Consider the following 56,440-nt stretch of genomic DNA (forward strand, 5'->3'; position numbering starts at 1 on the left):
CTTCGGCAACCTGAAGCAATGGATTTTGGGTAATGGTCGCTTCCTGCTCCGACAACTGCAGGGCGCTCGGACGGAAATGGCCCTGGCGGTCAACGCCTACAACCTGAAGCGCGCCATCAATGTGATGGGTGCCCGTCGGTTGATCGAGCTGTTGGGGTAAATCCCGCTTTCCATTTCCAAGCATCAAAAACACCAACGCCCCGAACCAGTCGGGGCGTTGGGTTTTTCTGGCGTCAGTGCGTTTTCACACGCTCTGCATTGCGGGGCTTTTTTATGCTTCCTCGCATAGTTTGGAGAACGTGCGGGTTGACGCACCGGACTGGCAAGTTTGTGTGAGCTTTCGATGACTTGGCACTATCCATTACCGCGTCTCCTGAACGTTTGGGTTGCGCCCCTTACCGGCGCCACACCTTTCTTGCTTGCCCAAGAAATGTGTGGCAAAGAAGGGCACCCCGACATCCGGGTTTCGCTGCGCGAAACTTCCCTCGCTCCGGCGCTGCTCCGGGGGCCGACTTACAAGGGCCATCCATGGCCCATTAAGCGGGGCCGCCATCGGTATTTCGCGGCATCCATGCAGCTCACTCCCCTACGCAACACCTCTGCTCGGCCTCCTGAAGGGGATCGGGGCGCAAGCTTGTAAGATTTCCACAGACTCAAGTTCGACGGCGTCTGTTCTTGCTTTTGCTCTTAGGCAGCGATCACGCAGACGCCGCCCAAGTCCCCTTCAGGAGGCCGAATGGAATCGCCACGTAAGGGGTTGAGCGACATGGATGTCGCGAGAGCCACGATGGGCCAGGGATGGCCCTTCGTGGCGTGCCCCTGGAGCGGTGATGGAACGAGGGAACCCCGGCGTAGCCGGGGCCGAATGTCGGGGGTGCCCTTCTCTTTGGTTACTTTCTCTTGGGCAAGCAAGAGAAAGTGCCGGCCCGTAAGGGGCGAAACCCATCAGGCCAGGCGGCGCGTGAATGGAGAGTGCCAAGTCATCGAAAGCTCACACGTAATTGCCAGCCTGGCGCCAAGCGTATCCTCGTCGCGAAAATGCGGAGAACCTTTTTATTGGGTAAAGATCGCCGGCTCCGCCCGCAGCCGGGAATAAAAAAGCCCCGCTAATAAGCGGGGCTCATCATGCAGCATCGCGAATGTTAGATCGCGCCGCGACTACGCAGCAGATCCAACACCGCCTTGACGCCCTCGTCGACCGACTGCGACTGGGTGTCGATCACCAGATCGGCATCCAGCGGTACGTCGTAAGGGAAGCCCTCGCCTGGGATGTTGTCACCACCGGCCGCGTACAGCCCCTGCGGATCACGTTCGGCGCAAATCTGCGGCGACGCCTGCACATAAACGGTCAGCGCACGCTCGCGACCGATCAGCACCTTGGCCTGCTCACGCCCTTCTGCATCCGGGGCGACGAAGGCGGCCAGGGCAATCATCCCCGCCTCGTTGAACTGACGCGCCACGTGCGCGGCACGGCGCCAGTTCTCGGCACGCCCGGCGCGATCCTGCGGCAGGCCCTTGTTCAGGTCATGACGCAGATTCTGGCCATCGAGCACATATACGGCGCGGCCCATGTCAAACAACTTGCGCTCGACGGCATAGGCCAGGGTGCTCTTGCCGGCGCCAGAAAGCCCCGTGAACAACACGGTAGCCGGCTGCTGGCCAAAGCGCGAAGCACGCTCCTCAGTGGACACATGCGCCAGACGGCCGTGCTGTCCGCCGCCATGAGAGACCGGGTCGGCAATGATCATGCCGGCGCCGACGGTACCATTGGTCAGGCGGTCGACGACGATGAACGCACCGGTGGTGCGGTTGTATTCGTAGCCATCCAGAGCAATCGGCGCATCCAGGGCGACCTTGACCCGGCCAATTTCGTTGAGTTTCAACTCACTGGCAGCACCCTGTTCCAGGGTATTCACGTCGACGCGATGGACGATGCTCGGGATCGACCCCGGTACATAGCTGGTGGCGCGTTTGATGTCGTACTTCTTGCCCGGCAGCATCGGCTCTTCGCCCATCCACACCAGCATGGCCTCGAAGCTGTCGGTGACCTGCGGACGGTTGTCGGCATGCACCAGCATGTCGCCACGCGACACGTCGATCTCGTCTTCCAGGGTCAGGGTGATGGCCTGGCCCGGGCCGGCATGTTCCAGCTCGCCCTCGAAGGTGACGATGGACTTGACCTTGCTGGTCTTGCCCGACGGCAGCGTCATGACTTCATCGCCCTTGCGCACGATGCCGCTGGCCAGGGTGCCGGCAAAACCGCGGAAGTTCAGGTTCGGACGGTTGACGTACTGCACCGGGAAGCGCAGGTCGTCGAAGTTTCGATCACCCGCCACTTCGACGGTCTCGAGAATCTCCATCAGCGACTGCCCGGTGTACCAGGGCGAGCGCTCGGACTTGTTGACCACGTTGTCACCCTTGAGCGCCGACATCGGCACGAACTCGAGGGTGGTGGGGCGCAGACCGATCTTCTCGGCGAAGGCCAGGTAATTGGCCTTGATCTGCTCGAACACGCCCTGATCGAAGTCCTTGAGGTCCATCTTGTTGACGGCCACGACGATGTGTTTGATGCCCAGCAGGGACGCGATGAAGCTGTGGCGCTTGGTCTGGGTCTGCACGCCGTAACGGGCATCGATGAGGATGATCGCCAGGTCGCAGGTGGATGCACCGGTGGCCATGTTGCGCGTGTACTGCTCATGGCCGGGGGTATCGGCGATGATGAACTTGCGCTTGGCGGTACTGAAGTAACGGTAGGCCACGTCGATGGTGATGCCCTGCTCGCGCTCAGCCTGCAGGCCGTCGACCAGCAGCGCCAGGTCGATGTCATCGCCGGTGGTGCCGACCTTCTTGGAATCCTTGGTGATGGCTTCCAGATGATCCTCGTAGATCATCTTGGAGTCGTGCAGCAGGCGGCCGATCAGCGTGCTCTTGCCGTCATCGACGTTGCCGCAGGTAAGGAAGCGCAGCAGTTCCTTGCGCTCGTGCTGGGCCAGGTAGGCGAGAATGTCCTGGCTGATCAAATCGGATTGGTGACTCATGGTGCGCGATCCTCAGAAATAGCCCTGACGTTTCTTCTCTTCCATCGAACCAGCCTGGTCGTGGTCGATGACCCGGCCTTGGCGTTCACTGGTCTTGGTCAGGAGCATCTCCTGGATGATTTCCGGCAGCGTGGTCGCGGTGGACTCCACGGCGCCGGTCAGCGGGTAGCAGCCGAGGGTGCGGAAACGCACCATCTTCTTGGTGATGCGCGCCTTCTCTTCATCGGACAGATGCTCGAGGATGCGCTCATCATCGATCATGATCAGCGTGCCATTCTTCTCGATCACCTCGCGCTCGGCAGCGAAGTACAGCGGCACGATTGGAATCTGCTCCAGGTAGATGTACTGCCAGATGTCCAGTTCGGTCCAGTTCGACAGCGGGAAAACGCGGATCGACTCGCCCTTCTTCACCTTGCCGTTGTACACGTTCCACAGCTCGGGGCGCTGGTTCTTCGGGTCCCAGCGGTGCTTGCTGTCGCGGAAGGAATACACACGCTCCTTGGCACGCGACTTCTCTTCGTCGCGACGCGCGCCACCGAAGGCGGCGTCGAAACCGTACTTGTCCAGCGCCTGTTTGAGGCCTTCGGTCTTCATCACGTCGGTGTGCTTGGCACTGCCGTAGGTGAAGGGATTCATGTCCTGCGCCACACCATCGGGGTTGATGTGGGTGATCAGGTCCAGGCCCATCTCGCTGACCATCTTGTCGCGAAAGCTGTACATCTCCTGGAATTTCCAGCGGGTGTCGACGTGCATCACCGGAAACGGCAGTTTGCCTGGGAAGAATGCCTTGCGGGCCAGATGCAGCATCACGGCTGAATCCTTACCGATGGAATAGAGCATCACCGGGTTATCGAATTCGGCGGCCACTTCACGAATGATGTGGATGCTTTCCGCCTCCAGCTGCTTGAGATGGGTCAATTTGTCGAGCATGGCTACTCACGGATTGCTGTTATGGGGCCGGCGGGCCGTGGACGAGCGCGCACTCTACCACAGCACCTGCTTATACTCAGGGCGCCAGTTAGATCGAAACGTTCTAGCGTTATGCCTACCCGTCTGGATGATTCAGACCGGATTGGGGCAGTCGATGAACAGGTGTTCAAGGGCGAAGCGACGCGCCAGATAATCGCCCAGTGCCTGCACGCCATAGCGCTCGGTGGCATGATGGCCCGCGGCGATGAAGCTCACGCCATTCTCGCGCGCGCTGTGGAAGGTCTGCTCCGAGGCTTCGCCGGTCAAGTACAGATCGACCCCGGCCGCTACCGCCTGATCGATGTAGCCCTGCCCACCACCGGTGCACCAGCCGACGCGACGGATCAGCCCTTCGCCCTCCACCAGCAGCGGTTCACGCCCGAGCACCTGCTGCACGTGGCGGGCGAAATCGACGGCGCTCACGGGCTCGGTCAGCGAGCCGACGAGGCCAACAGTACGCGGATTTTCCGGCTCCAGTGGCCCTTCGACGACGATGCCCAACTGCCGTGCGAGCTGCACGTTGTTGCCCACCTCAGGGTGCACATCCAATGGCAGGTGATAGGCCAGCAGGCTAATGTCGTTGGCCAGCAGCGCTTTCAGGCGACGCTGCTTCATGCCAGTGACACAGGGGTTCTCACCCTTCCAGAAATAGCCGTGATGCACCAGCAGCACATCGGCTTCGGCCTCGATGGCAGCGTCGATCAGCGCCTGGCTGGCGGTAACGCCGCTGACGATGCGGCGGACCTGCGGGCGACCCTCGACCTGCAGGCCATTGGGGCAGTAATCACTGATTCGCGACGCATTAAGAAAAGCGTCAGCTTCTTCCACTAGCGTGGTCAGGGCAATGGCCATGAAGATTCCTCACAAGCTGTTGCGGGCCGCTGCCTAATTGGCGAGCACCTCACTATAATGCGCCACCTTAAGGGCCGGATTTGGCCCCTGCAACTCTCAGGATTGTCTCGATGCCCCAGGCACTGCGTTTTCTCGGTTGGCCCCTGCTGGTTGGCGTGCTGCTCGCACTCCTGCTGATCCAGCGCTACCCGGAATGGGTCGGTTTGCCACGCCAGGAAGTGCAACTGGTGCAGGCCCCGCTCTACAGCCGCCTGCAGGAAGGCCCGGTATCCTACGCCGAAGCCGTCGACACCGCCTCGCCTGCAGTGGCCAACCTGTACACCACCAAGCTGGTGAGCAAGCCAACCCATCCGCTGTTCGAAGACCCGACCTTCCGCCGCTTCTTCGGTGACAACCTGCCCCGTCAGCAGCGCATGGAATCGAGCCTGGGTTCGGCCGTGCTGATGAGCCGTGAAGGCTACCTGCTGACCAACAATCACGTGGTCAGCGGTGCCGACCAGATCGTCGTCGCCCTCAAGGATGGCCGCGAAACCCTGGCACGGGTGATCGGCAACGACCCGGAAACCGACCTCGCGGTCTTGAAGATCGACCTGCCCAATCTCCCGGCGATCACGCTCGGGCGCTCCGACAGGATTCGTATCGGTGATGTCACCCTGGCCATCGGCAACCCCTTCGGCGTCGGCCAGACCGTGACCATGGGCATCATCAGCGCCACCGGGCGCAACCAGCTGGGCCTCAACACCTACGAAGACTTCATCCAGACCGATGCGGCAATCAACCCGGGCAACTCCGGCGGTGCGTTGGTCGATGCCCACGGCAATCTGGTCGGCATCAACACCGCGATCTTCTCCAAGTCCGGCGGCTCGCAGGGCATCGGCTTCGCCATACCGGTGAAACTGGCGATGGAAGTGATGCAGGCGATCATCGAACATGGTCAGGTGATTCGCGGCTACCTGGGTGTCGAGGTGCAACCACTTACGCCGGAACTGGCCGAGTCCTTCGGCCTCGATGGCCGCCCCGGCATTGTCGTCGCCGGGGTCTATCGCGACGGCCCAGCGCAGAAAGCCGGCCTGCAGCCTGGCGACCTGATTCTCAGCATCGACGGCGAAGCGGCCAGCGACGGCCGGCGTTCGATGAACCAGGTAGCGCGCACCAAGCCTGGCGACAAGATTCGCATCGAGGTACTGCGCAACGGCAAATCGCTGGAGCTGAGCGCCGAGATCGGCATTCGCCCTCCCGTTAACGGCAACTGATCGGCGAGCATTTTCAAGTGGGAACTTTTCTCGATTGAGGTTATTGTAATGTTATTACATTAATCACAATCATCCGGAGACTTCCCCTTGCGCGTCATTACCGCCTTGCTTGCCGGCAGCCTGTTAACACCCTGCGCTATTGCCGCCGAATCTCCGGCACAACTGGCTGACAGCATCATCAGCGCCTCCGGTGAACAAGCCGACGGGCCGGTGCAGGGCTACCGCGCCAAGCGCTCATCCAGCGCCACCCGCACCGACACCCCAATCAGCGAAATCCCCCAGGCTATCAGCGTGGTTCCCGCCCAGGTGCTGGACGATCTCGGCAGCAGCCGTATAGACCGCGCCCTGGATTTCGCTGGCGGCGTCTCGCGGCAGAACAATTTCGGCGGCCTGACATTTCTCAACTACAGCGTGCGTGGCTTCACCACTGGCGAGCTGTATCGCAACGGCTTCGCCATCAACCGCGGCAGCTACAGCTCGCCGGACGCATCAGCCATCGAGCGTCTGGAAGTGCTCAAAGGACCGGCCGCCGCTCTCTACGGCCGCGGCGATCCCGGCGGGCTGGTCAACATCGTCACCAAGCGCCCGCAACTGGAGCCCTTCACTCAATTCAAAGCCAGCGCCGGACGCTGGGATCGCTACCGCAGCAGTCTCGACGTCAACACACCGCTGAACGAGGACGGCACCCTGCTGTCGCGGGTCAACCTGGCAGTCGAAGACAACGGCAGTTTTCGCGATCACGTTGGCAACCAGCGACAGATCATCAACCCGACCTTCAGTTGGCAGCTGTCGCCCGACACCCTGCTGATGATCGACAGCGAATTTTCCCGCACCGACTCGGTGTTCGACCGTGGCATTCCCGCCGTCGACGGCAAGATGGGCGCAGTCAAGCACTCGACCTTTCTCGGCGAGCCCAACGACGGCAAGATCCGCAACGACAACCAGTTGCTGCAGGTCAGCCTCGAGCACTACCTTAACGATGCCTGGAAACTGCGCCTGGCCAGCCATTACAGCCAGGGCACGCTGGACGGCAACAGCTCCGAACCATCGCGCCTGATTGGCGATCAGGTCACGCGCTTCTATCGCGAGCGCCGCTTCGAATGGAACGACAGCATCACCCAGGCCGAACTGCATGGGCAGTTCGAACTGGCAGGTTGGCAACATCAGACGCTACTTGGGCTGGAATACGAGAACTATCGCAACAGCCAGAAGTACCCGCAAAGCGTTACCGGCCTGGGCTATGGCCAGGACATCTACAACCCTATCTATGGTCAGCCCAAGCCGCCTATCGTCAATCCCAACGATTTCCACGAGCACACCGAAAGCTTCGCCCTCAACCTGCAGGATCAAATCAGCTTCAACGAGCGCTGGAGCGGCCTACTCGGCGTGCGTCTGGAGCGTTTCGAGCAAACCGCACTGAACCGCAGTACCCGCGTCAGCAACGAGCAGAGCAAGGATGTCGCTACCCCGCGCGCCGGCGTGCTCTATCAGCTGACGCCAGAGGTCGGCGTGTTCGCCAATGCCTCGATGTCGTTCAAGCCCAACACCATCGGCGCCCAAGGGCAGGTATTCAAACCGGAGAAAGGCCTCGGCTATGAAACCGGCCTCATGCTCGACCTGCTCGACAGCCGCCTCGGCGCCACCGTGGCACTGTTCCATATCGACAAGGAAAACGTGCTGACTGCCGACCCGAACAACCCCGGCGACAGCATCGCCGCCGGCAAGGCGCGCAGCCAGGGTCTGGACCTGCAGGTCAGCGGCCAGCTCACCGATGCCCTACGTGTGATCGGCGCCTACGCCTACATCGATGCTGAGGTGACCAAGGACAACAGCATTCCCGAAGGAAGTGACCTGCTCGGCATCGCCCGCAACAGCGCCAGCCTGATGGGCGTCTACCAGTTCCAGGGGGGCTCGCTGCTGGGCTCGGAACTCGGAGCAGCAGTCAACTACGTCGGTGATCGCTCCGGGCAGACCGGCAGCGATTTCGAGTTGCCGGCTTATACCACCGTCGATCTGCTGGCGCGCTGGCAGGCCACCAAGGACCTGAACCTGGGTCTGAACCTCAACAACCTGTTTGATCGCAAGTACTACGAGCGCTCGTTCAACAACGTCTGGGTAATGCCCGGCGACCCTCGCAATCTCAGCGTCAGCCTGACCCTCAACCTTTGAATCGGAGATTCACATGCGTATTCCTGCCTACCTGCTTCTCGCCGGCCTGTTCGCCAGCAGCAGCGTTCTCGCTCACGGCCTCTGGACCGAGGAGCGCCGCGGCAATATCGAAGTCGTCTACGGCCACGGTGCCGAGGACGATGCCTTCAAGGCGGAAAAGATCAGCGGCGCCTGGGCCTATGACGCGGCAGGTCGAATGATTCCGGTGACCGTCGAACGTCTGGTCGACCACGCCCGCCTGCAACCTTTGAAGAAACCCGCCGTACTCGGTGTCGCGCTGGACAATGGCGCCTGGTCGAAAACCCCGGAAGGCCAATGGATCAACCAGGGCCGCAGCCAGGTGGCGAACTCGACCCAGTCGCTGCACACCTACAAATACAGCCTGGCGATCTACTCAGAAGACGCCAAGCTGCCTGCGCTGGAACACCTGAAGATGGTCATAGTGCCGGAAACCGACCCGCTCAAGGTCGGCCCAGGCAAGCCGCTGCCAGTGCGCGTGCTAGTGGACGGCAAGCCGATGGCAGGCGTAGAGCTGGTCGGCGACTATCGCGGCGCGCCGCATCAGGTCAGCGCGGTAACCGATGCCGAGGGTCGCGCCCAGATAACGGTGCGCAACGAGGCACTGAACATCATCAGCGCCTCGGTCTACGTACCGGTGGAGAACGACCCGAATATCGAGAGCCGTGGTCTGTTCACCTCACTGACCTTCCTCGGCCAGCCGCACCACGAGTAACCCCCTCAGTGCCATGAAAAAAGCCGGTAACACTCACGCGTCACCGGCTTTGCTAAGGCTCGTATCGATTACAGCCCGCGCAGCGCATCCAGCAGTGCCTGGTTCTGCTCCGGCGTACCGATGGTGATACGCAGGAACTGGGCGATGCGCTGTTGCTTGAAGTGACGCACGATCACGCCCTGCTCACGCAGGCCCGCGGCCAAAGTCGCTGCATCCTTGCCCGGATGACGGGCAAAGACGAAGTTCGCTGCCGAAGGCAGCACCTCGAAACCCAGCCCCTGCAGGCCCGCAACCACCGCCTCACGACTCTCGATCACCTGCTGGCAGGTTTTCTCGAAATAATCACGGTCCTCGAACGCTGCGGCTGCACCGGCGATGGCCGCTCGATCGAGCGGGTAGGAGTTGAAGCTGTTCTTGATTCGCTCCAGCGCTTCGATCAGATCCGAGTGGCCAACCGCGATGCCGACGCGCAGCCCAGCTAGCGAGCGCGACTTGGACAGGGTCTGGGTGACCAGCAGGTTGGGGTATTTGTCGACCAGGGCGATGGCGGTCTGACCGCCGAAGTCGATATACGCCTCATCGACCAGCACGACCGAATCCGGGCTGTCTTGCAGCAGGCGCTCGATGGCCTCGAGCGGCAACAGGCACCCCGTCGGAGCATTGGGGTTGGGGAAGATGATGCCAGCGTTCGGCCTGGCGTAATCCTCCACGCGGATCTGGAACTGCTCGTCCAGCGGCACCTGCTGCTGCTCGATACCGTACAGGCCGCAATAAACCGGATAGAAGCTGTAGCTGATGTCCGGGAACAGCAGCGGCGCGTCATGCTGGAACAGGCCATGGAACGCGTGCGCCAGTACCTCGTCAGAGCCGTTGCCGACGAACACCTGATTGGTCTGCACGCCATAGTAGACAGCCACTGCTTGCTTCAGGCGGTCGCTGTTGGGGTCCGGGTACAAACGCAGGTTGTCGTTGACCTCGGCCTGCATCGCCGCAATGGCCTTGGGCGACGGACCATAAGGGTTCTCGTTGGTATTGAGCTTGACCAGCTTGCTCAGCTTGGGCTGCTCACCTGGCACATAGGGCACCAGGTCTTTGACGAAGGGGCTCCAGAATTTGCTCATCTGCCCTTCTCTCCTCGAAATACGTTGCATGGGGCGATGGATAACGCTTCGTTCAACCTGCAAAGCGCGATCCCGTAGGGTGCGCCGTGCGCACCAAAACATTCACAAGGTGCGCACAGCGCACCCTACACTCAGGGCTTGATACGGTACTCGGCGCTGCGCGCATGCGCGGTCAGCGACTCACCACGGGCCAGCACCGAGGCGCTCTTGCCCAGCTCCGACGCACCATCCGGCGAACAGAAGATTATCGACGAGCGCTTCTGGAAGTCATACACACCCAGCGGCGAGGAGAACCGCGCGGTGCCAGATGTCGGCAGCACGTGGTTCGGGCCCGCTACATAGTCACCCAAGGCTTCTGCTGTGTAGCGACCCATGAAGATCGCACCGGCGTGGCGAATCTCAGGCAGCCAGGCTTCCGGGTCGGCGACCGACAGCTCCAGGTGCTCGGGCGCGATACGGTTGGCCACCTCGATGGCCTGCGCCATGTCGGCTACCTGGATCAGCGCGCCACGGCCTTCCAGCGAAGTGCGGATGATTTCGGCACGCTCCATGGTCGGCAGCAGCTTGGCGATGCTTTCAGCGACGCGGTCGAGGAAGGCGGCATTCGGGCTGACCAGAATCGACTGGGCGTCCTCATCGTGCTCAGCCTGGGAGAACAGATCCATGGCGATCCAGTCCGGATCGGTCTGGCCGTCACAGACCACGAGGATCTCCGACGGCCCGGCGATCATGTCGATGCCAACCTTGCCGAACACGTGGCGCTTGGCGGTGGCCACATAGATGTTGCCGGGGCCGACGATCTTGTCCACCGGCGGCACGCTCTCGGTGCCGTAGGCCAACGCGGCCACAGCCTGGGCGCCACCGATGGTGAACACACGATCGACACCGGCGATGGCGGCAGCAGCGAGAACGATCTCGTTGATCTCACCGCGCGGGGTCGGCACCACCATTACCACTTCCGGCACGCCGGCGACCTTGGCCGGAATGGCGTTCATCAGCACCGAGGACGGGTAGGACGCCTTGCCGCCCGGCACGTACAGGCCGGCGCGATCCAGCGGGGTGACCTTCTGCCCCAACACCGTGCCGTCGGCTTCGGTGTAGCGCCAGGAGTCCTGCTTCTGCTTCTCGTGGTAGCTGCGCACCCGCTCGGCGGCCACTTCCAGCGCCTGGCGCTGCTCGGCACTGATTCGGGTCAGGGCCAGTTCCAGGCGCTCACGCGGCAGGATCAGGTCGGCCATGGAAGCGACCTGCAGACCATCGAAACGCTGGGTGTACTCGACCAGGGCGGCATCGCCGCGCTCACGCACGGCCAGGATGATTTCCAGCACGCGCTGGTTGACGCCATCGTCGGACACGCTCTCCCAGCTCAGCAGATGATCCAGGTGTCGGGCGAAATCCTGGTCAGCGGCATTGAGTCGGCGAATGGCGATTGGAGCAGTCATGGCTAAGCCTCGTGTGATGGCAAATTTCAGGCGCCGCTAGAGTAGCAAGCCCACCGTGCGGGCACCTGAGAATTTGGCTATGACACGGATAGGCTGCCGCGACCAGTGGTCGCGGTGAGGATTCAGCCTTGGTGTCGCGCCTCGATGGCGCCACGCAGGGTATCGATCAGCGCCTGGATGCGCGCGTGCTGCATCTTCATCGAGGCCTTGTTGACGATCAGCCGCGAGCTGATGGTAGCGATCAGTTCCTGCGGTTCCAGGCCGTTGGCACGCAGGGTGTTGCCGGTGTCGACCACGTCGATGATCTTGTCGGCCAGGCCCACCAGCGGCGCCAGCTCCATCGAACCGTACAGCTTGATGATGTCGACCTGACGGCCCTGCTCGGCGTAGTAGCGCTTGGCGACGTTGACGAACTTGGTGGCCACGCGCAGGCGGCCTTTCGGCTCCAGCGCACCGACCTTGCCAGCCGTCATCAGCTTGCACTTGGCGATCTGCAGATCCAGCGGCTCGTAGATGCCCTGGCCGCCGTACTCCATCAGTACATCCTTGCCGGCGACACCCAGATCAGCGGCACCGTGCTCGACATAGGTCGGCACATCGGTGGCACGCACGATAAGCAGGCGCACGTCATCCTGAGTGGTCGGGATGATCAGCTTGCGGCTCTTGTCCGGGTTCTCGGTCGGCTCGATACCCGCTGCGGCCAGCAACGGTAGGGTGTCATCGAGAATGCGGCCTTTGGACAGGGCAATGGTCAGCATGAAACGGTTTCCTTGAACGGAAGCGGCCGCCCCGACAGGGAGCAGCCCTACGACAACGGCCTGTTAGCCCGGAACGCGGCGGATCTTGGCGCCGAGCAGTTGCAGCTTCTCTTCGATGCACTCGTAACCACGGTCGATGTGGTAAATGCGATCGATCAGCGTATCGCCGTCAGCCACCAGCGCGGCGAGTACCAGACTCGCCGAGGCGCGCAGGTCGGTGGCCATAACAGGCGCGCCCTTGAGCTTGTCGACCCCGGTAACCACGGCCGTATTGCCTTCGACCAGGATGTTGGCGCCCATACGCAGCATCTCGTAGACGTGCATAAAACGGTTTTCGAACACAGTTTCGATGATGGTGCCAGTGCCTTCGGCCACCGCGTTCAGGGCGATGAACTGCGCCTGCATGTCGGTGGGGAACGCCGGATAGGGAGCGGTGCGCAGGTTGACGGCTTTCGGGCGCTTGCCCTTCATGTCCAGCTCGATCCAGTCCGGGCCGGTAGTGATTTCGGCGCCAGCCTCCTGTAGCTTGGCCAGCACGGCCTCCAGCGTCGAAGGGTCGGCGTCCTTGACCTTGACCCGGCCACCGGTAACGGCGGCGGCAACCAGATAGGTACCGGTTTCGATACGGTCGGGCATGACGTTGAAACGCGCACCGTGCAGGCGCTCGACGCCGTCGATGATGATGGTATCGGTGCCGGCGCCCTGGATCTTCGCGCCCATTGCGATCAGGCAGTTGGCCAGGTCGACCACCTCAGGCTCACGCGCGGCGTTTTCCAGCACGCTGCGACCCTTGGCCAGGGTCGCGGCCATCATGATGTTCTCGGTACCGGTCACGCTGACTACGTCGAAGAAGAAGTGCGCCCCGCGCAAGCCACCTTCCGGGGCCTTGGCCTTGATGTAGCCACCTTCGACATCGATGATCGCGCCCATGGCCTCGAGGCCACGGATGTGCAGATCGACCGGACGCGAACCGATGGCGCAACCACCGGGCAGCGCCACCTCGGCCTCACCGAAGCGGGCGACCATCGGGCCGAGCACCAGAATCGAGGCGCGCATGGTTTTTACCAGCTCGTAAGGCGCGACCAGGGTCTTGATCGCACGGGCGTCAACTTCCACCGCCAGTTTTTCGTCGATCACCGGCTCGATGCCCATGCGGCCGAACAGCTCGATCATGGTGGTGATGTCGTGCAGGTGCGGCAGGTTGCAGATGGTGACGGGGGCGTCGCCCAGCAGGGTGGCCGCCAGAATCGGCAGAGCAGAGTTTTTCGCACCGGAAATGCGGATTTCGCCATCGAGGCGAGCGCCGCCGGTAATGATCAGTTTATCCATAGGAATCTCGTCGCCCGCAGGCTCAGGAACGCGCGGCCCAATCGGCCTGGCTGAAGAATTTCATGGTCACGGCGTGGATGCTGCCATCAGCGATCCAGGCATTGAGGTGGGCATAGATCTGCTGCTGACGCTTGACCGGGCTGAGGGCGGCCAGTTCGTCGCTGATCAGGTTGAGCTGGAAGTTGCAGCCTTCGCCTTCGACTTCCACCTGGGTATTCGGGAGTTTTTCCTCTAGGAGGCTTTTTACTTCTGCAGCCTGCATGCTCGACCTCGACTGACGCATTCGGGCACCTGAGCCCGCGGGTCGGCCATGATACAAAAAAGCCTCCCGCCTGCGAACCCCGCCAACACCGGTGCTGACGGAACGACGGGAGACGCTTCACGCTTGCAGCGGTAGCAACTCCAGCAGGCCGCTGACCTGAGCGATCTCACGCATGTCATCGGGCAGCGCACTGATTGTCAGCTCACGCCCTGCCTTGCGCGCATCACGCATGAACGCCAGCAACAGCGCCAGACCGACGCTGCTGGACTTTTCCACCGCGCTACAGTCGAGCGCCAGGCTCGCGGCGCTGCTCGCGGCGATCAGGCGCGCGCCCTGCTCACGTAGCAGCGGGCCAGTACTGTAATCGAGCACGCCACTGAGCTGAAATTGCCCAGCGGCGCGCTCGCTGATGGTCGCCTGACTCACGATTCGCCTCGAGCCTGACGCGCCCTGGCAACGGTATCAGCCCAGGTGTCGATGACCTTATCCAGATCGTTGCGATTGTTCTGCATGGACTGAGCGAACTGATCGCGGAACAGCTTGCCGACATTGATGCCGTTGATCACCACGTTACGCAACTTCCAGCCGCCATCCATCGACACCATGGTGTAGGACAGCGGATAAACCGCGCCCTTGCCGTCACGAATCTCCATGCCGACCGACGTGCGCTCGCCTTCGGCCCTGCCGCTGGCCGGCAGCACGCGAATGTCCTGATTGTTGTACTCGAGCAGGGCATTGCCATAGAACTGCATCAGGCTGCGCTTGAAGTTCTCCTGAAAGCGGCTCATCTGCTCAGGCGAGGCCTGACGCGAGTAGCGCACGGTCATCACACCACGGGCGATGCCATCGACGTCCACCACCGGGCCGAGAATCTCGTTGAGCGAGTCGTAGAAGGCATTGGGGTTGCTGCGGTACTGCTCCTTGTTGGCCTTGAGGTCAGCCAGCAGGGTTTCGGTGGTTTGCTGCACCACTTCATGGGCGCTTGGCGCAGCGGTGGCCAGCAGCGGCATGGTAGCCAGCAACACCAGCAGGGAATTACGCACGGTTTTGAACATGTCAGGAGCCCTCATCAATTGGCTTCATCTTTATTGACCGAATTGAGCAGGAATTTGCCAATCAGGTCTTCCAGCACCAGCGAGGACTGCGTGTCGTGAATGGTGCTGCCGTCCTTGAGCACCTCCTCGTCACCACCAACGCTGATGCCGATGTATTTCTCACCGAGTAGCCCCGCAGTCAGGATCGACGCAGTGGAATCCTCAGGCAGGTTATTGACGCCACCATCGAGCTCCAGGGTCACCCGGCCCATGTAGCTGTCACGATCCAGATCGATCGCAGTGACCTTGCCGATGCTCACGCCGGCCATGGTGACCTTGGCGCGCACGGTCAGCCCGGCGATGTTGTCGAAGTAGGCGTAGACCTTGTAGGTATCGCCAGCACTGCCGACGCTCAGGCCGCTGACGCGCAGGGCCAGCAACAGCAGGGCCAGCACACCGGCCATGAGGAACAGGCCGACACCAATCTCCAGCGTGCGGTTTTGCATCAGAAATCTCCAAACATCAAAGCGGTCAGAATGAAATCCAGGCCAAGCACGGCCAGCGAGGCGTACACCACGGTGCGCGTGGTCGCACGGCTGATGCCTTCGGAAGTGGGTTCACAGTCGTAGCCCTGGAATACGGCGATCCAGGTCACCACGAAGGCGAAGACGATGCTCTTGATCAGGCCGTTGAGCACGTCGTCATAAAAGGAAACACTGTTCTGCATGTTCGACCAGAACGAGCCCTCGTAAACGCCCAGCCAATCCACGGCGACCATGGCCGCACCCCAAATGCCGACCACGCAGAAGATCATCGCCAGCAGCGGCATCGAGATGAAGCCGGCCCACAGCCGCGGCGCGACGATGTACTTGAGCGGGTCGACGCCAATCATCTCCAGGCTGGAAAGCTGCTCGGTGGACTTCATGTTGCCGATTTCGGCAGTCAGCGCCGAGCCGGCGCGACCGGCGAACAGCAGCGCGGTCACCACCGGGCCAAGTTCACGCAGCAGAGTCAGGGCGACCATCTGCCCAACAGCCTGTTCGGAGCCATAGCTGACCAGAATGTTGTAGCCCTGCAGGGCCAACACCATGCCTATGAAGATGCCGGACACCACGATGATCGCCAGCGACATCACGCCAACCGCGAACAGTTGCTTGATCAACAGCTGCAAAGGCTTGCCGGCACGGCTGCGACCGAACAGAGCGCTGACCAGAAACAGCACCGAACGCCCCAGTGTCGCGACCACATCGATACCCGCACGACCGAACAGCCGCAGCCGTTCGAGCGGTGAATTTCTGCGCATCATCCTCTCCCCAACAGATCTTCGCGGTAGTCCGGCGCTGGAAAATGAAACGGCACCGGCCCATCCGGAATGCCCTTCATGAACTGGCGAATACGTGGATTATCCGATTCCATCAACTCGGCCGGAGTGCCCTGCCCCAACACCTGAGCATCACCGACGACATAGATGTAATCGGCGATGCTGGCCGTTTCTGCAAGGTCGTGAGACACCACCACGCTGGTGATCCCCAGTGCATCGTTGAGCAGGCGGATCAGGCGCACCAGAACACCCATGGCGATGGGGTCCTGGCCGACGAACGGCTCGTCATACAGCAGAATCTGCGGATCGAGCGCAATGGCTCGGGCCAGCGCGACACGGCGTTTCATGCCGCCAGACAGCTCGTCCGGCATCAGATCCAGCGCCCCGCGCAAGCCAACGGCCTGCAGTTTCATCAGGACGATGTCGCGGATCATTTCTTCAGGAAGCTTGGTGTGTACGCGCAGAGGGAATGCCACGTTCTCGAACACATCGAGATCGGTGAACAGCGCGCCGCTCTGGAACAGGACGCCCATCTGCTTGCGCATATCGAACAGTTCGTCGCGCGAGAGCTTCGGCAGACTGACGCCGTCGACGCGCACATCGCCTGCAGAAGGACGCAGCTCGGCAGCGATAAGGCGCAGCAGCGTGGTCTTGCCGCAGCCGGAGGGGCCCATGATGCCGGTCACCTTGCCGCGCGGTATGCGGATATCGACCTTGTCGAAAATCGATCGCGCGCCACGCTGAAAGCTGACGCCCTGCAACTCGATCGCGTACTCGTGCTCGGCGCTCATCTGAACTCCTTGAAAATAAGGCCTTCCTGGCAGACGCCGCCTCCAGAAGCGAAGACACGCGCCAATTAGGGTCTGTTCCCGTTTCATCGCGAGCCGCGTTGCCGCGAGAAATGATCCCCGGTTAGGCGCAGGACGCCGGCAATGGCCGTCCCTTGCCAAGTCCTGCAACGACAGCGGGGATCATTTCCCGCGCAACCCGGAGGGCCGGGCCTGTTTTGCCGCGATGCGGTGTTACTCGATGACTTATTTAGACGACTAAACTTCGCATCTCGTGCCTTGCCTCGCGGCAAAACAGGCTCCGGCGCGGCCGCGAGCGAAACGAGAACAGACCCTATCGGGCCAAAATGGCCGCGAACTATAGCATTTGCCGAACATGCCACCCAATAGCGCTCCAAAGCGGCGTTCAGACTTGCGACAGTTTCGAGGTTGGCTCGTTGCACCGAGGGTGAGCGCGGGAAGCTTTTCCGTTTATAATCCCCATCTTTTTCGCTCGACAGCCTTACTCAATGAACCAGACCCGCGACCTGATTGATTCCGCACAGCGCACCATCCGCCTCGAAATTGAAGCGGTGCAGGAGCTATTGCCCCGTATCAATGCCGACTTCATCAAGGCCTGCGAGCTGATTCTCAGCTGCAAGGGCCGCGTGGTCGTGGTTGGCATGGGCAAGTCCGGGCATATCGGCAACAAGATCGCTGCAACTCTGGCCAGCACCGGTACTACGTCGTTCTTTGTCCACCCGGCAGAAGCCAGCCATGGCGACATGGGCATGATCACCAAGGACGACATCGTTCTGGCACTGTCGAACTCGGGCTCGACCGCCGAGATCGTTACCCTGCTGCCACTGATCAAGCGCCTCGGTATCCGCCTGATCAGCATGACAGGCAACCCTGAGTCGCCGCTGGCCAAGGCAGCCGAGGTCAATCTGGATGCACGCGTCTCGCAGGAAGCCTGCCCGCTGAACCTGGCACCCACTTCCTCGACCACTGCCAGCCTGGTACTGGGCGACGCCCTGGCTATCGCCCTGCTCGAAGCGCGCGGCTTCACCGCCGAAGACTTCGCCTTCTCCCATCCGGGCGGCGCCCTTGGCCGGCGCCTGCTGCTCAAGGTAGAGAACGTGATGCACAGCGGCGAGAGCCTGCCTCAAGTCACCCGTGGCACCAGCCTGCGTGACGCCCTGCTGGAAATGACCCAGAAAGGCCTGGGCATGACCACCGTCCTGGAGGCTGATGGCCATCTGGCCGGGATCTTCACCGATGGCGACCTGCGCCGCGCACTGGACAAGGGCATCGATGTACGCGATGCCCGGATCGACGACGTGATGACGCCGCATGGCAAGACCATTCGCGCCGAGATGCTCGCCGCCGAAGCCCTGAAGATCATGGAAGACAACAAGATCAGCGCCCTGGTGGTAGTCGATAGTGATGATCGCCCGATCGGCGCGTTCAACCTCGGCGATCTGCTGCGCGCGGGGGTAATGTGATGAACGAACTACTGCAACGCGCACGCGCTGTGAAACTGGCGATCTTCGACGTCGATGGCGTATTGACCGACGGCCGCCTGTACTTTCTCGAAGACGGCAGCGAGTTCAAGACCTTCAACACGCTCGACGGCCACGGCATCAAGATGCTGATCAACTCGGGCGTGCGCACGGCCATCATCAGCGGCCGCAAGACACCTGTGGTGGAGCGCCGCGCCAACAACCTGGGTATCCAGCACCTGTTCCAGGGTCGTGAAGACAAACTCGTGGTACTCGACGGCCTGCTCGCCGAACTCGGCCTAAGCTATGAACAGGTCGCCTATCTTGGTGACGACCTACCAGACCTTCCGGTGATTCGCCGTGTCGGATTGGGCATGGCCGTGGCCAGCGCCGACAGCTTCGTCCGCCAGCACGCCCACGGCGTAACCCAGGCGCGCGGCGGGGATGGTGCGGCGCGGGAATTCTGCGAACTGATCATGCGTGCCCAAGGCACACTGGATGCGGCCCAAGCCGCCTACCTGTAGAGAACAGCATGCCGCGTAAAATCCTCAATACCCTGATCTTTGCTCTGATTGCAGTCGTCGTGGCCGCACTCGGTTACTGGAACCTTGCCCCGGACAGCGCGCGCCAGGCCCAGCAGGCCAGCGATGACAACGTCGTCGACTTCTATGCAGTGGGCGCGCGTACCGTGCAGTTCCAGGATGACGGCAAACTGCACTACCGCATGACCGCGGACAAGCTCGAACACATCAAAAGCACCGATATCACCCTGGTCGACACCCCCAAGCTGAAGCTATATCGCGGCACTGAGTTGCCCTGGGACGTCACCAGTCAGCGTGCCGAAGTCTCGCCCGGCGGCGTCGAGGTAGAACTGATCGACGACGTGCGCATCGCCCGCACCGATGCCAAGAACCGTCCAACCATCATCACCAGCAGCCGCATGACCGTTATTCCTGACAAGGAATATGCGCAGACCGAGCAAGCCGTTAGAATCGTCGCGGCCAACGGGGTAACCACGGCACAAGGAATGAAAGCGTACTTGAATGACGGCAGGATGCTCCTGCAGTCCAACGTAAGAGGCCAGCATGAGGTTCGTTAATACCCTCCCCCTGATTCTCAGCCTCGGCGCCGCATTGGGAAGCGCGGCTGCCTGGGCACTGCCATCGGATCGCGATCAACCGATTCGCATCCAGGCCGACAGCGCAGAACTGGATGACCGACAAGGTGTAGCCGTCTACCGCGGCGATGTGATCATCACTCAGGGCACCCTGAAGATCACGGGCGACACCGTCACCATCACCCAGACCGCCAGTGGCGACATCGACGTCTTCACATCGGTCGGCAATCTGGCCTACTACGAGCAGAAGCCGGCTGTGGACAAGGACATCGTCAAGGCCTACGGCAAGACCATCCAGTACTTCGCCAGCAATGAGCGCATCGTACTGATCGACCAGGCCAAGGTGATTCAGGAAGGCAATACCTTCGAAGGCGAGAAGATCGTCTACGACACCCGCCGCCAGATCGTAAACGCCGGTCGCGCTACAGGCGGCAACGTCAGCACACCGCGCCCGCGTATCGACATGGTCATCCAACCGAAGAACAAACCCGCGGATCAGCAGCAGTAATGGCCATTCTCAAAGCCCAACACCTGGCGAAAAGTTACAAGAGCCGCCAGGTCGTGCGTGACGTCAGCCTGAGCATCGAAAGCGGTCAGATCGTTGGCCTGCTCGGCCCCAATGGCGCCGGCAAGACCACCTGCTTCTACATGATCGTCGGCCTAGTGCGCGCCGACCAGGGCCGCGTACTGATCGACGACCTCGATGTCAGTCATCAGCCCATGCACGGCCGCGCTCGCGCGGGCATCGGCTACCTGCCGCAGGAAGCGTCGATCTTCCGCAAACTGTCGGTGGCCGACAACATCATGGCCATTCTCGAAACACGCAAGGACTTGGACCGCGCCGGACGCCAGGCGGAGCTGGAAAACCTGCTGCAGGAATTCCATATCCACCATATCGCCGACAGCCTCGGCATGAGCCTGTCCGGCGGTGAGCGACGCCGCGTAGAGATTGCCAGAGCCCTGGCGACCAACCCCAAGTTCATTCTGCTCGACGAACCCTTTGCCGGTGTCGACCCGATTTCGGTTGGCGACATCAAGCAGATCATCCACCACCTCAAGACCAAGGGCATCGGCATTCTGATCACCGATCACAACGTGCGCGAAACCCTGGACATCTGCGAAACCGCCTACATCGTCAACGATGGGCAACTGATCGCCGAAGGCGACGCCGAGACCATCCTCGCCAACCAGACGGTGAAAGAGGTGTACCTGGGCCACGAATTCCGTCTGTGACAGGCTGCATAAAAACTACTGCGCTCGGTGTCACTGCGTTAAAAACAACCTCGAAATGCTCATTTACAGTCGTAAACAGCGCTTTCTCGCTTGTTTTTGCCTTGCCTCACCTTCGCTCGCTACGCTTTCACACAGCCTGTAGGCCGCACATTTTTTCGCGACAGAAATATTGCAACCCCTAGGCAAAAACGAGAAATTCAGGCATATAATTTGCTTCCTGGCGGCGCTTCGGCGCCCTGATGTGGAAGGCGTAACTCGCCAGTAAATTAAGGTCTGCAATGAAACCATCGCTAGTCCTCAAGATGGGCCAGCAGCTGACGATGACCCCGCAGCTGCAACAGGCTATCCGCCTCCTCCAACTGTCTACCCTGGACCTGCAACAGGAAATCCAGGAGGCGCTGGAGTCCAACCCCATGCTCGAGCGCCAGGAAGAAGGCGACGACTTCGACAACAGCGATCCAATGGCTGATGGCGCCGAAAGCGCCACTCCGACCCCGAACAAGGAAGAGAGCTACCAGGAAACCACCCCGACTGTGGATAACCTGGAAGAAGGCGACTGGGGCGAGCGCATTCCCAACGAGCTGCCAGTCGACACCGCCTGGGAAGACATCTACCAGACCAGCGCCAGCAGCCTGCCCAGCAACGATGATGACGAGTGGGACTTCACCACTCGCACCTCCAGCGGCGAAAGTCTGCACAGCCACCTGTTCTGGCAACTGAACCTGGCGCCCATGTCGGACAAGGATCGCCTGATCGCGGCCACCCTGATCGACTGCATCAACAACGACGGCTACCTCGAAGAAACCCTCGAGGAAGTGACCGAATCCTTCGACCCCGAACTGGATGTCGAACTGGATGAAGTGGAAGTGGTGCTGCACCGCATCCAGCAGTTCGAACCTGCTGGTATCGGCGCCCGTAACCTGCGTGAGTGCCTGCTGCTACAACTGCGTCAGTTGCCCGCCAACACCCCCTGGCTGAGCGAAACCCAGCGCGTGGTCGGCGATTACCTGGAACTGCTCGGCAGCCGCGATTACGCCCAACTGATGCGCCGTACCAAGCTCAAGGAAGACGAACTGCGCCAGGTCATCGACCTGATCCAGCGCCTGAATCCGCGTCCGGGTTCGCAAATCGAGTCCAGCGAGCCGGAATACGTCGTACCGGACGTGATCGTGCGAAAGCACAACGACCGCTGGCTGGTGGAACTGAACCAGGAAGCCATGCCACGCCTGCGCGTCAACCCGCAGTATGCCGGCTTCGTAAAACGCGCCGACTCCAGCGCCGACAACACCTTCATGCGCAACCAGTTGCAGGAGGCACGCTGGTTCATCAAGAGCCTGCAGAGCCGCAACGAAACACTTATGAAGGTGGCCACGCAAATCGTCGAGCACCAACGTGGTTTTCTCGACTACGGCGACGAGGCGATGAAGCCTCTGGTCCTGCACGACATCGCCGAAGCAGTGGGCATGCACGAGTCGACGATCTCACGCGTGACCACGCAGAAATTCATGCACACGCCACGCGGTATTTACGAGCTGAAATATTTCTTCTCCAGCCACGTCAGCACCTCTGAAGGCGGCGAATGCTCGTCCACCGCGATCCGCGCCATCATCAAAAAACTGGTTGCGGCGGAAAACGCGAAAAAGCCATTGAGTGACAGCAAGATCGCTGGTTTACTGGAGGCACAAGGCATCCAAGTCGCCCGTCGGACGGTCGCCAAGTATCGCGAGTCCCTCGGTATAGCGCCCTCCAGTGAACGCAAGCGACTGATGTAGGCCAGATCGACTGAAGGCACAAGGTCTTCAGGCCAAAGTGTTCCGGCGGCGGGTCGAATAGGGCCCGTCTCTTACACAAGGCAACAAGGAGAAAGCGGTATGCAAGTCAACATCAGTGGACATCAGCTGGATGTGACCGACGCCCTGCGTGACTACATCGGCGAGAAACTGGGCCGACTGGAACGCCACTTCGACAAGATCACCAACGTTCAGGTGATCATGGAGGTCGAGAAACTCAAGCAGAAGATCGAAGCCACCCTGCATGTCGCCGGCGGCGAAGTCGTCGCCAATGCCGAACATCAGGATATGTACGCTGCCATCGACCTGTTGGCCGATAAACTCGACCGTCAACTCATCAAGCACAAGGAAAAGCAGCTCGAGCGCCTGCAAGGCGCCACGGCCCGCTAACATTCCCCATCCATGATCCGACTTGAAAATATCCTGACCCCCGGCCGTTCCCTGGTGAACGTGCCGGGCGGCAGTAAGAAACGCGTGCTCGAACAGATCGCCAATCTGGTTGCGCGCGACCTGCCCGACCTGGATGCCCAGGACATCTTCGAAAGCCTCATCGCCCGCGAGAAGCTCGGCTCCACCGGCTTCGGCAACGGCATCGCCATTCCCCACTGCCGCCTGGCAGGCTGCAGCGCCCCCATCAGCGCCGTACTGCACCTCGATGCGGCTGTCGACTTCGACGCCATCGACGGCGCACCGGTCGACCTGCTGTTCGTCCTGCTGGTGCCGGAGGCGGCAACCGACGCGCACCTGGAGTTACTGCGCCAGATCGCCAGCATGCTTGATCGCCAGGATGTACGTGAACGTCTACGCCAGGCCAACAATGGCGGAGATCTCTATCAGGTCGTGGTGGACATTCAGAACGGTCAATGACATGCGCCTGATCATCGTCAGCGGTCGCTCGGGCTCGGGCAAGAGCACCGCCCTCGATGTACTTGAGGACAACGGTTTCTATTGCATCGACAACCTGCCGGCCGGGCTGCTACCGGACCTCGCCGAGCGCTTCCTGCCGCACAGCGACATGCTGCTGCCGCAAGTGGCTGTCTCCATCGATGCACGTAACCTGCTGAGTCAGCTCAAGCGTTTCCCCGAGCTGCTCGAAGAAGTACGCAAACGTAACATCCGCTGCGATGTGCTCTATCTCGACGCCGAAGACGAGACGCTGCTCAAGCGTTTTTCGGAAACCCGCAGGCGCCATCCGCTGACCAACGATAACCGCTCGCTGGCAGAAGCCATTGCGTACGAAAGTCTGCTGCTGGCGCCAATCACTGATCGTGCCGATCTGAAGATCGACACGACTCGACTGAACCTTTATCAGTTGCGCGACACGCTAAAGCTGCGCCTGCTGGGTCAGGTACAGACTGGCACCGCCTTTCTCGTCGAGTCCTTCGGTTTCAAACGTGGCATGCCGGTCGACGCCGATCTGGTATTCGATGCACGTTGCCTGCCCAACCCATACTGGAAGCCTGAGCTGCGCGACTATTCCGGCCTGGATCAGCCCGTGGTCGACTACCTGGCCGCGCAACCGGAAGTCGAGGAAATGTATCAGGACATCCTCGCCTATCTGGAAAAATGGCTGCCGCGCTTCGCCGCCAGCAACCGCGCCTATGTCACCATCGCCATTGGTTGCACCGGTGGTCACCACCGCTCTGTGTATCTGGCCAATCGCCTAAGCCAGGCACTCAAAGACTCGCTGAAGAACGTCCAGGTGCGTCACCGCGACCTCAGCTAAGGAGCCATGCCGCGATGCCCGCACGTGAAATCACCATCATCAACAAGCTTGGTCTGCACGCCCGCGCCGCGGCGAAATTCGTCGGTGTGGCGAGCAGCTATCCCTGCCAGGTGCGCATCGGCCGCAGCGCCGAAAGCCTGGTGGACGGCAAGAGCATCATGGCCGTGATGATGTTGGCTGCCGGCAAGGGCACCAATGTGCACCTGCTGACCGAGGGCGAGCAGGACGAAGAAGCGATGGCCGCCCTGGTGGGCCTGATAGAGAACTACTTCGACGAAGGCGAGTAACCCCTCCTGACAAAAACGACAAGGCCACCCGCAGGTGGCCTTGTCGTTTCTGCCAACTCAACTGCCGGCGACAGTCATTTTCTCGATCAGCACCGAGCCAGTACAGATATTGCCACGGCGTTCGAGGTCACGACCGACTGCAACGATCTGGCGGAACATGTCGCGCAGATTGCCGGCGATGGTTACCTCCTGCACCGGGAACTGGATCTCGCCGTTCTCGACCCAGAAGCCCGCCGCGCCGCGCGAGTAATCGCCAGTGACCAGATTCAGCCCCTGCCCCATCAGCTCGGTCACCAGCAAACCACGGCCCATACGGCGAAGCAGCGCCTGCTGGTCCTCATCGCCATGGGTGACGAACAGGTTATGTACGCCGCCGGCATTGGCGGTGCTCGGCAAACCCAGCTTGCGCCCGGAATAGGTACCCAGCACGTAGGAGACCAGCTCGCCCTTCTCCACGAACGGCTTGGCGTAGGTGGCCAGGCCATCGCCATCGAAGGTCGCACTACCCAGCGCACGCGGCAGATGCGGGCGCTCGTCAAGGGTCAGCCACTCGGGGAACAGGCGCTGACCGAGAGCGCCTTCGAGGAACGAGGACTGGCGATACAGGTTGCCACCAGAGATTGCCGCCAGCAGGTGACTGAACAACCCGCCGGCAAGCTCGGCAGCGAACAGCACCGGTACTTCGCAAGTCGGTACCGGGCGCGCACCAAGACGGCTGACCGCGCGCTCAGCGGCGCGCTGGCCGATGCCCTTGGCATCGGCCAGCAGTTCACCCTGACGATTGACGTCGTACCAGTAGTCGCGCTGCATCTGCCCATCGCCCTCGGCGATCATCACGCAGCTGAGGCTGTGACGGGTGCTGGCGTAACCGCCGACGAAACCGTGGCTGTTGCCATACACACGACAGCCCTGGTGGGTATTGAGGCTGGTGCCGTCAGCATTCTTGATCCGTTTGTCTGCCGCGAAAGCCGCGGCCTCACAGGTCAGCGCCTGCTCCACCGCCTGCTCCGGGGTGATCGACCAGGGATGATAGAGATCCAGCTCGGGCAACTCGCGCGCCATCAGCGCGGCATCGGCCAGGCCGGAGCACTCGTCCTCGCTGGTATGTTTGGCAATCGCCAGGGCCGCTGCCACAGTCTCACGAATGGCCTCGATACCGGTGGCCGAGGTGCTGGCCGAGCCCTTGCGCTGGCCTACGTACAGCGTGATGCCGAAACCCTGGTCGCGATTGAACTCGACGGTCTCCACCTCGCCCTGACGCACCGTGGTGGACAGCCCCTGACCAGCCGAAACCGCCACCTCGCAGGCACTGGCGCCCTGGCGCCTGGCTTCGGCGAGAATGGCCTCGACCTGCTCTTGCAGCACTGGCAAGGCCTGCGGCCCGATACGTTCTACTTCACTCATAACCACTCCCGATTCTCTTGGCGCAGGCACTCTTTATGCGAAACCCAAGGCCTGCTCTCGACTACCAGCCCACGGGCCGGCAGTCACGGTTACTGCTATCATGGCGGCGTTTCCCTCTGGACCCACCCCATGTCTGATTCCTACGACGACTTCTCCCTGGAGAAGAGCAAATCCCAGGTCAAACGCGAACTGCATGCCCTGCAGGACCTTGGCGAGCGACTGACCACGCTCAAGGCGGATCTGCTAGCCAAGATGCCGCTGACCGATGCCTTACGCCGCGCGCTCGCCGAAGCGCCGAAACATACCGCCAATGCCGCGCGCAAACGCCACATCCAGTTCATCGGCAAGCTGATGCGTGAACAGGATGTCGACGCGATCGTCGCCATGCTCGACCAGGTGGACAGCTCCACCCGCGAGTACAACGAGCGCTTCCACGCTCTCGAGCGCTGGCGCGACCGCCTGATCGCCGAAGGCGACAGCGCGCTGGAAAGCTTCGTCGAGCTCTACCCGGACGCTGACGTCCAGCATCTGCGCGGCCTGGTTCGTCACGCGCAGCACGAAGCCGCGCGCAACAAGCCTCCGGCTGCGGCGCGCAAGGTGTTCAAGTACATCCGCGAGCTCGATGAAATCCACCGCGGCTTGCGTTGAGCCTGCATCGCATCAGGCACCGGTGCCGCCTACGGTGATCGCATCGATCTTCAGCGTTGGCTGCCCGACGCCCACCGGCACCGACTGACCGTCCTTGCCGCAAGTGCCGACGCCGCTGTCCAGCGCCAGATCATTGCCGACCATGGACACGCGGCTCATCGCCTCCGGACCATTGCCAATCAGAGTGGCGCCCTTGACCGGCGCGGTGATCTTGCCGTCCTCGATCAGGTAGGCCTCGCTGGTGGAAAAGACGAACTTGCCGCTGGTGATGTCCACCTGACCGCCGCCGAGATTGGCGCAGTAGATACCCTTCTTCACCGAACGGATGATCTCCTCCGGGTCGCTCTCACCGGCCAGCATGTAGGTGTTGGTCATGCGTGGCATCGGCAGGTGCGCGTATGACTCGCGACGACCGTTGCCGGTGGCGGCCACGCCCATCAGGCGCGCGTTGAGCTTGTCCTGCATGTATCCCTTGAGCACGCCGTTCTCGATCAACGTGGTGCATTGGGTTGGCGTGCCTTCGTCATCGACGCTAAGTGAACCGCGACGCCCAGCCAGGGTGCCGTCGTCGACGATGGTGCACAGGCTGGAGGCGACCTTTTGGCCGACCTGGCCGCTGTAGGCCGAGCTGCCTTTACGGTTGAAGTCGCCTTCCAGACCATGGCCGACCGCTTCGTGCAGCAGCACACCGGACCAACCGGCACCCATCACCACCGGCATGCTGCCAGCGGGTGCAGCGATGGCTTCAAGGTTGACCAGCGCCTGGCGCAGCGCCTCTCGGGCGTAACCCATGGCGCGGTCTTCTTCCAGGAAATAGCGGTAGTCGGTACGTCCACCGCCGCCATGGCCACCGCGCTCGCGGCGACCATTCTGCTCGACGATGACGCTGACATTGAAGCGCACCAGCGGGCGGATATCGGCGCTGAGGCTGCCGTCATGGGCAGCGACCAGAATGCGATCCCAGACCCCAGCCAGGCTCACGGTGACCTGTTTGATGCGCGGGTCGAGCGCGCGCGTGGCACGGTCGATACGCTGCAGCAGTTCGACCTTCTCGGCGCGGCCCATGACGTCCAGCGGGTTGCCCTCGGCATACAACTGGGTCACCTGCGGGCTGACGAAAGCCTGCACGCGGCCCTGCTGGCCGGCGCGCGAGATCGAACGTGCGGCCTGGGCGGCTTGCGTCAGCGCATCGAGGCTGACGGCATTGCTGTAGGCGAAGCCGGTTTTTTCACCGGACTGGGCACGCACCCCAACGCCCTGATCGAGGTTGAAACTGCCTTCCTTGACGATGCCATCTTCCAGCACCCAGGTTTCCGAGACCTGGCTTTGAAAGTACAGATCGGCGGCATCGATACCAGGACCTGCCACTTCGCCCAGTACGGCGCTAAGGCTGTCGAGCGTCAGGTTCCCAGGCGCCAGCAGGTGCTCGCTGACGGATTGCAACATCGTATTCATGATCACTCCACAACGATCGGACGCGGTGCGCCCGATAAAAAGAAACGGCGGTGCTGCTGCACCGGCATGCGTTGGCGAATGCTCGCCTGTTCGGCGGCATCGCGCGAAGCCAGCAATGCGGCTTCGCCTTGATCCTGCTCGGCCAGAACGCTGCCCCAAGGGTCGATGATTGCCGAATGACCGAAGGTCAGGCGCTGCCCCGGATGTTCACCGCCCTGCCCGGCGGCCAGCACATAGCACTGGGTTTCGATGGCGCGGGCGCGCGTCAGCACCTGCCAGTGCGCCGCGCCAGTCACTGCCGTGAACGCGGCGGGTACGCTGATCAGCTCCGCGCCGGCTTCCCGCAGCGCCCCGAACAGTTCAGGAAAGCGCAAGTCGTAACACACGCTCAACCCCAGGCGCCCCACCGGCGTATCAGCCACCACCACACGCTGGCCGTGGGCAAAATCATCGGACTCACGATAACGGCCACGGTTGTCGGCGACGTCGACATCGAACAGGTGCAGTTTGTCGTAGCGAGCCGCGCGTTCGCCCTGGTCGTCGATCAGCAGCGAGCATGCACGCGGCTTGCCCTCGGCATCGTCATCCGGCGGCAACGGCAAAGTGCCGGCCACTATCCATAAACTGAGGTCACGCGCGGCCCGTTTCAACCAGGGCAGGATCAGCCCCTCGCCCACTGCCTCGGCACGGCCGATGGCGACCAGGTCTCGACGCCCCATGGCAGCGAAGTTCTCGGGCAGCACGGCTAGGCGTGCACCGCCCTGGGCGGCTCGTTCCAGCATACGACGGGCCAGGCGCAGGTTGGTTTGCACGTCGTCCTGACTGACCATCTGGATTACAGCGAGATTCATGGTGGTACTCATCGGTTCTCGTCGTAACAGCCTACGCCAAGACACCACGTCATTGCGGTTTTTCGAAGGGCTTGTCGAAGCTGATCTCCGGGTCCTGCATCGGGCCCTTGACGTCGTACTGCACACTGGCAAAGCGAGCGACCTTGTCGCCGAGCAATTTGTCCACCACGAACAGCGCCCCGCCAATCGCTGGAGCGCCGACGATCAACGCCGCCAGCGGCAGATTGTTGGTCACCGGCAGGGTCACCAGCAGCTTGGCATTGATACGCTCTTCACGCATGTCCAGGTTACCGTCGAGCTCCAGATTGCTCGACGGCCCGGTCAGGGTGATCGGCTCATGGGTGACGAACAGGCCATTGGTCGCCTGCAGGTTACCCTTGACCCGGTCGTAACTCAGGCCCTTGCCAAGCAGGTCGGAAAAGTCCAAGCGCAGGCGGCGGCCGATGGAGTTGAAGTTGAGCAGGCCGAACACCCGTAGCGCCTGGGCGGAGCCCTGCACTTCGACGAACTGCCCCTTGCGCAGCGAGGGGTCGAGATTGCCGGAGAAGCGCTTGAGCGAGAACCAGGCCGGCGAACCAGGCCAGTTACCGTCGGCATCCACCCGGAAGTTTTCACTGGTGACGCTGGGGGCAAAATCCCAGGCCTTGAGAATATCGCTGAGATCCTTGCCCTGCAGGCGCCCCTTGTACCAGCTCTGCGTGTTGCCTGGCGTGCCTCGCCAACCGGCGCTACCGCCGATTTTCAGCCCCTGCAGGTCAAGGTCGAGCTCATCGAAACGCACGCCCTGCGCTTCCGGGCGTACCTTGAGCGACCAGGCGCCCAGTACCTTGTCACCGCGCTGCACACGTTGGATGGCGATATCCAGCGCCGGAATCTGTCGAGGGTCGATATCGGCCATAGGATCAGGCGCATCGCTGGCCTTGGTCGCCTCAGGGTCTGGCGCCGGCAACCGCACGTGCTGCAGATCAATACGTATAGGCACACCCTCGGCATCGGCCAGCAGCACACGCCCAGCCGCCAGCTCGCTGTCGAGTTGCAAGGCCCAGCCCTGGCCTTCTCGCGCCAGACCAAGGGTCAGCTGTTCGACCTCTTGGCCAAAGCCGCGGAAACGCCCAATATCCAGTCGCACACTGCGCAGCAGGCGCTGGCTGTCGGCATCCACCTTGACCGGATGATTGCTGCCGAGCTGCTTCCAGGCGTCCAGGTCCAACTCATCCAGATGCCCACGCACACGCAAGCCCTGACCTGGAGGCAGCCCTGCAGCACCGCCGCCGAGCACCACTTCACCGCGGCCGTCAGCCAGCGCTCCCGGAGGGGCGGCCAGACTCAGACTGGCAAGCTCGCCATAGTTCGCCCAGTAATGGCGCTCACGCCCGGAGAGGGTCATGCGCCAATCGGTATCACGCTCCTGCTGCGCCGTCTTACCGAAAGGCGCGGGTAGATCGATCGCTACACCCCGCAGGCTGGAGTCGACACGCAGCTTGCTGTCATCGCCATCCAGGGTCAGGCGCAGGCGATAAGGCAGCAGTCCGCTGACTGGCAGTTTCTGCGGTCCGCCCAGCCACTGACTGAGGGTATCGATCTGCACCTGTCCACGCAGATCGAAAACCGTACGCGCCAGCCCACGTGCACCCTCGGCGCTGATCTTGCCATGCACCTGACGCCCGAAGACCTCGGCGCGAACATCCGGCGCGCTCAGCCCGGCAGCGCTGTCGAAGCGAAATGCACCCTGAACCTTGCTCAGTTGCAGGTCGGGATTGGCCAATTTGAGGCTTGCTCCCTCGGTGGCGAAGTCCACCACCACACCAGGCGGTTGCCCCTTCTGCAGCGGAATATCCAGCTGCAGACGGCCAGCCAGAGGCCCTTCACCTTGCCAACCGGCAAAGATTTCTGCGGTCCCCAGAGGCGCTTCCTGCAACAGTTTGATGGCGTCACTCAGACTGCTCTGCACCTTGCCGTCGAGCTGCAGACGTGGTGGTTTGCCGTCGTGCAACAGCGGAATATTAGCCACGACATCGCTGACCTGGCTTTCCTGCAAGCCCCCGCTCTGTAGGCGCACGCGCACTGCATCGTCTTCGATCAGCACCTCACCCACGCCCTCACGCAACGCAGGCCAACCTGGCTGGAAGGCCAGTTCGGCATGCTTGACCTTGAAGAACAGGCTGAGGCTGCGTGCTCCCAATGGTGCGCCCTTGTTCAACGAACCCTGATACTGGAAGTAACCCTCCTCGACATGGCCCGCACGGATGGCCGTCTTCAGCCAATGATCGAGCTCGGCGCTCATGCCGGGCGCGCGGCTCGGCAGGTACTTCTCGGTATAAGAAGCATCGCCGTCGCGCATACCGACGCGCAGGTCCATGTAGTCCTCGGCCTCGGGGTCATGCAGCAGGCGGATCAGCATGTCTCCAGCGACCTGCCCCTCCTCGCCATCCACACGCATGTAGGGGCTGTACAAGGTCAGGCCGGTTTCACTCCAGTCCCAACTCAACCGGGCCTGAGCATGGCGGTAGCGCCAGGGCTCGGGAAACAGCTGATCCAGGTGCAGGGCGAAATTTTCGCTGTTCAGGCGCAGCTCGCCCTGGAACATATTGCCCGAGGCACTGCCAGTGACGTTCTCGGCGGCCGGCGCACCGTGATAGGCCTGAATGCCCACCTTGTCCAGATTGGCGGCGAACTGCAGGCGTTCGGCGCCTTCACGCCGGGGGTAGTAATCGAGCAGCAGGTTGTTGATCGCACCAACCGGCGCCAGCTCGCCCAGGACATCGCGGGCTTTGTCGGGCATCGGCACCAGCGCCTGCACCAGCGGCGCCCAGGCCGCAAGATCAAGACGATCAGCCGTCAGCGCCCAGCGCTCGTCAGGCTCGCCCACATCCTTTTGCTTCAGGTTCAGGTGCAATTCGCCGATACGCTGCTCACCATGGGTCAGGGCCAGGGAGTCGATCTGCGCCCGCACGCCCTGCTTGTCTTGAGCGAAGAAGGCGTTGAAGGCAAGGTCCTTGAGCGTCACCGCTTCATGCTTGGCCTGGCTGCCGGCCAGCTCGGGGGCATGCAGGCGCAAGGCACCTTTGTCCAGAACCAGGCCATGGCCTTGCAGCCACAGCTCTCCACCAGCCTGCAGACGCTCTACCTGCCAGTCACCGAGCAGCGACTTCGGCAGCCAGGCAGCCCAGTCGCTCTGCGGCAGGCTTAGATAAAGCTCGGATTGTGCCTCGCGCCAACTCTCGGGCTGCATGCGCGTACGCAAACGCAGCGCCACCGGTTGCCCATCAGGCAGCAGCAGGCGGCCGTCGAGACGCTGAGTGTTGTTGCCATAGCGCAGGCTCAGATTGACATAGCTGAGCAGCAGCGGCTCCTGATCCAGCGGCTGCACCACCACGCGACTGTCGAGCAGACTGATGCGGTGGACGATCTGCAACTGTTCCAGTAGCTGCTCGACATTCACCTCGGGACCGCTGCGCTGCGGCATCCCTTGTAACTGCCAGCCACCTTCGGCGTTCTGCTGTACGTTCAACTGCAGACCGTCGAACTGCAGGTGGGCGATGCGCGGCTGGCGTGCCAGCAGGCTGCCGCCCACGTCCGGCACCAGTTGTACCCGCTCCAGGCTCAAGCCTTCCTCGTCGCTACCCAGACGCACGTCATGCGCCTCCAGTACCGGGGCAAAACCCTGCCAACGGCCTTCGAGGCGACCGATGCGCACCGGCACACCCAACTGGGCCGTGGCACCGTCTTCCAGCTCGAGCCGATATTCGGCTACTAACGGCACCAGCTCACGGCCCAGGCTGACGTAAAGCGCCGCCAGCACCAGACCAGCGGCGCATAGACCGAGGCCCCAGCGCAGCAGCGCCGAAAAGAGGCGCGCCAGGGCGCTCACCTCGGAAGCCCCCGCGCTCAGAGCAGCACCACGTCGTACTGTTCCTGGGAATACATGGTTTCCACCTGGAACTTGATGGTACGTCCGATGAAGGCTTCCAGATCGGCGACGTTGCCCGACTCTTCATCGAGCAGGCGATCGACCACCTTCTGATTGGCCAGCACCCGGTAGCTTTCCGCCTGGTAGGCACGGGCTTCGCGCAGAATCTCGCGGAAGATCTCGTAGCAGATGGTCTCCGGCGTCTTCAGCTTGCCGCGTCCCTGACAGGCGCTGCAGGGCTCGCAGAGAATCTGCTCGAGACTTTCGCGCGTGCGCTTGCGCGTCATCTGCACCAGACCGAGCTCGGTGATGCCGATGATGTTGGTCTTGGCGTGATCACGCTCGAGCTGCTTTTCCAGGGTGCGCAGCACCTGGCGCTGATGCTCTTCATCTTCCATGTCGATGAAGTCGATGATGATGATGCCGCCCAGGTTGCGCAGGCGTAGCTGACGGGCAATCGCGGTAGCGGCCTCGAGGTTGGTCTTGAAGATGGTTTCCTCAAGCGTGCGATGGCCGACGAAGGCGCCGGTGTTGACGTCGATGGTGCTCATCGCCTCGGCAGGGTCGACCACCAGATAGCCGCCGGACTTTAGCGGCACCTTGCGCTCCAGCGCGCGCTGGATTTCATCCTCGACACCGTACAGATCGAAGATCGGCCGCTCACCGGGGTAATGCTCGAGGCGGTCGGCAATCTCCGGCATCAGCTCGGCAACGAACTGGGTGATTTTCTGGAAGGTTTCCCGCGAGTCCACGCGAATCTTCTCGGTACGTAGGCTGACCAGGTCACGCAAGGTGCGCAGCGCCAGGGACAGATCCTCGTAGATCACCACAGGCGCCTTGGCATTCTGGATCTGCGCGCCGATCTGATCCCAGAGGCGACGCAAATAACGGATGTCGATCAGAATTTCATCAGCGCCAGCACCCTCGGCTGCGGTGCGCAGGATGAAGCCGCCGGCCTCCTCGATGCCTTCGGCGGCAACACAATCGGCGACTACCTGCTTGAGGCGCTCACGCTCGGCCTCATCTTCGATCTTCAGGGAAATACCGACATGACTGGTGCGTGGCATGTACACCAGATACCGCGAAGGGATGGACAACTGCGTGGTCAGGCGCGCGCCCTTGCTGCCGATGGGGTCCTTGGTGACTTGCACCACCAGGCTCTGCCCTTCGTGAACCAGGGCGCTGATCGGCTCCACCGCCGAGCCTTCACGCGTGGAAATCTCGGAAGCATGAATGAAGGCCGCACGCTCCAGGCCAATATCGACGAAGGCCGCCTGCATGCCAGGCAGCACGCGCACCACTTTACCCTTGTAGATGTTGCCGACGATGCCGCGCTTCTGTGTACGCTCGACGTGCACTTCCTGCAGCACGCCGTTTTCCACCACCGCCACGCGCGACTCCATCGGCGTGATATTGATCAGAATCTCTTCGCTCATGCATCCATCCTGGTGATCATGCCGGCCGGGCTACTGCACCGCCCCGCGGACTCAAGCTTTCGGGCACGCCAAAAAACTACCTATGCTGCCACCGCCTGGGTTCTTAGCGCGGCCCTTTCGCCGGCAACTGCCAACAGGCAATACCGAATTCGCCAAGCAGCTCCGCAGTTTCGCACAGCGGCAGGCCGACCACTGCTGAATAGCTGCCCTGCAATCGATTGACGAACACGGCCGCCAACCCCTGGATACCATAACTTCCCGCTTTGTCACATGGCTCGCCGCTGGCCCAGTACGCTTCGATTTCCGCCTCGCTGATAGGACGAAAACTCACCTCACTGCTGACCACTCGCGCCGCCTCGCGGTCGCCACTGACCAGTGCCACAGCCGTCATCACCTGATGGCTACGCCCCGACAGGGCCTGCAGCATCGCACGTGACTCGGCGAAATCCTCTGGTTTACCCAGAATGCGTCCATCGAGCACCACAGCGGTATCGGCGCCCAACACCACGACATCCTTGCGCCCGCCCAAGGCGAGCAGACCGGCGCGCGCTTTCTCACGCGCCAAACGCTCTACATAGGCTGCCGCCGGCTCGGCTGGCAACGGATTTTCATCTATCGAGGCGATTTGCGTGACGCAAGGCACAGCGATCTGAGCCAGCAATTCACGGCGACGGGGCGAGGCGGAGGCCAGAAACAGCTCGGCCATGCGGGTATCTCCCTTGGCGAACCGCGGCCAGCCGTGCGGCAGGCCGCGTTCAGTTGACGTTGAGGCGCTGGTGCAATCCACGCAGGATGACGCAGATCCAGGGCCACAGCAGGGCGCTGACCAGTGCTGGAAGGATGAAGGCCAGGGTTGGCGGACGGCTGCCGGTCAAGGCGTTGAGCCACAGTTGAACCAACTGGGCGAGACCGAACACCACCATCAGCACCATGCTCTGCTGCCACATGGGAAACATGCGCAGACGCTGGTGCAGGCTCAGCACCAGGAAGGTGATCAGTGTGAGGATCAGCGCGTTCTGCCCGAGCAACGTGCCGAGCAGCACATCCTGCGCCAAACCAAGCACCCAGGCAGTGGTCAGGCCAACCCGGTGCGGCAGCGCCAGCACCCAGTAGGTGAGAATCAGGGCGACACACAGCGGACGACCGACCTGCATGAACTCTAGCATCGGCGCAACGCTGAGCAGCAGCGCGAAGACCAGGGTCAGCCAGATCACCCAGCCATTACGGGGCCTTACACCGACCATCAGTTCGCCTCCTGTGCGGGCGTGTCCGCGGCCGGAGCGACGCTCGACTCTGGCGCCTGTTCACCTTGGATACGTTCCTGTACGGCCTCGCGGTCGGCGGCTTCCTGAGCCTGGGCCGAATCGGAGGCACGTTGCTCTGGGCTGCGGCGATCGGAGAACACCAGCAGCAGGTAACGACTGCGATTGAGCGCCGCGGTCGGCGTGGCGCGAACGATGGCGAATGGCTGGCCGGAGTCATGGATGACCTCCTTGACCGTGGCGACCGGGTAGCCGGCCGGGAAACGCTGGCCCATGCCGGAGCTGACCAGCAGATCGCCTTCCTTGATGTCAGCGGTATCGGCGACGTGGCGCAGCTCGAGGCTTTCCGGGTTGCCGGTGCCGACAGCGATGGCGCGCAGGCCGTTACGGTTGACCTGCACGGGAATGCTGTGGGTGTTGTCGGTGAGCAGCAATACGCGCGAGGTATAGGGCATGACTTCCACCACCTGCCCCATCAGGCCGCGGGCATCGAGCACCGGCTGACCGAGGAACACGCAGTTTTTCTTGCTCTCGTCGACGCAGTCCTTCTCACCCTTGTCGATCAGGATGCGGTGCGTGTAGGGGTTGGGATCGACGCCGATCAGTTCGCTGACCAGCACTTCCTCGTCCACCAACGCTGCAGAGTTGAGCAGCTCGCGCAGGCGCACGTTCTGCTCGGTAAGGGTCGCCAACTTCTGCAGGCGGCGCTGCAGCAACAGGGCTTCGGCCTTGAGCTTCTCGTTTTCGGCCAGCAATTCGCTTCGCGAGGAAATTTGCTGGGTCGCGCCTTCCCAGGCTCGCACAGGCATCTCGGCCAGTTCGTACAGGGGCGTCAACACCATGCCCATCATGCTACGCACAGGTTTGAGCGTATCGAAGCGGGCGTCGACCACCATCAGCACTGCCGACAAAACGGCAAATACCAACATGCGAATGCCCAGCGAGGGACCTTTGGCGAAGAGCGGCTTAATGAGCTGCTCCTTGTGCGCCACGAGGGCGGAAAGCGCGCGAATTCATGCGAAGGGCGAACCGGTCTGGCGAAGGTTGGGCCGAGTGTACTGCAATGCTCGAATATGCGCGTGCCGCCCGGAGGCGGCACGGCAAGCGTCCACAGCCGCGGGGCTCACTCGGTGGAGAGCAGGTCCATGGCGTGGCGATCCATCATTTCCAGGGCCTTGCCGCCGCCGCGGGCGACGCAGGTCAGCGGGTCTTCGGCGACGATCACCGGCAGACCGGTTTCCTGGCTCAGCAGTTTGTCCAGATCACGCAGCAGCGCGCCACCACCGGTCAGCACCAGGCCGCGCTCGGCAATGTCCGAGGCCAGCTCGGGCGGCGATTGTTCCAAAGCGCTCTTGACCGCCTGAACGATGGTCGCCAGGGACTCCTGCAGCGCTTCGAGCACTTCGTTGGAATTCAGGGTAAAGCTGCGCGGTACGCCCTCGGCCAGGTTGCGGCCGCGTACGTCGACTTCGCGGATCTCGCCGCCCGGGTAGGCAGTGCCAATTTCCTGCTTGATACGCTCGGCGGTGCCTTCACCGATCAGCGAGCCGTAGTTGCGACGCACGTAGGTGATGATGGCTTCGTCGAAGCGGTCGCCGCCGACGCGAACGGACTCGGCATAGACCACGCCGTTCAGGGAAATCAGGGCGATCTCGGTGGTACCGCCGCCGATGTCGACGACCATCGAGCCACGAGCCTCCTCGACCGGCAAGCCGGCACCGATGGCAGCGGCCATCGGTTCTTCGATCAGGAACACTTCGCGTGCACCGGCGCCGAGCGCCGATTCACGAATGGCGCGACGCTCGACCTGAGTCGACTTGCACGGCACGCAGATCAGCACGCGTGGCGACGGCTGCAGGAAGCTGTTCTCGTGAACCTTGTTGATGAAGTACTGCAGCATCTTTTCGCAGACGCTGAAGTCGGCGATCACACCGTCTTTCATCGGGCGAATGGCGGAGATGTTGCCAGGCGTACGACCGAGCATGCGCTTGGCGTCGGTGCCAACGGCCACGACACTTTTCTGATTGCCATGGGTACGAATCGCGACCACTGACGGCTCATTCAGGACGATACCGCGCTCGCGCACATAAATAAGGGTATTGGCAGTGCCCAGGTCGATCGACAGATCGCTGGAAAACATGCCACGCAGTTTCTTGAACATTAGGAAGGGACCCTAGGCAACGCGTGGGTAAAAGTCAGACGCGGAAAAACGCGCGGGTAAAAAGTGCGGCAAACTCTAACAACGGCAGGGATTTTGAGCAAGGCGGCAATATGGTAGATTGCCTGTTTTTCCGGGCCTTGTAGCTGCACATCGCGGCCTTTGACCACTGGCTCGCGACATCCGTTCCCTGCATGCCCTCTCTGTCACACTTCCACTGGAGAACCCCCGATGGCGCTTGAACGCTCCGAGGTGGAAAAAATCGCCCACCTGGCCCGCCTGGGTCTGAACGAAGGCGATATTCCGCAAACCACCGAGACCCTGAACAACATCCTCGGCCTGATCGACCAGATGCAGGCGGTCGACACCCAGGGCATCGAACCCTTGGCCCACCCGCTGGAAGCCACCCAGCGCTTGCGTGCTGACGTGGTCACCGAGAGCAACCAGCGCGACGCCTACCAGGCCATCGCCCCGGCCGTGGAAAGCGGTCTGTACCTCGTGCCGAAAGTCATCGAATAAAGGAAAGGGCCCGACATGCATCAACTGACCTTGGCCGAGATCGCCCGCGGCCTCGCCGACAAGCAATTCTCCGCCGAAGAGCTGAGCCGCAGTTTGCTTGCGCGCATCGCGCAACTCGACCCGCAGCTCAACAGCTTCATCACCGTCACCGAGGATCTGGCCATCGAGCAGGCCAAGGCCGCTGATGCACGCCGCGCCGCCGGTGAAAACGGTCCACTGCTCGGCGCCCCGATCGCGCACAAGGATCTGTTCTGTACCAACGGCGTGCTGACCTCCTGTGGTTCGAAAATTCTCACCGGCTTCAAGGCCCCCTATGACGCCACCGTGGTCGAGAAGCTGGCCGCCGCCGGCACTGTCACCCTGGGCAAGCTGAACATGGACGAATTCGCCATGGGCTCAGCCAACGAATCCAGCCACTACGGCCCGGTGAAGAACCCTTGGGACACCAGCCGCGTACCGGGCGGCTCCTCGGGTGGTTCGGCAGCCGCCGTTGCCGCGCGCCTGCTGCCGGCCGCTACCGGCACCGACACTGGCGGCTCGATTCGCCAGCCAGCCGCACTGACCAACCTTACCGGCATCAAACCGACCTACGGCCGCGTCTCGCGCTGGGGCATGATCGCCTATGCTTCCAGCCTCGATCAGGGTGGCCCGTTGGCTCGCACCGCCGAGGACTGTGCCCTGCTGCTCGGCGCCATGGCCGGCTTCGATGCCAAGGACTCCACCAGCGTCGATCAGCCGGTCGATGACTACCTGGCGGCGCTGGCCCAGCCGCTGGCCGGCCTGCGCATCGGTCTGCCCAAGGAATACTTCGGCGCCGGCCTCGATGCGCGCATCGGTGAGAAGGTGATGGCTGCGGTCGAGGAGCTGAAAAAGCTCGGCGCCACCGTCAAGGACATCAGCCTGCCGAACATGCAGCACGCGATCCCGGCCTACTACGTGATCGCGCCAGCAGAAGCCAGCTCCAACCTGTCGCGTTTCGACGGCGTGCGCTTCGGCTACCGCTGCGAAAACCCCAAAGACCTGCAGGATCTGTACAAGCGCTCGCGCGAGGAAGGCTTCGGTGCTGAAGTGAAGCGCCGCATCATGGTTGGCACCTATGCGCTGTCCGCCGGTTACTACGATGCCTACTACATCAAGGCCCAGCAGATTCGCCGGCTGATCAAGAACGACTTCGTCGCGGCCTTCAAGGAGGTCGACGTGATCCTCGGCCCGACCACGCCGAACCTGGCCTGGAAACTCGGCGAAAAGAACGCCGACCCTGTTTCCGCCTATCTGGAAGACATCTACACCATCACCGCCAACCTGGCCGGCATCCCCGGCCTGTCGATGCCAGCCGGCTTCATCGACGGCCTGCCGGTGGGTGTGCAGTTGCTCGGCAACTACTTCCAGGAAGGTCGTCTGCTCAACGTCGCGCACCAGTACCAGCAGGTCAGCGACTGGCACAAACAAGTACCGAGCGGCTTCTGAGGACGATAAAGATGCAGTGGGAAACAGTCATCGGGCTCGAGATTCACGCTCAGCTCAGCACCCAATCGAAGATTTTCTCGGCCAGCGCCACCACCTTTGGCGCTGAGCCCAACACCCAGGCCAGCCTGGTCGACCTCGGCATGCCCGGCACCCTGCCGGTGCTTAACGCCGAAGCCGTGCGCATGGCCTGCCAGTTCGGTCTGGCCATCGATGCCGAGATCGCCGAGCGTAATATCTTCGCGCGCAAGAACTACTTCTACCCGGACCTGCCCAAGGGCTACCAGACCAGCCAGATGGATCACCCCATCGTCGGCAAGGGCTTCCTCGACATCGCCCTGGAAGACGGCACCGTCAAGCGCATCGGCATCACCCGTGCGCACCTGGAAGAAGACGCCGGCAAGAGCCTGCACGAAGACTTCCAGGGCATGAGCGGCATCGACCTGAACCGCGCCGGCACGCCGTTGCTGGAAATCGTCTCCGAGCCGGACATCCGTTCGGCCAAGGAAGCAGTCGCCTACGTCAAGGCCATCCACGCCCTGGTGCGCTACCTGGGCATCTGCGACGGCAACATGGCCGAAGGCTCGCTGCGCTGCGACTGCAACGTGTCGGTACGCCCCAAGGGCCAGGCCGAGTTCGGCACCCGCGCCGAGATCAAGAACGTCAACTCGTTCCGCTTCATCGAGAAAGCCATCAATCACGAAGTTCAGCGTCAGATCGAGCTGATCGAGGACGGCGGCAAGGTGGTACAGGAAACCCGTCTGTACGATCCTAACAAGGATCAGACCCGCTCCATGCGCAGCAAGGAAGAAGCCAACGACTACCGTTACTTCCCCTGCCCGGACCTGCTGCCGGTGGTGATCGAGCGCAGCTTCCTCGACGAATTGCGCGCGGCCCTGCCCGAGCTGCCGCCGCAGAAGCGCGAGCGCTTCGAGAACCAGTACGCGCTGTCGGCCTACGATGCCAGTGTATTGAGCGCCAGCCGCGAGCTGGCCGACTACTTCGAAGTGGTCGCCAAGACCTGTGACGATGCCAAGCTGGCCGCCAACTGGGTGATGGGCGAGCTGTCCAGCCTGCTCAACAAGGACAACCTGGAGATCGACCAGTCGCCGGTGTCCGCCGAGCAACTGGGCGGCATGATCCTGCGCATCAAGGACAACACCATCAGCGGCAAGATCGCCAAGATGGTCTTCGAAGCCCTGGCTGCCGGTGAAGGCGCAACGGCTGATGAAGTGATCGAGAAGAAGGGCCTCAAGCAGGTCACCGATTCCGGCGCCATCGAGAAGATGCTCGACGAAGTGCTGGCGGCCAACGCCGAACAGGTCGAGCAGTACCGCACCAGCGACGAAGCCAAGCGCGGCAAGATGTTCGGCTTCTTCGTCGGGCAGGCCATGAAAGCCTCCAAGGGCAAGGCCAACCCGGGGCAAGTGAACGAACTGCTGAAGAAAAAGCTCGAAGGCTGAGCCGGACCGCTTCGCTTACGCTAGCTGCAACGACGCCGGGCTCGCCCGGCGTTTTTTTATGGAGTCCATGAACATGATGATCCGTAGCCCGGATGCAATCCGGGAACCTTCACTGCCCCGGATTTTATCTAGGCTACAGACCCTTGCCCTGCTCGGCGCTCTCACCCTGCTCGGCGGCTGCTCCACGTTCGGCGGCGGCCCAGGCGGCAGCGAAACCGGCAAGGCCTCCTACTACGGTGACCGCCACCACGGCCAGCGTACGGCCAGCGGCGAACGTTTCGATCAGAACGCGCTGACCGCCGCGCATCGCACCCTGCCCTTTGGCACGCGGGTACGGGTGACCAACCTGAACAACGAGCGCAGCGTGGTGTTGCGCATCAACGACCGCGGGCCCTTCGTGCGCGGCCGGGTTATCGATGTTTCCCGGGCCGCCGCAACGCAACTGGACATGCTGCGCGCAGGCGTGGTGCCGGTCAGGGTCGAAGCACTGGACTGAGGAACAATTGGCAACAAAATCTTTCTGGCGCATCTAGCGGTCAATAATGCCATCGCTACACTAACCGCACTTTTTTCGGAGCTACCCTGCAATGACCCTGATGACCTATGTCTACCTGATCGCCGGCCTGGTGCTGCTGGTTGCCGGCGCCGAGGTATTGGTACGCGGCGCCGCCAAGCTGGCCGCACAGTTCGGCATTCCGCCACTGGTGATCGGCCTGACCGTGGTGGCCTTCGGCACCAGCGCGCCGGAAACCGCAGTCAGCGTGCAATCGGCCTTCAACGGCAGTGGCGATCTGGCCATCGGCAACGTGATCGGCAGCAATATCGCCAACGTCCTGCTGATTCTCGGTGTGACTGCCCTGGTCGCACCGCTGGTCGTCTCGCGCCAGCTGATCCGCCTCGACGTGCCGATCATGATCGGCGCCAGCCTGGTCACCTTTGGCCTGGCCTGGGACGGCGAACTGAGTCGCCTCGACGGCACTCTGCTGTTCGGTGGTGTGCTGGCCTACACCGGCTTCCTGATCTACAGCGCGCGCAAGGACAAGGGCGGCGATGATGACGAATTCGCCAAGGAATTCGGCCTCGACGAGGCGCCCAAGCCCTACGCCTGGGCCGTCAACCTGGGCCTGATCATCGCCGGCCTGGTGCTGTTGGTGGCAGGTTCAAACTTCCTGGTCGAAGGCGCAGTGACGCTTGCACGAGCACTGGGAATTTCGGAGCTGGTCATCGGTTTGACGGTTGTCGCTGTCGGCACGTCGCTGCCGGAGTTGGCCACTTCGATCATCGCCGCCATCAAGGGTGAGCGCGATATCGCCGTGGGCAATATCGTCGGCAGCAACATCTTCAACCTGCTCTGCGTGCTGGGCCTGGCCTCGCTGGTCTCGCCGACCGCCATTTCGGTGTCGCCCAATGCCCTGGCGTTCGATTTCCCGGTCATGATTGCCGTCGCCGTTGCATGCCTGCCGATCTTCTTCGCCGGTTACCGCATCAACCGTTGGGAAGGTCTACTGTTTCTGGCGTATTACGTGGCCTACACCCTCTACCTGATCCTGTCTTCCACGGGGCGCCCCTTCGCTGACGTGATGGGCGAAGCCATGCTGGGTTACGTGCTGCCATTGACCGCCATCACCCTGGTAATCATCGCCGGGCGCGCCTGGCACAAACAACGCGGCGAGCAGGTGTGAACATGAGCGAGAACCATGACCGCGGTCTGCAGGTACGTCGTGAAGTGATGGGCGATGCATTCGTCGATCGCGCCCTGAACAATGCCACCGAGCTTACCCAGCCATTGCAGGACTTCGTCAACGAACATGCCTGGGGTGGCGTCTGGACGCGCAGCGGCCTGCCACGCGCGACACGCAGCCTGATCACCCTGGCTGCGCTGACCGCGCTGAAATGCCCGCAGGAACTCAAAGGCCATGTGCGTGGCGCGCTGAACAACGGCTGCACCGTCGAGGAAATTCGCGAAACTCTGCTGCACTGCGCGGTTTACGCTGGTGTACCAGCCAGCATCGATGCCTTCCGCGCGGCGCAGGAAGTGATCGACGAGTGGCAGAACAACACCAATTCGTAGTGTGTGCCGTGCGCACCAACCGTCAGAGCCATCGGTGCGCACGGCGCACCCTATAAAAGCTGGTGACCGCTTCCTCTAGATCCAGCCACCCCATTGCAACAACAACAAACCGATGTTGGTGGTGACCACCGCCGCCAGCGTGGTGATCACGATGATGGCTGCCGCCAGCTCATGGTTGGCGCCCACTGCACGGGCCATGACGAAGCTGGCCGCCGCCGTGGGGCTGGCGAAATAGAGGAAGAGGATTGCCAGGTCCGCGCCGCGAAAGCCCAACAGCCAGGCGCCAGAGGTACTCAGCAGGGGCAGCCAGACCATTTTCATCATGCCCGAGCCGATCGCGGTGCCGCTGCTGCGATGCAGCGACGCCAGGCTCAGCGTGCCGCCGATACAGATCAGCGCCAGCGGCAAGGTCATCTGCGCGAAGTACTCGGCCGAGGTCAGAAACCACTGCGGTAGCGGGATCTTCCAGTAGGCGATCGGTACGGCCAACAGCACGCCGATGATCATCGGATTGGTCACGATGCTGCGTACGATGGCCTTGGCACCAGGCTTCACGCCTGTGCTGTAGATGGCCAACACGACGGCCGAGAGCGCGTTGTAGCAGAGGATCACCAGCGCCGCGAGCAGTGAGCCGACCGACAGACCGTAGTCGCCATACATGCTGGTGGCCAGCGCCAGACCGACAATGCCGTTGTTACCACGGAAGGCACCCTGGGTGTAGATACCACGGTCCTCGAACGGTACCCGCCAGATCGCCCAGGCCCAGGCAACGAAGAACGAGGCCACGGTAGCCAGGAAAAAGTAGGTCAGCAGTTGCGGCTGCATGGCCGCATCCAGGTCGGCCTTGACTACGCCAAGAAACAGCAGGGTCGGCATGGTGCCGCGAAACACCAGGCTCGAGGCCGTATCGATGAAGGGGGTATCGATCCAGCGTACACGCTTGAGTATCACGCCGAGAAACAGCATGGCGAACACGGGCGCAGTGATGGCGAGGGTTTGTGCTGCGACGGCGAACATAGGGCACCAGAGTTGTCTGACGACCTATGTTAGCTGGCTAAGCATTTATCGGCCATGGGCACAGGACACCAATATTCGCTCGCGCAGATCGCTGGGGGCATTGCATTTCACCCGCGGCCAGGCCGCTGAGCCAGATGTTTCGCAGCTAAAGCCGCTCTTACAAAAAGCACGCTCGATACGCTGCAGCGCCTCAGCGGCGAACCGGGCGCTTCTGCAATTTACGCTGCAACGTGCGGCGGTGCATGCCCAGGGCGCGTGCGGTGGCGGAGATGTTGCCCTCGTGCTCGGCCAGCACGCGCTGGATGTGCTCCCATTGCAGGCGGTCCACCGACATCGGGTTTTCCGGCACCAGGCTGTCCAGGTCGGCGTGTTCGGAGAGCAGCGCAGTGAGCACATCGTCAGCATCGGCCGGCTTGCACAGGTAGTTGGCCGCACCGCGCTTGATGGCCTCCACCGCGGTGGCGATGCTGGAATAGCCGGTGAGGATCACCACACGCATCTCGGCGTCCAGCTCCAGCAGCTTGGGCAATAGCACCAGGCCGGAGTCGCCTTCCATCTTCAGGTCGACCACGGCGTAATCCGGCAGGTCGTCCTTGGCCAGCGCCAGGCCTTCTTCGGCGCTGGACGCGGTGGATACGCGCAAACCGCGGCGGCTCATGGCGCGCGCCATCACGCGGGTAAAGGTGGGGTCGTCGTCGACCAGCAGCAGATGGGGATGCTCTTCACCTTCGAACAGGGACTCGTCGCTCATGCTGGGTATTCCTTGTCAGGCCGCGCCATAGGCTCGCGGCAACTTCAATTCGGTGAGGGTGCCGCCTTCTTCATGGTTATACAACTTAACCGTACCACCGGCACGCGTCACACTGGCCTGGCTGAGGAACAATCCAAGACCGAAGCCCTTGCCCTTGGTGGTGAAGAAGGGGCGACCAAGCTGCTCGGCGATGGCCAGCGGTACGCCGGCACCATGATCGCGAATGCTCAGACGCAGCCACTGATGATCCCAGTCCAGGCGGATATCGAGCTTGTCCGGGCAGGCATCGGCAGCGTTGTTCAGCAGGTTGAGCAGCGCCTGGGTGAGATCGGCCGGAGGCATGATGCGCGGCGGCGTACCACGGCCCAGGCACTGATAGCGGTAGCTGGCTTCCGGGCGCATCAGGTGCCAGCGATTGAGGGTGGTTTCCAACCATTCGACGCAGGACTGCTCGACCACTGCCTGACGCCGATCATTCTCGGCAGCACGCACCAGTTGCTGCAGGGTGTATTTGCACAACTTGACCTGCTCTTGCAGCAAGGCCAGGTCGTCCTGCAGCGCCGGCTTGTCACGGTATTCCTGGCGCAGCTCCTTGAGCAGCACGCTCATGGTGCCCAGCGGCGTACCCAGCTCATGCGCGGCGCCAGCGGCCTGAGTGGCCACAGCCAGCAGTTGCTGGTCGCGCAGGCTTTCCTCGCGGCGTTCGGCGCGTAGCTCGTCCTGGCGGCGTAGTTCCTCGGCCATCTTGGCCACGAAGAAGGTGATCAACGCAGCAGACAGGGCAAAGCTCAGCCACATGCCATAGACCAGCAGGCTCTCACGCGCCGCCGGCAACTCGAGTGGATGCGTCCACACCAGCAGCAATGTGTAGCCGGCCAGCGCCATACCGGCCAGGACGATGGTGAACATCCACGGAAGCGTTGCGGCGGCAATGGTCAGTGGCACCAAGTAATAGGACACGAAGGGGTTGGTCGAACCGCCCGAGTAATACAGCAGCACGCTGTGGATGATCAGGTCGCAGCCCAGCTGCACGGCGTACTCGACCTCGGTCACAGGCCACGGGCCGCGCAAGCGCAAGGCCGTGCCAAGGCACAACAGCAGAGAAACGCCGAGAGTGACCGACAATTGCAACCAGGGTAGCGGTAGCATGCCCGACTTGTAGGCGAGACCGACCGAGCCCGCCTGAGCTGCCAGCACCAGAATACGGATAAGGGTCAGACGCCAGAGATTCTGGCGACTGGCGGACAATAACTGCACGGGTTCGAGCATGAAGACTCCCTTGACTGGGAGCGAGTATAACCAAGCCCGACGCGGCCTTCCGCCGCTGCGGCAACCGGACGCACACTTCGCCGTAGCCCGCTCGGTGGGCAGGATGAAAAAAAATTGCACGGCATTAACCCGGATCGCGACTCGCCTTCGTCTAACCTCGGGAAACGGCCACAAGGCCATCGAAAAAGGAACCGCACATGCGCACCATGACCCGTATCGCCACCGCCCTCGCCCTCACCGCCGCCAGCCTGGCCAGCACCGGCCTGCTGGCCGCCGAGGCGCGTTACAACCAGATCGCCCTGCGCGCCGAGGTCAATCAGGAAGTGGCGCACGATCTGATGCACGTCACCCTCTATACCGAAGCGCAGCACAACGACCCGGCCAAACTGGCCGCCGAGATCACCACTACCCTCAACAAGACGCTGGAGCAGGTGCGTCAGGTCAAGGGCGTGGCGGTCAAACTCGGCAGCCGCAACAGCTACCCGGTGTATGACGACAAGGGCCAGAAGATCACCGCCTGGCGCGAGCGCGCCGAGGTGCGCCTGGAAAGCGCTGACTTCGCCCGCTTGTCCACCCTCACCGGTGAATTGCTGCAATCGATGAAGATGGCCGGCATGGATTTCAGCATCGCCACCGACACCCGCAAAACCCGTGAAGACGCCATGCTCAAGGACGCCGTGAATGCCTTCAAGGCGCGCGCGCAACTGGCTACCGAAGCGCTGGGTGGCAAGGGCTACAAGCTGGTCAGCCTGAACCTCAACACCGGTGGCTTCCAGCCGCCAATGGCCATGCGCAACTTCGAAGCCAAGGGCATGGCGATGATGGACTCGGCCCCCACACCGCAAATCGAAGCCGGCACCAGCCAGGTCACGGTCAGCGCCGATGGCGTCATCGAAGTGCAGATGCCCTGAACCACGCTCCGCAACAAAGCAGCGCCGTTATCGCCAGATAACGGCGTTTTGCCATCTTTTCTCTGCAACTTTTTCATAAATGCGACAGCAAATTACAGCGCTGTAGCGCTAACCATTTTCCACACGGCGCCCCTCTTGCCTCAGGCACAAGGCCTGCATAGTTTCGTTGGTGGTTTCTACAAGAGACTCCTCAAGGACCACAACCACAACAACGATGAGGTCAAGATGCGCAAGAACGCCGTTATCCAGGCTTTAATCACCGCTGGGCTGATCGCCGGCGCCCCCCTCGCCAGCGCCGCCAACCTGGTGTTCTGTTCCGAAGGCAGCCCGGCCGGTTTCGACCCAGGCCTGTACACCACCGGCACCGATTTCGACGCCGCCGCGGAAACCATCTTCAACCGCCTGACCCAGTTCGAGCGCGGCGGCACCAAGGTCGAGCCCGGCCTGGCGCAAAGCTGGGAAGTGTCCGACGACGGCCTGACCTACACCTTCAAGCTGCGCCCCGGGGTGAAATTCCACACCACCGATTACTTCAAGCCCAGCCGCGAGTTCAATGCCGACGACGTGCTATTCACCTTTGGCCGCATGCTCGACAAGGACCACCCGTTCCGCAAGGCGTACCCCACCGAGTTTCCCTACTTCACCGACATGGGCATGGACAGCAACATCGCCAAGCTGGAGAAGCTCGATGACATGACCGTGCGCGTCACTCTCAACGAAGTGGACGCCGCCTTCGTGCAGAACCTGGCGATGAGCTTTGCCTCGATCCAGTCTGCCGAGTACGCCGACCAGTTGCTCAAAGCTGGCAAGGCCGCTGACATCAACCAGAAACCCATCGGCACCGGCCCCTTCGTGTTCAGCCGTTACCAGAAGGACGCGGTGATCCGTTACAAGGGTAACCAAGACTACTGGAAGCCCGAGGATGTGAAGGTCGACAACCTGATCTTCGCCATCAATACCGACTCGTCCGTGCGCATGCAGAAACTGCGTGCCGGCGAATGCCATGTCACCCTGTTCCCACGCCCGGCCGACATCGCCTCGCTTCAGCAGGACGCCAAGCTGAAGATGCCCGAGCAGGCCGGCTTCAACGTCGGCTACATCGCCTACAACGTTACCCACCCACCGTTCGACAAACTGGAAGTGCGCCAGGCGCTGGACATGGCGGTGAACAAGCAGGCAATTCTCGACGCCGTTTACCAGAACGCCGGGCAGTTGGCCGTCAACGGTATGCCGCCGACCCAGTGGTCGTATAACGAAGACATCAAGGACCCGGCCTTCGACCCGAAAAAAGCCAAGGAGCTGCTCACAGCTGCAGGCGTCAAGGAAGGCACCGAGATCACCTTGTGGGCCATGCCGGTACAGCGCCCGTACAACCCCAACGCCAAGCAGATCGCCGAGATCCTGCAGGCCGACTGGGCCAAGATCGGCATCAAGGCACGCATCGTCACCTACGAGTGGGGCGAATACCTCAAGCGCGCCAAGGCCGGCGAGCACGACGCCATGCTGATCGGCTGGAGCGGCGACAACGGTGATCCCGACAACTGGCTCGGCACCCTTTATGGCTGCGACGCGGTCGACGGCAACAACTTCTCCAAATGGTGCTTCGAGGACTACGACAAGCTGGTCAAGGCCGCCAAACGCACCACCGACGTAGCCGAACGCACCGAGCTGTACAAACAGGCGCAGGTGATCCTCAAGCGCGAGGTGCCGATCACTCCGCTGGCCCACTCCACCGTGTACCAGCCGATGCGCAAGGAAGTGCAGGACTTCCGTATCAGCCCGTTCGGCATCAACTCGTTCTATGGTGTAGGTATCGGCAAGTAACAATCTGCATCGGCGCCCTTGAAGGGGCGCCGATTGCAGGACGTTCAACCAGGAGCCAGCATGCCTACCTTTCCCCTTCTGCGCGGCAGTTTGCTGTTTGCCGCGCTGCTTGCCGCGCAGGCCCAGGCGGCCAACCTGGTGGTCTGCAGCGAAGCCAGCCCGGAAGGCTTCGATATCGTTCAATACACCGCAGCCACCACCGCCGATGCAACGGCGGAAACCCTGTTCGAACGCTTGGTGGACTTCGCCCCCGGCAGCACCGAAATCGTCCCGGCATTGGCAGAAAGTTGGAAAATAGCCGATGACGGTCTGAGCTACACCTTCACCCTGCGCCAGGGAGTGAAATTCCATGCCAACCAGGGCTTCAGCCCGACTCGTGAGCTCAATGCCGATGACGTGCTATGGAGTTTCCAGCGCCAGCTCGACCCGGCACATCCCTGGCACAAGTTGTCGCTGCGCGGCTTCCCCTATGCCGAGGCCATGGGCCTGGCGCAGTTGATCGAGCGTATCGACAAGCTCGACGAGCATCGCGTGCGCTTCGTTCTCAAACACCCGGAAGCGCCCTTCCTGGCCAACCTGGCCATGGGCTTCGCCTCGATCTATTCGGCCGAGTATGCCGAGCACCTGCTCGCAACGAATACCCCCGAACGCCTGAACAATGCCCCGATTGGCACCGGGCCTTTCGTGTTCGAGCGCTATGCCAAGGACGCCCAGGTACGCTTTCGCGGCAACCCGGATTACTGGAATGGCGCACCGCAGGTCGAGCGCCTGATACTGGCCATCAGCCCCGAGCCCAACGTGCGCCAGCAAAGGCTAAAGGCAGGCGACTGCCAGATCACCCTGTTCCCACGCCCCGTCGACATCCCGGCCATGAGAGCCGACCCGAAACTGCAGGTGCTGGAGATGGATTCGCTGCTCACCGCCTATATCGGCATCAACACCCGTCATCCGCCGCTGGACGACGTGCGCGTGCGCCAGGCGCTGAACCTGGCCTTCGACAAGGCCGCCTACATTCGCGCGCAGTATGGCGAAGGCAATGCCACGCCGGCCGTGGCGCCCTACCCGGCTACCCTGTGGGGCCACGACGACACGCTGCAGGACTGGCCGCACGATCCCGAACGCGCCCGCCAGTTGCTGGCCGAGGCCGGTCACGCCGATGGCTTCGCCCTGTCGATCTGGACCCGCCCCGGCGGCGGGCCGACCAACCCCAACCCTGGTATTGGCGCACAGATGCTGCAGGCCGATCTAGCCGCCATCGGCATTCGCAGCGATATTCGCGTGTTCGAGTGGGGCGAGCTGATCAAGCGCGCCAAGAACGGTGAGCACGACCTGGTACTCATGGGCTGGGCCGGTGACAACGGTGACCCGGACAACTTCCTCACCCCCAACCTGTCCTGCGCCGCGGCCGAGAGCGGCGAGAACCAGGCAGGGTGGTGCGACCAGACCTTCGATGCCCTGATCACCCAGGCACGTCGCGAACCCGAGCAGAGCAAACGCGCCGCGCTGTATCGCCAGGCCCTGACGATCTTCCATGAGCAGGCGCCGTGGATCGCCCTGGCCCACCCGAAACAGTTCGCAGCGTTGCGCAAAGGCGTCGAGGGCTTCGTGCTCAGCCCGCTGGGCTCGAACAACTTTGCCCGGGTGAAGCTGCCGTGAGCCGTCCGCGCCACGCTTTTGTGGGAGGGGCTTTAGCGGCGAACCTGTCGTCGCTGAAGCGCCTCCCACAAGGCACCGGTCACTCCGCGAATGCCCCGGATTGCATCCGGGCTACGCACTATCCAAAACGACACCGGGCCATGCAGTCCGGTGAGCACATACCGTCATGGAGTCAAAACGCCTGATGCTGTCATTTATCGCCAGACGCCTGGGGCTGCTGATCCCCACCTTCTTCGGCGTCACCCTGCTGACCTTCGCGCTGATCCGCCTGATCCCCGGTGACCCGGTGGAGGTGATGATGGGCGAACGCCGCGTCGACCCGGAAATGCACGCCCAGGCCATGGAGCGTCTGGGGCTGAACAAGCCGTTGTACCAGCAGTACTTCGACTACATCGGGCAACTCGCCAGCGGCAACCTCGGCGAATCGCTGCGCTCGCGTGAAAGCGTGTGGAACGAGTTTCTCACCCTGTTTCCCGCCACCGTCGAACTGGCCCTGGCCGCTTTGCTATTTGCCGGCACCCTGGGCCTGATCGCCGGGGTGGTCGCCGCACTCAAGCGCGGTACAGCGCTGGATCACGGCGTGATGAGCATTGCCCTGACCGGCTATTCCATGCCGATATTCTGGTGGGGCCTGCTGCTGATCATGTTCTTCTCGGTGGGCCTAGGCTGGACACCGGTTTCAGGACGTATCGATCTGCTCTACGACATCCCGCCGGTCACCGGCTTCATGCTGATCGACACACTGCTTTCCGACGAGCCAGGCGCCTTCGTCGACGCCCTGCGCCACCTGATCCTGCCGGCCATCGTGCTCGGCACCATCCCGCTGGCGGTGATCGCGCGCATGACCCGCTCGGCCATGCTCGAAGTGCTGCGCGAGGACTACATCCGCACCGCGCGGGCCAAAGGCCTGTCGCCGACGCGCGTGGTCTTCGTGCATGGCCTGCGCAATGCCTTGATCCCGGTGCTGACCGTGTTCGGCCTGCAGGTCGGCACCCTGCTGGCCGGTGCCGTGCTGACCGAGACCATCTTCTCCTGGCCGGGCATCGGCAAGTGGTTGATCGAAGCCATCGGTGCCCGCGACTACCCGGTTGTGCAAAACGGCATTCTGCTGATCGCCTGCCTGGTGATCCTGGTCAACTTCACCGTGGACATCCTCTATGGCCTGGCCAACCCACGTATTCGCCATCAGAAGTAAGGAAGGCGCCATGCATAGCCACATCGTTTGTGTAGGGTGGATGACACGCTTTTCATCCACCGTGAAAACACGCCGGGGGACGGGTGAAGCGTCGTCCACCCTACAAGAGGTGCGCCCATGACCACCTCCACCCCACTCGACCAGAGCCTGCTCTACCCTTCGCCGCTGAAAGAGTTCTGGCAAGCCTTCGCCCACAACACCGGCGCCCTCGGCGGCCTGGCGTTCATGATCCTGCTGGTGTTCTGCGCACTGTTCGCCCCCTGGGTCGCACCGCACGATCCCAGCGAGCAGTACCGCGACTTCCTGCTCACCCCGCCGGTGTGGCTGGAAGGCGGCCAATGGCAGTTCCTGCTCGGCACCGACGAACTGGGCCGCGACCTGCTCTCGCGCTTGATCCACGGTGCACGCCTATCGCTGCTGATCGGCCTGGCATCGGTGCTGCTGTCGCTGATTCCCGGCATCCTGCTGGGCCTGGTCGCCGGCTTTTTCCCGCGTCTGCTCGGCCCCGGCATCATGCGTCTGATGGACATCATGCTGGCGCTGCCCTCGCTGCTGCTGGCGGTGGCCATCGTCGCCATCCTCGGCCCAGGGCTGATCAACACCATCTTCGCCATCGCCATCGTCTCACTGCCTTCCTATGTGCGCCTGACTCGCGCGGCCGTGATGGGTGAACTGAACCGAGACTACGTCACCGCTGCGCAGCTGGCCGGCGCCAATCTGCCACGGCTGATGTTCGTCACCGTGCTGCCCAACTGCATGGCACCGTTGATCGTGCAGGCCACCCTGAGCTTTTCCTCGGCGATTCTCGACGCGGCCGCACTGGGCTTTCTCGGCCTCGGCGTACAACCGCCGACGCCCGAGTGGGGCACCATGCTGGCCTCGGCGCGCGACTACATCGAGCGCGCCTGGTGGGTGGTGAGCCTGCCCGGCCTGGCGATTCTGCTCAGCGTGCTGGCGATCAACCTGATGGGCGACGGCCTGCGCGATGCGCTCGACCCGAAATTGAAGAATGCGCAGTGAGGAGCCAGGAATGAGCCTGCTGAATATCCGCAATCTCTCCGTACGCTTCGGCCCCGGCATGCCGGTGGTCGATGGCCTCGATCTCAGCGTCGAGCAGGGCGAAGTGCTGGCCATCGTCGGCGAATCGGGTTCCGGCAAGTCGGTCACCATGATGGCGCTGATGGGCCTGATCGACGCCCCCGGCATCGTCCAGGCCGACTGCATGCAGTTCGACGGCACCGACATGCTGCGCTTGAAGGGCCGCCAGCGTCGGCACATCGTTGGCAAGGATCTGGCCATGGTCTTCCAGGATCCGATGACCGCTCTCAACCCCAGCTACACCGTGGGTTTCCAGATCGAGGAAGTGCTCCGTCAGCACCTCGGTTTGAAGGGCAAAGCGGCACGCGTACGTGCCCAGGAGTTGTTGGAGCGAGTGGAAATCCCTGGTGCCGCCAGTCGCCTCGATGCCTATCCGCATCAGCTGTCCGGGGGTATGAGCCAGCGTGTGGCGATCGCCATGGCGATTGCCGCCGAACCCAAGCTGCTGATCGCCGACGAACCGACCACGGCGCTGGATGTGACCATTCAGGCGCAGATCATGGAATTGCTGCTCGACCTGCAGCGCGATCAGGGCATGGCTCTGGTGCTGATCACTCACGATCTGGCCGTGGTCGCCGAAACCGCCCAGCGCGTCTGCGTGATGTACGCAGGGCAAGCGGTAGAGCTGGGTCAGGTGCCGGCGCTGTTCGACGCGCCCAGTCATCCCTATACCGAGGCCTTGCTCAAGGCCATCCCCGAACACAGCGCCGGTGCCAGCCGCCTGGCCACCCTGCCCGGTATCGTGCCCGGCCGCTATGACCGCCCGCTGGGTTGCCTGCTGTCACCCCGCTGCCCCTACGTGCAGGAGCGCTGCCACCAGCAACGCCCAGCCCTGGAACCACATGACCGTGGCGCCGCGCGCTGCTTCTTCCCGCTGGAGGTGGCCTGATGAGTACCGTCCTCGAAGCCCGTGAGCTGACCCGTCACTACAGTGTCTCGCGCGGCCTGTTCAAGCCGGCGGCCACGGTCCAGGCGCTCAATGGCGTGTCCTTCAGCCTGCAGTCCGGCAGGACCCTGGCCGTGGTCGGCGAGTCCGGCTGCGGCAAGTCCACCCTGGCCCGCGCCCTGACCCTGATCGAAACACCCAGTTCCGGTAGCCTGCAGATCGCCGGGCACGAAGTGGCCGGCGCCAGCCATGCCGAGCGCAAGCAACTGCGCCGCGATGTGCAGATGGTGTTCCAGAACCCCTACGCCTCACTCAATCCGCGGCAGAAGATCGGTGATCAGTTGGCCGAACCGCTGCTGATCAACACCCGCCTGTCGCGCGCCGAACGCCGCGAGAAAGTGCAAGCGATGATGCAGCAGGTGGGCCTGCGCCCCGAGCATTACCAGCGCTACCCGCACATGTTCTCCGGCGGCCAGCGCCAGCGCATCGCCCTGGCCCGCGCGATGATGCTGCAACCCAAGGTGCTGGTGGCGGACGAACCGACCTCGGCGCTGGACGTGTCGATCCAGGCACAAGTGCTCAACCTGTTCATGGATCTGCAGGAGCAGTTCGCCACAGGCTACGTGTTCATCTCGCACAACCTCTCGGTGGTGCGCCACGTCGCCGACGACGTGCTGGTGATGTACCTCGGCCGCCCGGCGGAAATCGGCCCTGCCGAAGCGCTCTACAGCCGGCCGCTGCACCCTTATACCCGCGCCCTGCTGTCGGCGACGCCGGCGATTCATCCCGATCCGGACAAACCGCGAATGAAGATCAGCGGTGAGCTGCCAAATCCGCTGAATCCACCCTCCGGCTGCGCCTTCCACAAGCGCTGCCCGCATGCCGACGAGCGCTGCCGTAGCGAGCGCCCGGAGCTGCGCCTGATCGATGCACGGCAGGTGGCCTGTCACCATGTGGAGCGGATCGTCGACTAGCTCACGGCAAAGACCGCGGCGCTCTGTAGAGTGTCGCGGCGCCGCCTAGTCTGACGACGCGCCTATGCCGTTGGTGGCAGGGTCAGCTCGATGCTTTCGGCCAGCGAGTCCTCCAGACGCTGCAACTCGACGCCGACCGCAGCAGCGTCATCGGCCAAGGTTTCGGCGATATGCAGAAACTCCGCCGTGACTTCGACGAAGGCCAACACCACCATGGGATCGAAGCGTGTGCCGCTGGCCGCGCTGATCTGCGCCACCGCCTGCGCCGGGCTGATCGGCTGCAGATAAGGATGCCGACAGCTCAGTTCTTCGAAGTGCCCCACCAGCGCCATCAGCCGCGCCGACAGCGGAATCTGCTCGCCGAACAACCCCTGCGGATAGCCTTTGCCGTCCCAGCGCTCATGCTGGCCGTAGACGATATCTTTGGCATCGGAGAGAAAGTCGGTGATGCTGCCCAATTTGCGCTCGGCGCGCTCGAGCGCATCACGTCCGGCGATCACGCCCTCGCTCAGCAGGCGCAGATCATTTTCATCCGGCTCACCATGGCTGAGCAGTACGCGATCTGGCAGGGTCAGCCGGTCGATCACGTGCAGCATGGCCGACTTGCCCAACTGAGCGATGCGCTCCTCGTTCAGAGACTCGGACAAGGCCGGCTGCTGCCGTGCAAACGCAGCAGCCAGGCAGGTCATGTAGCGTTCGATACGCTCCAGACGACGGCTGCGCGGGTTGTCACGCATGACGGCAACGCTGGCCATGGCCTCTATGGTGACGTCCTGCAGGTTCTGGATATCGCGCGTGCGGCGCTTGACCTCGAGTTCCAGATACTCGCTCTTGTCACGCAGGTAATCGGTGGCCGCCTTGAGCTGCAGTTGCGCCCGAACGCGCGCGAGCACGATGGGCGCGCTGACCGGTTTGATGATGTAGTCGGCAGCGCCAAGGTCGAAGCCCAGTTGCTCGTCGGCCGCATCGCTATGAGCCGTGATGAGGATCAGCGGGATATGGCGGGTCTGCGGGTCGGTGCTGAGCCCGCGACACAGTGCATAGTCGTTCTGCCAGTCGAGCAGAATCAGGTCCGGTTGCGGTCGCGACCTGGCAGCGTGCAGCGCTTCCTCACTGCCGACCAGACGCACCTGGTAGCGGTCGACCAATAGCGCGCCCAGGCGCTGGCGCGCGTCCACCGCATCGTCCACCACCAGAATCAGTTCCTGCTCCGGCCTATCGAGCATCCCGCGCATGGCGACCTCCACTGGCACCTGCCTAGTCATCATTAAAGGCGCTGGGCTGTATTTGCGCTCAGGCCGACATACAAATGACCTCGGCAGCGGTTTGAAAGTGCAATGCGGATTGGCAGCGCAACCCGAGCAGCCGACAATCGTCAGCAAAACCGTGACCAGAAGGGCTGCGCCATGCTCGACCCGGAACGCTGTTGGCAGGCCGTTTGCGAACGTGATGGGGCGTTCGACGGACGCTTCGTTTTCACCGTACGCAGCACCGGCATCTATTGTCGGCCGAACT

The 56,440-nt window shown here is 62.4% G+C and carries 54 protein-coding genes and 1 pseudogene (1 of these 55 cut by a window edge); 29 read left to right on the forward strand and 26 right to left on the reverse strand.

Annotation, left to right across the window (positions count from 1 at the left end; all coding sequences use genetic code 11):
* Positions 1-160 (forward strand): annotated as a pseudogene (locus tag ACNFCJ_RS12800) (IS5/IS1182 family transposase); the annotation flags it as partial.
* 982 nt (positions 161-1,142) lie between these two features.
* Here the strand turns inward: ACNFCJ_RS12800 and cysN are convergent.
* From cysN to ACNFCJ_RS12815, 3 genes are all read right to left on the reverse strand, one after another.
* Entirely contained in the window at positions 1,143-3,038 is a 1,896-nt protein-coding gene (gene cysN / locus ACNFCJ_RS12805; RefSeq protein WP_256835551.1) for a sulfate adenylyltransferase subunit CysN, read from the reverse strand.
* A 12-nt stretch (positions 3,039-3,050) separates the two neighbouring features.
* The gene (cysD, locus tag ACNFCJ_RS12810; protein ID WP_256835550.1) at positions 3,051-3,968 is read right to left on the reverse strand and encodes a sulfate adenylyltransferase subunit CysD; all 918 of its coding nucleotides are present in this window, start codon (positions 3,966-3,968) and stop codon (positions 3,051-3,053) included.
* A 132-nt stretch (positions 3,969-4,100) separates the two neighbouring features.
* Positions 4,101-4,859 (reverse strand): Nif3-like dinuclear metal center hexameric protein, encoded by a 759-nt coding sequence (locus ACNFCJ_RS12815; protein WP_416771705.1) that lies wholly within the window; start codon positions 4,857-4,859, stop codon positions 4,101-4,103.
* A gap of 110 nt (positions 4,860-4,969) precedes the next feature.
* On the opposite strand from ACNFCJ_RS12815, the gene algW reads away from it, so the two are divergent.
* The 3 genes from algW (at position 4,970) to ACNFCJ_RS12830 (ending at position 9,014) form a co-directional block, all read left to right on the forward strand.
* Positions 4,970-6,112 (forward strand): Do family serine endopeptidase AlgW, encoded by a 1,143-nt coding sequence (gene algW, locus ACNFCJ_RS12820; protein ID WP_099522475.1) that lies wholly within the window; start codon positions 4,970-4,972, stop codon positions 6,110-6,112.
* A 138-nt stretch (positions 6,113-6,250) separates the two neighbouring features.
* A complete protein-coding gene (locus ACNFCJ_RS12825; protein WP_416771822.1) occupies positions 6,251-8,281 on the forward strand; it encodes a TonB-dependent siderophore receptor in 2,031 nt (676 codons plus the stop codon).
* A gap of 13 nt (positions 8,282-8,294) precedes the next feature.
* On the forward strand, positions 8,295-9,014 hold the full coding sequence (locus ACNFCJ_RS12830; RefSeq protein WP_416771707.1) for a DUF4198 domain-containing protein: 720 nt from the start codon (positions 8,295-8,297) through the stop codon (positions 9,012-9,014).
* Between the two features lie 68 nt (positions 9,015-9,082).
* On the opposite strand, the gene hisC is transcribed toward ACNFCJ_RS12830, so the two are convergent.
* The 10 genes from hisC to ACNFCJ_RS12880 form a co-directional block, all read right to left on the reverse strand.
* Positions 9,083-10,135, reverse strand: a complete 1,053-nt coding sequence (gene hisC / locus ACNFCJ_RS12835; RefSeq protein WP_416771709.1) for a histidinol-phosphate transaminase — start codon at positions 10,133-10,135, stop codon at positions 9,083-9,085.
* 131 nt (positions 10,136-10,266) lie between these two features.
* On the reverse strand, positions 10,267-11,577 hold the full coding sequence (hisD, locus tag ACNFCJ_RS12840) for a histidinol dehydrogenase (RefSeq protein WP_416771711.1): 1,311 nt from the start codon (positions 11,575-11,577) through the stop codon (positions 10,267-10,269).
* 122 nt (positions 11,578-11,699) lie between these two features.
* Positions 11,700-12,335, reverse strand: coding sequence for an ATP phosphoribosyltransferase (gene hisG, locus ACNFCJ_RS12845; protein WP_125833734.1), 636 nt, complete (start codon positions 12,333-12,335; stop codon positions 11,700-11,702).
* Positions 12,336-12,398: 63 nt separating this feature from the next.
* The gene (gene murA / locus ACNFCJ_RS12850; protein ID WP_106732748.1) at positions 12,399-13,664 is read right to left on the reverse strand and encodes a UDP-N-acetylglucosamine 1-carboxyvinyltransferase; all 1,266 of its coding nucleotides are present in this window, start codon (positions 13,662-13,664) and stop codon (positions 12,399-12,401) included.
* A gap of 22 nt (positions 13,665-13,686) precedes the next feature.
* Positions 13,687-13,926, reverse strand: a complete 240-nt coding sequence (locus tag ACNFCJ_RS12855; RefSeq protein ID WP_003459267.1) for a BolA family protein — start codon at positions 13,924-13,926, stop codon at positions 13,687-13,689.
* A 117-nt stretch (positions 13,927-14,043) separates the two neighbouring features.
* The gene (locus ACNFCJ_RS12860; protein WP_416771713.1) at positions 14,044-14,352 is read right to left on the reverse strand and encodes an STAS domain-containing protein; all 309 of its coding nucleotides are present in this window, start codon (positions 14,350-14,352) and stop codon (positions 14,044-14,046) included.
* Positions 14,349-14,981 carry an MlaC/ttg2D family ABC transporter substrate-binding protein gene (locus ACNFCJ_RS12865; protein ID WP_125833737.1) on the reverse strand — a complete coding sequence of 211 codons (633 nt, stop codon included), beginning with the start codon at positions 14,979-14,981 and terminating at the stop codon, positions 14,349-14,351. Before ACNFCJ_RS12865 ends, ACNFCJ_RS12860 begins: the two co-directional genes overlap by 4 nt.
* Before the next feature lie 14 nt (positions 14,982-14,995).
* Positions 14,996-15,466, reverse strand: coding sequence for an outer membrane lipid asymmetry maintenance protein MlaD (mlaD, locus tag ACNFCJ_RS12870; protein ID WP_017678927.1), 471 nt, complete (start codon positions 15,464-15,466; stop codon positions 14,996-14,998).
* Positions 15,466-16,263 carry a lipid asymmetry maintenance ABC transporter permease subunit MlaE gene (gene mlaE / locus ACNFCJ_RS12875; RefSeq protein ID WP_416771715.1) on the reverse strand — a complete coding sequence of 266 codons (798 nt, stop codon included), beginning with the start codon at positions 16,261-16,263 and terminating at the stop codon, positions 15,466-15,468. The genes mlaD and mlaE overlap by 1 nt, the downstream gene beginning before the upstream one ends.
* On the reverse strand, positions 16,263-17,072 hold the full coding sequence (locus ACNFCJ_RS12880) for an ABC transporter ATP-binding protein (RefSeq protein WP_106732740.1): 810 nt from the start codon (positions 17,070-17,072) through the stop codon (positions 16,263-16,265). Before ACNFCJ_RS12880 ends, mlaE begins: the two co-directional genes overlap by 1 nt.
* 506 nt (positions 17,073-17,578) lie before the next feature.
* On the opposite strand from ACNFCJ_RS12880, the gene ACNFCJ_RS12885 reads away from it, so the two are divergent.
* From ACNFCJ_RS12885 to ACNFCJ_RS12930, 10 genes are all read left to right on the forward strand, one after another.
* The gene (locus ACNFCJ_RS12885) at positions 17,579-18,553 is read left to right on the forward strand and encodes a KpsF/GutQ family sugar-phosphate isomerase (protein WP_343349195.1); all 975 of its coding nucleotides are present in this window, start codon (positions 17,579-17,581) and stop codon (positions 18,551-18,553) included.
* The gene (locus ACNFCJ_RS12890) at positions 18,553-19,074 is read left to right on the forward strand and encodes a KdsC family phosphatase (RefSeq protein ID WP_003459242.1); all 522 of its coding nucleotides are present in this window, start codon (positions 18,553-18,555) and stop codon (positions 19,072-19,074) included. Before ACNFCJ_RS12885 ends, ACNFCJ_RS12890 begins: the two co-directional genes overlap by 1 nt.
* Positions 19,075-19,082: 8 nt before the next feature.
* Positions 19,083-19,649 (forward strand): LPS export ABC transporter periplasmic protein LptC, encoded by a 567-nt coding sequence (gene lptC / locus ACNFCJ_RS12895; RefSeq protein WP_179575614.1) that lies wholly within the window; start codon positions 19,083-19,085, stop codon positions 19,647-19,649.
* Positions 19,636-20,175: a lipopolysaccharide transport periplasmic protein LptA gene (lptA, locus tag ACNFCJ_RS12900; protein ID WP_021488070.1), complete on the forward strand. Its 540-nt coding sequence runs from the start codon at positions 19,636-19,638 to the stop codon at positions 20,173-20,175. Before lptC ends, lptA begins: the two co-directional genes overlap by 14 nt.
* The gene (gene lptB / locus ACNFCJ_RS12905) at positions 20,175-20,900 is read left to right on the forward strand and encodes an LPS export ABC transporter ATP-binding protein (RefSeq protein WP_013714100.1); all 726 of its coding nucleotides are present in this window, start codon (positions 20,175-20,177) and stop codon (positions 20,898-20,900) included. The genes lptA and lptB overlap by 1 nt, the downstream gene beginning before the upstream one ends.
* 278 nt (positions 20,901-21,178) lie before the next feature.
* On the forward strand, positions 21,179-22,672 hold the full coding sequence (locus ACNFCJ_RS12910; RefSeq protein WP_416771717.1) for an RNA polymerase factor sigma-54: 1,494 nt from the start codon (positions 21,179-21,181) through the stop codon (positions 22,670-22,672).
* Between the two features lie 99 nt (positions 22,673-22,771).
* Positions 22,772-23,080, forward strand: a complete 309-nt coding sequence (hpf, locus tag ACNFCJ_RS12915; protein ID WP_090427345.1) for a ribosome hibernation-promoting factor, HPF/YfiA family — start codon at positions 22,772-22,774, stop codon at positions 23,078-23,080.
* 12 nt (positions 23,081-23,092) lie between these two features.
* Positions 23,093-23,557, forward strand: a complete 465-nt coding sequence (ptsN, locus tag ACNFCJ_RS12920) for a PTS IIA-like nitrogen regulatory protein PtsN (protein WP_013714098.1) — start codon at positions 23,093-23,095, stop codon at positions 23,555-23,557.
* 1 nt (position 23,558) lies between these two features.
* Complete coding sequence (rapZ, locus tag ACNFCJ_RS12925; protein ID WP_416771719.1) at positions 23,559-24,416, forward strand: RNase adapter RapZ; 858 nt, start codon at positions 23,559-23,561, stop codon at positions 24,414-24,416.
* Between the two features lie 14 nt (positions 24,417-24,430).
* Positions 24,431-24,703, forward strand: coding sequence for an HPr family phosphocarrier protein (locus tag ACNFCJ_RS12930; protein WP_416771720.1), 273 nt, complete (start codon positions 24,431-24,433; stop codon positions 24,701-24,703).
* Positions 24,704-24,760: 57 nt separating this feature from the next.
* Here the strand turns inward: ACNFCJ_RS12930 and pmbA are convergent, their stop codons facing one another.
* Complete coding sequence (gene pmbA, locus ACNFCJ_RS12935; protein ID WP_416771722.1) at positions 24,761-26,107, reverse strand: metalloprotease PmbA; 1,347 nt, start codon at positions 26,105-26,107, stop codon at positions 24,761-24,763.
* Positions 26,108-26,236: 129 nt separating this feature from the next.
* Between pmbA and yjgA the strand changes: the two genes are divergently transcribed.
* Positions 26,237-26,755 (forward strand): ribosome biogenesis factor YjgA, encoded by a 519-nt coding sequence (gene yjgA, locus ACNFCJ_RS12940; RefSeq protein ID WP_055983985.1) that lies wholly within the window; start codon positions 26,237-26,239, stop codon positions 26,753-26,755.
* Between the two features lie 12 nt (positions 26,756-26,767).
* Here the strand turns inward: yjgA and tldD are convergent, their stop codons facing one another.
* From tldD to mreB, 8 genes are all read right to left on the reverse strand, one after another.
* Positions 26,768-28,210, reverse strand: coding sequence for a metalloprotease TldD (tldD, locus tag ACNFCJ_RS12945; RefSeq protein ID WP_416771724.1), 1,443 nt, complete (start codon positions 28,208-28,210; stop codon positions 26,768-26,770).
* A gap of 2 nt (positions 28,211-28,212) precedes the next feature.
* Positions 28,213-29,061 carry a carbon-nitrogen hydrolase family protein gene (locus tag ACNFCJ_RS12950; protein WP_416771725.1) on the reverse strand — a complete coding sequence of 283 codons (849 nt, stop codon included), beginning with the start codon at positions 29,059-29,061 and terminating at the stop codon, positions 28,213-28,215.
* 49 nt (positions 29,062-29,110) lie between these two features.
* Positions 29,111-32,932: a YhdP family protein gene (locus tag ACNFCJ_RS12955; RefSeq protein WP_416771727.1), complete on the reverse strand. Its 3,822-nt coding sequence runs from the start codon at positions 32,930-32,932 to the stop codon at positions 29,111-29,113.
* Between the two features lie 17 nt (positions 32,933-32,949).
* Positions 32,950-34,407 carry a ribonuclease G gene (rng, locus tag ACNFCJ_RS12960; RefSeq protein WP_106732722.1) on the reverse strand — a complete coding sequence of 486 codons (1,458 nt, stop codon included), beginning with the start codon at positions 34,405-34,407 and terminating at the stop codon, positions 32,950-32,952.
* Positions 34,408-34,510: 103 nt separating this feature from the next.
* Entirely contained in the window at positions 34,511-35,113 is a 603-nt protein-coding gene (locus ACNFCJ_RS12965) for a Maf family protein (RefSeq protein WP_416771729.1), read from the reverse strand.
* Between the two features lie 49 nt (positions 35,114-35,162).
* Positions 35,163-35,651 carry a rod shape-determining protein MreD gene (gene mreD / locus ACNFCJ_RS12970; protein WP_416771730.1) on the reverse strand — a complete coding sequence of 163 codons (489 nt, stop codon included), beginning with the start codon at positions 35,649-35,651 and terminating at the stop codon, positions 35,163-35,165.
* A complete protein-coding gene (gene mreC / locus ACNFCJ_RS12975; RefSeq protein WP_416771824.1) occupies positions 35,651-36,640 on the reverse strand; it encodes a rod shape-determining protein MreC in 990 nt (329 codons plus the stop codon). Before mreC ends, mreD begins: the two co-directional genes overlap by 1 nt.
* A 152-nt stretch (positions 36,641-36,792) precedes the next feature.
* Positions 36,793-37,830 carry a rod shape-determining protein MreB gene (gene mreB, locus ACNFCJ_RS12980; protein WP_045734124.1) on the reverse strand — a complete coding sequence of 346 codons (1,038 nt, stop codon included), beginning with the start codon at positions 37,828-37,830 and terminating at the stop codon, positions 36,793-36,795.
* 228 nt (positions 37,831-38,058) lie between these two features.
* Between mreB and gatC the strand changes: the two genes are divergently transcribed.
* The 6 genes from gatC to ACNFCJ_RS13010 all read left to right on the forward strand — a co-directional run bounded on the left by gatC (position 38,059) and on the right by ACNFCJ_RS13010 (position 43,344).
* Positions 38,059-38,346 carry an Asp-tRNA(Asn)/Glu-tRNA(Gln) amidotransferase subunit GatC gene (gatC, locus tag ACNFCJ_RS12985; RefSeq protein WP_037000555.1) on the forward strand — a complete coding sequence of 96 codons (288 nt, stop codon included), beginning with the start codon at positions 38,059-38,061 and terminating at the stop codon, positions 38,344-38,346.
* Between the two features lie 15 nt (positions 38,347-38,361).
* A complete protein-coding gene (gatA, locus tag ACNFCJ_RS12990) occupies positions 38,362-39,813 on the forward strand; it encodes an Asp-tRNA(Asn)/Glu-tRNA(Gln) amidotransferase subunit GatA (RefSeq protein WP_416771732.1) in 1,452 nt (483 codons plus the stop codon).
* Between the two features lie 11 nt (positions 39,814-39,824).
* Positions 39,825-41,273, forward strand: a complete 1,449-nt coding sequence (gene gatB / locus ACNFCJ_RS12995) for an Asp-tRNA(Asn)/Glu-tRNA(Gln) amidotransferase subunit GatB (RefSeq protein ID WP_416771733.1) — start codon at positions 39,825-39,827, stop codon at positions 41,271-41,273.
* 73 nt (positions 41,274-41,346) lie between these two features.
* Positions 41,347-41,769 carry a septal ring lytic transglycosylase RlpA family protein gene (locus tag ACNFCJ_RS13000; RefSeq protein WP_416771735.1) on the forward strand — a complete coding sequence of 141 codons (423 nt, stop codon included), beginning with the start codon at positions 41,347-41,349 and terminating at the stop codon, positions 41,767-41,769.
* 91 nt (positions 41,770-41,860) lie between these two features.
* Positions 41,861-42,955, forward strand: a complete 1,095-nt coding sequence (locus tag ACNFCJ_RS13005) for a calcium/sodium antiporter (protein ID WP_179575601.1) — start codon at positions 41,861-41,863, stop codon at positions 42,953-42,955.
* A gap of 2 nt (positions 42,956-42,957) precedes the next feature.
* Positions 42,958-43,344 (forward strand): carboxymuconolactone decarboxylase family protein, encoded by a 387-nt coding sequence (locus ACNFCJ_RS13010; protein ID WP_125833754.1) that lies wholly within the window; start codon positions 42,958-42,960, stop codon positions 43,342-43,344.
* A 75-nt stretch (positions 43,345-43,419) separates the two neighbouring features.
* Here ACNFCJ_RS13010 and ACNFCJ_RS13015 read toward each other — a convergent pair whose 3' ends face one another.
* The 3 genes from ACNFCJ_RS13015 to ACNFCJ_RS13025 all read right to left on the reverse strand — a co-directional run bounded on the left by ACNFCJ_RS13015 (position 43,420) and on the right by ACNFCJ_RS13025 (position 46,381).
* A complete protein-coding gene (locus ACNFCJ_RS13015) occupies positions 43,420-44,361 on the reverse strand; it encodes an AEC family transporter (RefSeq protein WP_125833755.1) in 942 nt (313 codons plus the stop codon).
* Positions 44,362-44,551: 190 nt separating this feature from the next.
* A complete protein-coding gene (locus tag ACNFCJ_RS13020; protein WP_106732704.1) occupies positions 44,552-45,112 on the reverse strand; it encodes a response regulator transcription factor in 561 nt (186 codons plus the stop codon).
* Positions 45,113-45,127: 15 nt separating this feature from the next.
* Positions 45,128-46,381 (reverse strand): ATP-binding protein, encoded by a 1,254-nt coding sequence (locus tag ACNFCJ_RS13025; protein ID WP_099522507.1) that lies wholly within the window; start codon positions 46,379-46,381, stop codon positions 45,128-45,130.
* A 197-nt stretch (positions 46,382-46,578) separates the two neighbouring features.
* Here ACNFCJ_RS13025 and ACNFCJ_RS13030 point away from each other — a divergent pair, with 197 nt between their 5' ends.
* The 7 genes from ACNFCJ_RS13030 to ACNFCJ_RS13060 all read left to right on the forward strand — a co-directional run bounded on the left by ACNFCJ_RS13030 (position 46,579) and on the right by ACNFCJ_RS13060 (position 54,925).
* Entirely contained in the window at positions 46,579-47,292 is a 714-nt protein-coding gene (locus ACNFCJ_RS13030) for an SIMPL domain-containing protein (RefSeq protein WP_106732703.1), read from the forward strand.
* Positions 47,293-47,517: 225 nt separating this feature from the next.
* The gene (locus ACNFCJ_RS13035; protein ID WP_416771825.1) at positions 47,518-49,116 is read left to right on the forward strand and encodes an ABC transporter substrate-binding protein; all 1,599 of its coding nucleotides are present in this window, start codon (positions 47,518-47,520) and stop codon (positions 49,114-49,116) included.
* Between the two features lie 60 nt (positions 49,117-49,176).
* A complete protein-coding gene (locus ACNFCJ_RS13040; RefSeq protein ID WP_416771738.1) occupies positions 49,177-50,772 on the forward strand; it encodes an ABC transporter substrate-binding protein in 1,596 nt (531 codons plus the stop codon).
* Positions 50,773-50,956: 184 nt separating this feature from the next.
* Positions 50,957-51,967, forward strand: a complete 1,011-nt coding sequence (locus ACNFCJ_RS13045; RefSeq protein ID WP_125880067.1) for an ABC transporter permease subunit — start codon at positions 50,957-50,959, stop codon at positions 51,965-51,967.
* 117 nt (positions 51,968-52,084) lie between these two features.
* Positions 52,085-52,987, forward strand: a complete 903-nt coding sequence (locus ACNFCJ_RS13050; protein WP_106732694.1) for an ABC transporter permease subunit — start codon at positions 52,085-52,087, stop codon at positions 52,985-52,987.
* Positions 52,988-52,997: 10 nt separating this feature from the next.
* The gene (locus ACNFCJ_RS13055; protein ID WP_416771739.1) at positions 52,998-53,954 is read left to right on the forward strand and encodes an ABC transporter ATP-binding protein; all 957 of its coding nucleotides are present in this window, start codon (positions 52,998-53,000) and stop codon (positions 53,952-53,954) included.
* Entirely contained in the window at positions 53,954-54,925 is a 972-nt protein-coding gene (locus ACNFCJ_RS13060; RefSeq protein ID WP_416771741.1) for a peptide ABC transporter ATP-binding protein, read from the forward strand. Before ACNFCJ_RS13055 ends, ACNFCJ_RS13060 begins: the two co-directional genes overlap by 1 nt.
* 62 nt (positions 54,926-54,987) lie before the next feature.
* Here the strand turns inward: ACNFCJ_RS13060 and ACNFCJ_RS13065 are convergent, their stop codons facing one another.
* Complete coding sequence (locus ACNFCJ_RS13065) at positions 54,988-56,160, reverse strand: HD domain-containing phosphohydrolase (protein ID WP_416771742.1); 1,173 nt, start codon at positions 56,158-56,160, stop codon at positions 54,988-54,990.
* Positions 56,161-56,331: 171 nt separating this feature from the next.
* Here ACNFCJ_RS13065 and ada point away from each other — a divergent pair, with 171 nt between their 5' ends.
* Positions 56,332-56,440, forward strand: the 5' portion of a protein-coding gene (ada, locus tag ACNFCJ_RS13070; RefSeq protein ID WP_416771826.1) for a bifunctional DNA-binding transcriptional regulator/O6-methylguanine-DNA methyltransferase Ada. 914 nt of this gene lie beyond the right edge of the window; 109 of the gene's 1,023 nt are visible here — the first part of the coding sequence; the start codon lies at positions 56,332-56,334; the stop codon falls past the right edge of the window.

Origin of the sequence: Pseudomonas sp. NY15364 (genome assembly GCF_048068235.1) — a bacterium.
GTDB classification, from domain to species: domain Bacteria; phylum Pseudomonadota; class Gammaproteobacteria; order Pseudomonadales; family Pseudomonadaceae; genus Aquipseudomonas; species Aquipseudomonas mendocina_D.

Bases quoted from the DNA above. Each gene is read 5' to 3' on its own strand.
- ACNFCJ_RS13025 (WP_099522507.1), bottom strand. From the start codon at position 46,381: ATGCTCGAACCCGTGCAGTTATTGTCCGCCAGTCGCCAGAATCTCTGG.
- gatC (WP_037000555.1), top strand. From the start codon at position 38,059: ATGGCGCTTGAACGCTCCGAGGTGGAAAAAATCGCCCACCTGGCCCGC.
- mreD (WP_416771730.1), bottom strand. From the start codon at position 35,651: ATGGTCGGTGTAAGGCCCCGTAATGGCTGGGTGATCTGGCTGACCCTG.
- ACNFCJ_RS12885 (WP_343349195.1), top strand. From the start codon at position 17,579: ATGAACCAGACCCGCGACCTGATTGATTCCGCACAGCGCACCATCCGC.
- hisC (WP_416771709.1), bottom strand. From the start codon at position 10,135: ATGAGCAAATTCTGGAGCCCCTTCGTCAAAGACCTGGTGCCCTATGTG.
- gatA (WP_416771732.1), top strand. From the start codon at position 38,362: ATGCATCAACTGACCTTGGCCGAGATCGCCCGCGGCCTCGCCGACAAG.
- rapZ (WP_416771719.1), top strand. From the start codon at position 23,559: ATGCGCCTGATCATCGTCAGCGGTCGCTCGGGCTCGGGCAAGAGCACC.
- ACNFCJ_RS12910 (WP_416771717.1), top strand. From the start codon at position 21,179: ATGAAACCATCGCTAGTCCTCAAGATGGGCCAGCAGCTGACGATGACC.
- algW (WP_099522475.1), top strand. From the start codon at position 4,970: ATGCCCCAGGCACTGCGTTTTCTCGGTTGGCCCCTGCTGGTTGGCGTG.
- ACNFCJ_RS13060 (WP_416771741.1), top strand. From the start codon at position 53,954: ATGAGTACCGTCCTCGAAGCCCGTGAGCTGACCCGTCACTACAGTGTC.
- ACNFCJ_RS13010 (WP_125833754.1), top strand. From the start codon at position 42,958: ATGAGCGAGAACCATGACCGCGGTCTGCAGGTACGTCGTGAAGTGATG.
- ACNFCJ_RS12865 (WP_125833737.1), bottom strand. From the start codon at position 14,981: ATGTTCAAAACCGTGCGTAATTCCCTGCTGGTGTTGCTGGCTACCATG.
- ACNFCJ_RS12815 (WP_416771705.1), bottom strand. From the start codon at position 4,859: ATGGCCATTGCCCTGACCACGCTAGTGGAAGAAGCTGACGCTTTTCTT.
- murA (WP_106732748.1), bottom strand. From the start codon at position 13,664: ATGGATAAACTGATCATTACCGGCGGCGCTCGCCTCGATGGCGAAATC.
- ACNFCJ_RS13005 (WP_179575601.1), top strand. From the start codon at position 41,861: ATGACCCTGATGACCTATGTCTACCTGATCGCCGGCCTGGTGCTGCTG.
- mlaE (WP_416771715.1), bottom strand. From the start codon at position 16,263: ATGCGCAGAAATTCACCGCTCGAACGGCTGCGGCTGTTCGGTCGTGCG.
- ACNFCJ_RS13000 (WP_416771735.1), top strand. From the start codon at position 41,347: ATGATGATCCGTAGCCCGGATGCAATCCGGGAACCTTCACTGCCCCGG.
- hisD (WP_416771711.1), bottom strand. From the start codon at position 11,577: ATGACTGCTCCAATCGCCATTCGCCGACTCAATGCCGCTGACCAGGAT.
- lptB (WP_013714100.1), top strand. From the start codon at position 20,175: ATGGCCATTCTCAAAGCCCAACACCTGGCGAAAAGTTACAAGAGCCGC.
- hisG (WP_125833734.1), bottom strand. From the start codon at position 12,335: ATGCTGACCATTGCCCTGTCCAAAGGCCGCATTCTCGATGACACCCTA.
- ACNFCJ_RS13020 (WP_106732704.1), bottom strand. From the start codon at position 45,112: ATGAGCGACGAGTCCCTGTTCGAAGGTGAAGAGCATCCCCATCTGCTG.
- ACNFCJ_RS12830 (WP_416771707.1), top strand. From the start codon at position 8,295: ATGCGTATTCCTGCCTACCTGCTTCTCGCCGGCCTGTTCGCCAGCAGC.
- ACNFCJ_RS13030 (WP_106732703.1), top strand. From the start codon at position 46,579: ATGCGCACCATGACCCGTATCGCCACCGCCCTCGCCCTCACCGCCGCC.
- ACNFCJ_RS12965 (WP_416771729.1), bottom strand. From the start codon at position 35,113: ATGGCCGAGCTGTTTCTGGCCTCCGCCTCGCCCCGTCGCCGTGAATTG.
- rng (WP_106732722.1), bottom strand. From the start codon at position 34,407: ATGAGCGAAGAGATTCTGATCAATATCACGCCGATGGAGTCGCGCGTG.
- pmbA (WP_416771722.1), bottom strand. From the start codon at position 26,107: ATGAGTGAAGTAGAACGTATCGGGCCGCAGGCCTTGCCAGTGCTGCAA.
- ACNFCJ_RS13050 (WP_106732694.1), top strand. From the start codon at position 52,085: ATGACCACCTCCACCCCACTCGACCAGAGCCTGCTCTACCCTTCGCCG.
- ptsN (WP_013714098.1), top strand. From the start codon at position 23,093: ATGATCCGACTTGAAAATATCCTGACCCCCGGCCGTTCCCTGGTGAAC.
- lptC (WP_179575614.1), top strand. From the start codon at position 19,083: ATGCCGCGTAAAATCCTCAATACCCTGATCTTTGCTCTGATTGCAGTC.
- ACNFCJ_RS13045 (WP_125880067.1), top strand. From the start codon at position 50,957: ATGCTGTCATTTATCGCCAGACGCCTGGGGCTGCTGATCCCCACCTTC.
- ACNFCJ_RS13065 (WP_416771742.1), bottom strand. From the start codon at position 56,160: ATGCGCGGGATGCTCGATAGGCCGGAGCAGGAACTGATTCTGGTGGTG.
- cysD (WP_256835550.1), bottom strand. From the start codon at position 3,968: ATGCTCGACAAATTGACCCATCTCAAGCAGCTGGAGGCGGAAAGCATC.
- ACNFCJ_RS13040 (WP_416771738.1), top strand. From the start codon at position 49,177: ATGCCTACCTTTCCCCTTCTGCGCGGCAGTTTGCTGTTTGCCGCGCTG.
- ACNFCJ_RS13055 (WP_416771739.1), top strand. From the start codon at position 52,998: ATGAGCCTGCTGAATATCCGCAATCTCTCCGTACGCTTCGGCCCCGGC.
- ACNFCJ_RS13035 (WP_416771825.1), top strand. From the start codon at position 47,518: ATGCGCAAGAACGCCGTTATCCAGGCTTTAATCACCGCTGGGCTGATC.
- ACNFCJ_RS12880 (WP_106732740.1), bottom strand. From the start codon at position 17,072: ATGAGCGCCGAGCACGAGTACGCGATCGAGTTGCAGGGCGTCAGCTTT.
- ACNFCJ_RS12890 (WP_003459242.1), top strand. From the start codon at position 18,553: ATGAACGAACTACTGCAACGCGCACGCGCTGTGAAACTGGCGATCTTC.
- lptA (WP_021488070.1), top strand. From the start codon at position 19,636: ATGAGGTTCGTTAATACCCTCCCCCTGATTCTCAGCCTCGGCGCCGCA.
- mreB (WP_045734124.1), bottom strand. From the start codon at position 37,830: ATGTTCAAGAAACTGCGTGGCATGTTTTCCAGCGATCTGTCGATCGAC.
- gatB (WP_416771733.1), top strand. From the start codon at position 39,825: ATGCAGTGGGAAACAGTCATCGGGCTCGAGATTCACGCTCAGCTCAGC.
- ACNFCJ_RS12930 (WP_416771720.1), top strand. From the start codon at position 24,431: ATGCCCGCACGTGAAATCACCATCATCAACAAGCTTGGTCTGCACGCC.
- ACNFCJ_RS13015 (WP_125833755.1), bottom strand. From the start codon at position 44,361: ATGTTCGCCGTCGCAGCACAAACCCTCGCCATCACTGCGCCCGTGTTC.
- ACNFCJ_RS12950 (WP_416771725.1), bottom strand. From the start codon at position 29,061: ATGAATCTCGCTGTAATCCAGATGGTCAGTCAGGACGACGTGCAAACC.
- hpf (WP_090427345.1), top strand. From the start codon at position 22,772: ATGCAAGTCAACATCAGTGGACATCAGCTGGATGTGACCGACGCCCTG.
- tldD (WP_416771724.1), bottom strand. From the start codon at position 28,210: ATGAATACGATGTTGCAATCCGTCAGCGAGCACCTGCTGGCGCCTGGG.
- mlaD (WP_017678927.1), bottom strand. From the start codon at position 15,466: ATGCAAAACCGCACGCTGGAGATTGGTGTCGGCCTGTTCCTCATGGCC.
- cysN (WP_256835551.1), bottom strand. From the start codon at position 3,038: ATGAGTCACCAATCCGATTTGATCAGCCAGGACATTCTCGCCTACCTG.
- yjgA (WP_055983985.1), top strand. From the start codon at position 26,237: ATGTCTGATTCCTACGACGACTTCTCCCTGGAGAAGAGCAAATCCCAG.
- ACNFCJ_RS12855 (WP_003459267.1), bottom strand. From the start codon at position 13,926: ATGCAGGCTGCAGAAGTAAAAAGCCTCCTAGAGGAAAAACTCCCGAAT.